The sequence below is a fragment of the Capsulimonas sp. genome (assembly GCF_039929585.1).
Taxonomy (GTDB): Bacteria; Armatimonadota; Armatimonadia; order Armatimonadales; family Capsulimonadaceae; genus Capsulimonas.
Genome location: NZ_JBDSQY010000233.1, coordinates 1 through 49840, shown reverse-complemented (window position 1 = coordinate 49840; position 49840 = coordinate 1). Strand labels below are relative to the sequence as shown.

Below are 49840 nucleotides of genomic sequence, written 5' to 3'. Positions count from 1 at the left end.
CGGATATTTAAAATAAAGAATGGACCCTGGGGATGGGGCGTTTAGTAGATTTTTAAGCTTGCTTGCTTTCAGGGTTGTTTTTCCTTGTATTTGTTTTTCGCAATTCGCGCATTGGACACGGGGTAACGGATGGCGGGTTAAGAGCAATGCCGTTCAAATAAGCGCGAAATCGGCGTCCAGCCGGTTTTGACGTCTCGATCCTCATTTCACTGCAGGAAATGAGGAGCGTGCGTGGCGCTTGGCTGTGACGGAACGGCATTGGAGTTCGGCCTGAATTCGTTTTTAGAATAGGAAAATATTTAGTGGCTTTTATAAATCGCAAATCGGTGAGCATCCTGGCGATGCTTCCTATGTGCTTTTCATTGGTAACCGGCGCTCGCGCTCAATCGACCGGCAATCCCACGCTTCGTGGTTTCATCGTTGGCGCGGAATACAGCCAGTTTGCGGGGACTTATAAGACCTCGGCCGCTCTTGGTCAGGGAACGCCGTGGTGGTTCGGCTACCGCCCTGATATTCCGCAAGCTCCCACGTCTCACGCCGAGGTTCCCGTTGCGTATGGCGCCGACGGGAACTACGCCGGCGGGATTGGATTTGGCGACGACTGGCCGAGCCCGCTCCAGCATATCGTTTACAATCCCATCCTTGCGAACCCCGGCTTCAACTACCTTCCCGCCACCGACCTGTTCAAGCATCAGACGCCGTACGCCAAAAATACTGGTGCCTATCCCGGCGTCACCACGCTGAACGTCACGGCTTCCGCGACATTCCCGGCTGAGACCATCAGCGTCAACAGTTCCCACTGGGGTGGTTTCTTCGGTACGTTGAGCGGCTCGAACGGCTCGCTGAAGGCGGAAGGCTTCCCGTGGAGCAGTCCCGGCTCGGATTACGGCTTTTTTAATGCCGGCGACGCCAAGTATGTCCCCTATGCGCCCGGCCCCGCCACCGCGAACTTCTTCATCTATGACATTCGCAATTCAACGCCGGTCGTCGGCGCCAATGGAAAATCGACCTACGACCTGACCAGCGCGCCGGACAATGTCTCCGCCGTCACCAACAAGGCGCGAGGCCGCTTGACCCTACGCCGCAAGGACTTCAGCGCACGCTGGGAGTTCGGCGTCAATCCGACAGCCATGCAGTACGCCAACACCTTCATTCTGCAGGGCGTGTGGGAAATCGCGGCGGTGGAAGGCTCCTTCACCTCCGTGTTCTCGCCTGCGGATATCGGTAAGGGCGTCGGCTCCTACGGACAGCCGCAGCGCTTCTTCCCCGGCCTCAACTACAACGACGGCAACTTCTACAACATGCTCACGGGCGGCAACAATACGCAGAAGAGCATGGTTTACCAGTTCCTGCCGGCCGGCGTTTCGATCGTCCGCACTTATGACGCCGTGACGAACACCATTGTCGAGACCATCACTAACAACGGCGATGTGCCTCTCTACAACCTGACCGTCACCGACACAGCTGCTGGAACCTCCACCCCGTTCAATCTGGCGGCCGGACAGTCGACATCGATCACGCTGCCGCTGACCTCGCCGAGCGTTTACGCGGGAACCGCCACCGTGACGTCTCACGTATTCGGGATCGAGCGCGGCGTGGACGTGAATGGCGTTTCCCAGACCGTTGCGGACACCGCGACCAACGTTTCGGGCGTTCCGGACGCTTCCATTATCAAGGTGTCGGCTGCGAACAGCGGCACGCAGCTGGCGTCGGACATCAACATCACCGGCGTCATCACCTCACAGCATGACGGCGGCCGACTCCCAGTTGCGGGCGTCACCGTCACACTCACGGGGACCGACCTGAACGGCGTTGCGGTTACTTTGACGACGACCACGGCGACGGACGGTTCCTACAGCTTCCCGAACGTTGCGCCTGGAACCTATCATGCAGTCGAGACCGCACCTGCGGGTTACGATGCGCTGAACGCCACACCCGGCGTCGGCGCCGTCAAGGTTTCCAGCACGGACCTGCTGATCAGCGCAAACGCGCCCGGCACTTCCTCATATACGGCCGAGAACTTCCAGCTGGACAAGCAGCTCGGAAGCGTCTCCGGAACACTGTATGTGGACGCCAACAAGAACACCAGTCTGGACGGCGGCGAGGCGGGCATCTCCGGCATCATCGTGACGCTGAAAGACGCGGATGGCAATATTGTCGCCACGACTACCACGGGCGCTGATGGCGTTTATCACTTCAACGGCGTCTCCGTCGGCTCCTATACCGTGAACGCTCCGGCCACCGCCGGCGACGACACGCTCGAAACGGGCGCCTCCCTTCCGGTCACCGTCGTGAAGACACAGGACGCTCCGAACAACAACTTCGACTACCTGCTGCCCACCGGCAGTCTGTCCGGCGTTCTCTACCTGGACGGCAACAAGAATAGCGGCCTGGACACCGGCGAGCCCGGCCTGTCCGGCATCACCGTGACCCTGAAAGACGCGGACGGCAAAATCGTCGCCACCGCGACGAGCGATGCGAACGGCGCTTACGCATTCACCGGGATCACGATCGGTTCCTACACGGTGACTGCTCCGGACACCGCGTCGGGCGATACCCTGGAAACGGCCGGCTCGCTTCCGGTAACCGTCACCGCCAATCATGAATCGCCGAACAATAACTTCGGTTATCTCCTCCCGGTCGGGAGCCTCTCTGGCACGCTCTATGTGGACGGCAACAAGAATAGCGCCTTTGAAGGCGGCGAGGCTACTCTCTCCGGCATCACGGTCACGCTCAAGGATGCGAACGGTGGCGTCGTTGCGACGACCACCACCGGATCGAACGGCGCCTACTCCTTCACCGGACTGACGATCGGCTCCTACACCGTCACCGCGCCGGCCACAGCCGCGGGCGACAATCTGGAAACCGCCGGATCGCTGTCCGTGACCGTTACTGCGGATAAAGATGCGCCTAATAACAACTTCGGCTACATCCTTCCCGTCGGAACCCTCTCGGGAACTCTGTACGTGGACGCCAACAAGAACAGCACGCTGAACACGGGGGAAGCCGGACTGTCCGGGATCACCGTCAACTTGCTGGACGGTTCGGGCGCCATTGTCGCGACGACGACGACCGGCTCGGATGGAACTTACTCCTTCGCCAGCTTGACGATCGGTTCCTACACCGTCGCCGCTCCGGCCACTGCCGGCGATGACACGCTGGAAACGGCCGCGACGCTTTCGGTGACTGTCACCGCCGACAAAGATGCGCCGAACAACAACTTCGGTTATGTGCTTCCCGTCGGCTCGGTCTCGGGAACGCTCTTTGTGGATGGCGATAAAGACGGTGCGTTCGATAATGGCGAGGCTACTCTTAACGGCATCACGGTGAACCTCCTCGATGCGAACGGAGCCACAGTCGCCAGCACGACGACGAACTCCAGCGGATACTACTCCTTCACCGGATTGGCCTCCGCTGCTTATACGGTCTCCGCTCCCGCCGCCGCCGGCGGATACGCTCTGGAAACCAGCCAGACGCTTCCGGTTACGGTTGTCGGCAACCAGAACGACGGCGACAACGACTTCGGCTACATCAAGCCGGTGGGCAGCCTCTCCGGGGTCTTCTACCTGGACGGCGACAAAGACAGCCAGTACGACGCCGGCGAGGCGCTCTTCCCTGGCGTCACCGTCACCCTGAAGGACGCGAGCGGCAGCATCGTCGCCACGACCACCACGGACAGTGACGGCGCTTACTCGTTCACCGGTCTCACTGTCGGCTCCTACACGGTCTCCGCGCCGGGTGTCGTCAGCGGCGATCTTCTGGAAACGAGTGCGAACCTGAACGTTACGGTGACCGCTAACCACGATACGCCGAACAATAACTTCGGATATATCGTCCCGCTTGGCAGCCTGTCGGGAACACTCTATCTGGACGCGAACAAGAACAGCACGCTCAACACGGGTGAAGCGGGCATCTCCGGCCTTACGGTGAACCTGGTCGATGCAAGCGGCGCCATCGTCGCCACCACGACGACCGGCTCGGACGGAACCTACTCCTTCGCCGGAATAGTCGCCGGCTCCTACACGGTTACCGCGCCTTCGGCGTCGGGAACCGCCACGCTGGAGACGTCCGGCTCGCTGAACGTCACCGTCAGCGCCAATCAGAACTCAGGGAACAACAACTTCGGTTATGTTCTCCCGGCCCTGGGCAGCCTCTCGGGAACTCTCTACGTGGATGGCAACAAGAACTCCGGTCTGGATAACGGCGAGACCGGACTTTCCGGCCTGACCGTGAACCTGCTGGACGCTGCGGGCAACATCATCGCCACCACAACCACCGGCTCCAACGGAACGTACTCCTTCACCGGCCTTGCGGCGGGATCCTACAGGGTTGTCGCTCCGGGAGCTTCGGGGACCTATACACTCGAAACGACAGGAACCCTGACGGTCGGCGTCGTCGCCAGCCAGAATGCGGGAAGCAACAACTTCGGCTACATCGCCAAGGCCCCGGTCTCCACCGGCGGTCTCTGCGGAACTGTGTATCTGGATAACAATAAAGACGGCAAGGCCGGATGCGGAGACAGCGCCCTATCCGGGATCACCGTGACGCTGGTGGACAGCACGGGCAAGACGATCGCGACGACCACGACCGATAACTACGGGAACTACTCGTTCAAGAATGTACCGACCGGAACCTACAAGGTCGTTGTCCCGACGACTGCCGGATCGAACGTGATCGAAACGACCGATCCCCTGACTGTCACCATCACCGCGAACCAGACGGTGTGCAATGTGAACTTCGGTTACACGAAGCCCGCTCCTGGATGCGTCACCGGCAAGGTCTACGTAGACGGCAACAAGAACGGCGCTTACAACAGCGGCGAGACCGTCCTCTCCGGCGTTACCGTGACGCTGGTGGACAGCACGGGCAAGACGATCGCGGCGACGACGACCGACTGCAACGGAAACTACGCGCTCAGTAACATACCGGCCGGCTCCTATAAAGTGGTCGTGCCGACATCGAGCGGATCGAACGTGATCGAGACCACGGACCCGCTGGCAGTTACCGTCACCAGCGGCCAGACGACGGCGAACAACAACTTCGGTTATGTGAAGCCCGCCGTCGGCAACATCTGCGGAACGGTCTATCTGGACTGCAACAAAGACAAGAAACTGGGCAGCGGCGACAGCTTCCTCTCCGGGATCACGGTCACGCTGAAGGACGCGAACGGCAACGTCGTCGCGACGACCACCACGGACTGCAATGGAAACTACACCTTCAAGAACCTGCCCGCAGGCTCCTACACGGTGTCCGTTCCCACTAAGGCCGGCAGCAACCCGATCGAGACCACGGACCCGCTGATGGTCAGTGTCGCTGGCAATCAGACCACCAGCAGCGTCAACTTCGGTTACACGAAGCCCGCCACCGGCGGCGTCTGCGGAACCGTCTACTGTGACAATAACCGGGACGGCCACTGCGGCCGCGGCGACACCGCACTCTGTGGAGTGTCCGTGACGCTGAAGGACTGCAATGGCAAGACGGTCTGCTCAACCAAGACGGACTCCTGCGGCAACTACTCCTTCAGCGGAGTTGCTGCCGGCTCCTGCACGGTCAGCGTTCCCGCCACCGCGAATAGCTGCTCGGCGAAGTCGAGCTGCAATCAGGGAGTAACGATCGTTGGAAATCAGACGAGCAGCTGCCACTTCACTTATGGCAAGTACTAGTCTCTTCTAATGACACGCATCCTCGTCCATGGCCTCCGAGCCATGGACGGGGATGTTTTTTTTAGATTGCTCTAGAAATGGCTGCCGGTTGATTTGCCGGTTTACGCGCGTCACTCTGAACATTTACTCACTGCGCGCCAAAGATACAATTAAGACAAGTGTTATCGCGGAGTTTCCGCGTGGAAAGTAGTGCTGGTTTGGACGAAGTTTCCCAAGCCGCTTCGGCGCATGTTTCGATATCGGTGGCCATCTGCACCTGCGATCGCGGCGCGCGCATCGTGGAGGCCGTGCGCAGTATCCTCGCCGCCGGAGGCGGGTACGAAGAATTGATCGTCGTGGACCAGAGCAGCACTCTGGAAACTCATGATGCGCTCGCCTCGTTTATCGCCCAAGGCGTTGTCCGCTGGATCCCGTCGGGGACGCGCGGTTCAGGCCGCTCCCGCAGCATCGCGCTGGAAGCGGCAGCATCTGACCTCGTCGCCTTTACCGACGACGATTGTTCCGTGCTTCCCGGCTGGCTGGAGGCGCACACGCGCGTTTTGACTGAGTTCCCGGATGTCGCCGTTAGCTACGGGGCCGTACTGCCCGCCGAACACGATGAAACGAGCGGCTACATTCCCGACTACGCAATCGTCGCCAGTAAGCGCTGTGGCTCGCTGCGCGACCGAATGAATGCGCGTGGCATCGGCGCGAACTTCGCCGTTCGCCGTCAGGCGATCCTGGAGATCGGCGGCTTTGACCCCTGTCTGGGCGCCGGCGCCAAATACTTTTCCGCCGAGGACCGCGATCTGACCCTGCGCTGCTTTTTCGCCGGACTGGGCGTCTATGAGTGCGCTGAGAGCCAGGTGATGCACGACGGGTTCCGAGGCTGGTCGCATGGTCGCCGGCATACCAGCAACGATTGGTTCGGGCTGGGCGCCGTCTTCGCCAAGCCGCTGCGCGCCGGCCGGTTGGCCGCGCTGCCTTACCTTCTTCACGAGTTTGTCCGGTTCGCGCTGCTGCCATTTTTGCTGGCGCTGCCCACGCCCGCGAAGCAAAAGGGCTTCATGCGAATCCAGGCGTTTCTCGCCGGGTTTGCGCGCGGCTGGAGCGCTCCCATGGATCGCGCCCGAATACTGTTTAAAGCCGAAGTCGAAATGCCGCCTTCCATAGAGTTTAAGCTCGAATTCCCGCGAGACGTGGTATGCTGGGAGAAGGGGGAAGCTTACCCAAGCGCCGGGGAATAATCCCTCAAACCAATCATGATCAGCACTACAGGTCAGAAAGTCGCTTTCATCGCCACCTCCACCGCCATTGGCGGCATGGAGCGCGTCATGGCGGATGTGGCGCGGCGGCTGGCGGCGGACGGCGTCGCGATCGATATTTGGCTTTCGCCAAATATCGGCGAGCAAGAGACTGTCGCCTGGTTCGGCGCGCGCGGCGTTTCCGCGCGCGCGCATCCAGCGGTCCCCGATATCCATCAGCCACGGTCGTGGCGTTCGGTGCTGGAGTTCGCCCGGTTCGTCTCCTCGCTTCGCGTAGACACGGTCAACCTGCATTATGGCGTTGGACATATCTCCTTGAAAGATGTCCTCGCGGTGCGGCTTGCGGGGCGCCGATGTGTCGTCACGGTGCACGCGGCGTCGGGGTGGGGGGCGGACGACGAGCCCGCGCGGCGCGCCACCCGGCGCGCCGCCGCTCTTTGCGGTCGGGTGATCGTTCACTCGCAGGCCGCCCGCGCGCATCTGCTGGCGGCAGGCGTTTCGCCCGCCGAGATCGTCTGCATCCCCTGCGGCGTCGAGCCGCCCATGCGAATCCCCTCCCAAATGGAGGCGCGGGCCAAGCTCGGCGCGCCACAGGACGCCTTTGTTATCTCCGCTGCTGCGCGCATGGTCCCGGAAAAGGGATTGGACACGCTGCTGGAGGCGATGTCTGATCTGCGCTCGCTTCCCACGCCCATCTATCTGCTCATCGCGGGCGCCGGTCCCGACGAGATCCGTCTGCGCGGGATGGGCGCCGCCCTGCTCGGCGATCGGGCGCGTTTCCTGGGTCACCTGCCGGACCTCAGCGATGTCTACGCCGCCTCCGATCTCTTTGTGCTGCCGTCCCATATGGAAGGATTCGGCCTGGTCTACCTTGAAGCGGCCCTGCACGGCGTTCCCAGTATCGGAACCAATGTCGGCGCGATCCCCGAAGTGATCCAGGATGGGGTCACTGGTCTGCTGGTTCCCCCACGCGACAGCAAAGCGCTCGCGGCGGCGATCCGCAGTTTGATCGGTGATCCCAAGCGGATCCAAGCGATGGGGCAGGCGGCGAAGCGCCGAGCACTGGCGGATTTCGGCATGGATCGCATGGGGGAAGACTATCGGCGCGCCCTGCTGGGCCAGCGCTCTTAAGAAAGAATGGGATGGATGCCTCGGATCAGCATCGTGACCCCCTGCTATAACGGGGAGCAGTTTTTAGCTGAGACGCTCGACAGTGTCGTAGCGCAGGACATGACGGACTGGGAATTGGTGGTGGTCGATGATGGGAGCAAAGACCGCTCCGCCGCGATTGCACAGGAGTACGCCGTGCGCGACCCGCGCATTCGCCTGCTCGCGCAGGAGAACCAGGGCGCGTCCAAAGCCCGCAACAACGGCGCCGCCGCAACCGACCCTGCTGCGCCATACCTCTGGTTCCTGGACGCCGACGATCGCCTCAAGCCTGGGGCGCTGACGACGCTCGCCGACTACTTAGACCATCACCCGGAAGCCGTCTGTGCGGCGTGCGAGTACGATTTCATCGACGAGCGCGGGGCGCCCGTCACGCCCAGTCATCACGAATACTCGCGCGTCTGGCGCTATGTTCCTCACGGTGGCGGCGTCCACGCCCTGCGCGACGACGAGCCGAACACCCCCTTTCTATCCATCTTTAGCTGGTGTCGAATCATTCCCTCCGCCTGGATCATCCGGCGAACGGTATTTGAGAAGGCGGGCGGCTACACCTCGGCTCTGCAGATCGGACACGATATCGATCTGGCGCTCAAGTGCAGCCTCCAGGGACAGGTCCATTTTATTCCGGCGGAAGTGCGTATGGAGTATCGGCGGCATTCCGGCCAGAAGACGGCGCATCTGGACCGAATCCGCGACGAAGAGCAAAAGCTCTGGAATATCTGGCGCTCGGGCGAGGGGTTGACCGACGCCCAGCGCGCCGTCGTGACGGACGCATGGCGCTTCAAAGAGCGCCGGTTCGCGCCGCATCTTATGCGGATCTGGGCGGGGGACGCCTTCCGCAAAGGCGACTGGCGCAATGGAGCGTTGCTGACGCTGCGCGCGGCGAAGAAGCGTCTTTTCGGGTAAAGAAAACGTCCCCGGCTCCACAAGAAGCGGGGACGTCCTGTCGGCTAATTGCTGCTCGTCTTCTTGTCTACTTCCTGCCCATCGACTTTCTTTGTCGTCTCGCTGGTCGATTTCGGCGCGCCGTCGCCGCTTTGCTCGGTCGTCGTGGTCGTGGTTTCTTCCGTCGTCGTGTTTTCCTGGTCGGCCATGATCGTTCTCCTTGAACTTGCGCGAAGCGTGAGCATTCGCCAGCCTCTTTTACCCCGCGCTTTCCGGGCTGAAACTTGAGATCATGCCGCGAAAAACGATCGTTGTCTCAGAACTTTCCCGTAATAGTTTGCGTATCTCGATATACGGTACAATCGTTGCAGTTTTTGTGAGAAAAGAGCCTCCGACACATGAAGCGCGGTTTTACGCTGATTGAGCTGCTGATCGTGATCGCGATCATTTCGATCTTGGCCGCGATCCTCTTCCCCGTCTTCGCCCAGGCGCGCAAGCGCGCCCAGAATACGGCGTGCCTGTCCAACCTGCGCCAGATCGGGATGGCGACGCAGATGTACGTCCAGGAGAACGACGAAACGTTCTTCTGGAACCTCGGCGATCCCGCGAATCCCAGCGCCACGATCAAGCGGTTCAGTCCGTCCGTCTACGACGACACGATACCGCCCGCCGACGCTTCCCAGTCCAACCGCTGGGACCCTTCACCGATCATGCCGGTGCTGGAGCCGTACGTCAAGAACGCGGGGATCTGGGTCTGTCCCGGCACGGCTCTGCCCTATACCGGGATAAACGGCATTCAGGAAAACACCAGTCGCGACAAGACCAGCTATCAGGTCAATCCCTATATCGCCGTGAACGATACCCTTGGTCCGCCGCCGCATTCCGGCCCTGTGACGCTCGCCGATGTCGTCAACCCCACGGGAGTCAAAGTTTTCCAGGACTACTACAACAAGAAAAAAGGCCAGGTGGAAGTCGTGGGAGTGCACTTCGGCGGTGGAAATTATGTGTGCGTCGACGGCCACACCAAGTTCCAGCGCGGCGGCGCGGCCAATGCCGGCGCGATCTTCGCCAAGTGGTGGCAGGAATCGTAAGCGGGCAATCTATTTATGCTATGGTTGGCTGAGGAGTATTTCGATGTTCCGCGCGCCATGAAGTATGCGGCGGATAATGACTGTCTGTTCGTCCGTATCATAGAAGATCAGATAGTTGGGGAATTTAGGAACCGCCCACATGCGGAGTGCTTGGAGTTCAGGAGAGGCGTAGGCGCGGAGTGCGCCGACGCCGGGCATTTCGGTGAGCAGTGTGAAAGATTGGCGGATCGCATAGAGTACCTGGTGCACAGTTTCTGCGTCGGCGTTGTCTGTCAGGTAATCAGCAATTTCGATGAGGTCGGAGAATGCCGCCGGCGACTCGATGATTTGGCGCATTAAGGCTGTTTTCTAGCAGTGCGGCTTTCGATCCGTGCGTGAAGCTGATCCCAAATATCATCTGTGACGGAATGGGTCTGTCCCTTGTAGCCTTGCAACAAAAGCTCTTCCAGGTGTGCTTGGTCTTGGATTGTGCCGGGGGGTGTGGGAACGCTGGCGACAGCGGCGTCATCATCCACATAGACACGCAGTTTCTGGCCGAAAAACGACTGGGTCAACAATTCCGCGATTTCGGCTCCAGTTCCTTCTAATATTCGCGTCATATCGTCTCTCCTCCATGTCCACCTATGATGATTATATCATAATTGCGCTTTGCGTTGCTTCGTGTTTTCGAATGTTCCCTTGCGGGTAAATGGGATTATCAGGCTAGGATAGCCGAGCCCAAACTAACAAGGAGCGTATCATGGCGATTAATGAAGATATTGTCGAAGGCAAACTGAAGCAGGCGGAGGGCAAAGCGCAGGACGTGCGTGGCGACCTGACCAATAATCCGGACGATGACGCTGCCGGCAAGGCCAAGCAAGTCGAGGGCAAGATCCAGGAAGGCTTTGGCAAGGCCAAAGAAGCCGTCAAAGACGCGCTCGATTAAGTCTAGAAGTAAGAAACACCCCGCGCTGCATTGCTGCCGCGCGGGGTGTTTTTGTTTGTGTCGAGAGCGCCGTATGTCGCGAAATGCTACTGGCATTCATCGCTGTGCAGGTCTGGGCGGCATGGGATGCTGCCGGGCTGTCGCGGAGCGGCGATCGGATGCGCGGGATGCTGGGAGAGTATGATGATCCCTTTGGTCAAAGTCATCGTTGTGGCGACGAGAAGAACAAGAGCCATAATCGCCCACGCCGACGCAATGCGCGCTGTCCGGACGGCTTCCCGAGGATCCGGGAGCGACCATCGGGGCAGGTCGCCATCGCGCACGGCATTGGCCAGCAGCTGGGACACGCCGACGAGCTTTGCAAAGCGTGACTGACAGCGCGGACATATGGCGAAGTGGGTCTGCGCCATGATCCGCCGCCAGATCGTCAGCTCACCGTGCGCCAATAATAAAATGTCTTGATCGTTAGTATGAAACATAATGGATCATTTCGGAGGGAGTATCCCATCGGACTTCAAAGCGCGTTCACTAGATTTAAACCCGACTCGACGATCCCGTGCGCCCTGTAAAACTGATACTTAACCGTGTTTTGATTGCGCTTCAGGGTCTCCGCAATCTCAGGAAGTGTTAGCCCGGCGTAGTAGTAAAGCTCAATGACCTCTCGCTGCGCCGCCGGAAGCTGCGAGAGGATGGAATTGAGCGCATCTTTCAGGTCCACGGCGGCATAGGGATCGTTCTGTGTCGTCATGGTTCGTTCGATCTCGGGCGTGATTTGCTCCGCGATGGATTTTGCGCGGGCTCGGTGGTGGTCGCCGATTTTATGGACGGCGATGCCGAACAGCCAGGCTTTAAAGCGAGCGCGATGCGTATATTCCGGCAATTTGGTCCAGGCGGCCATCCATGTCTCCTGCAAAATATCGTCAACGGCTTCCGCGTTGTCTAGCCGCCGCGCGAGGAAGCCGCGGACGAGCGGTCGATGGGTGCGAACGAGAGAGTCGAACGCCCTTTGGTCGCCACGCTGCGCCGCCGCGATCAGATCGGCTTCCGCTTCCTCGCCGCTTTGCGGGCGACGCCTGATTGTCCGCCATAAGTTCAACGCCGCCCCATCTTTCTGATATTAAAATATTTCCTGCTGCTCTGCATGAAAGAGATCGTCAATATATGGCAAGAAGTTTGGATTAATCCGGGCCAGAGTGAAAGAACGATTATTTATTGTGATTACGTTGTTTCTATTCTCCGGAGTAAGAGGCTTACGCGCCTTTATGGTCGGAAGCGCTTGTTTTTGGACCGATGGCGCGGCAGCATTGATAGAGCCTGCGGATTGTCTTTGGAGCCGCGCACGACGCTTCATCGCAAGAAGGTGTTTCCTCCAATTGTCACGATGCCGGCGATGCGCCTCTCCAATCAACTTTACCTCATGCGGGTCCTTCTGCGCCTTTGCTCGCTCATACAGCTCCATGTATGCACATTGTTCCTCCGCAGCGGACGGAGTTTGATCCGTGAGAAATCGATGTCTCATGGCTGTGGAATATGTGAATGGTCCAGAGACAGGCGTGGCGCCTATGGTTGTCGCCTGCACCGCCGAATAATTTTGGATTATCGCGCCGCCAGCGGCGAGAAGGCTGCACAGGACGCCGAGAGCGATCACATCATTGAGCTTCAATTGACTTCTCCTGTAAGCATTCACAACAAAAGAGATTGCGGATTTCTTTGGCGTTCGGTCATTGCCGACCAGAATGCTCGTCGCTTTCGTATGTTAATTAGATCGCTGCTTAGGAGGGAAAAGTTGGGAGAGTTCTCAGTGATTATTTCGACGGTCAGTTCGTGCTGAATGTCGCGAGAATATCCGGGGAATTTGCCTCGGTTCCGGCGGCGTGAAACGGCAGGTCCGCGCTTTCACATCCGGATTCGTGAGGAGTGTCGCTCTGACTGCAAAGCGGGAGGGGAGCATCGAGGCCGGAGGAGACTCGGTCGCCGCTCATCCATTTGACGTGACCGTCCGCCAGCAGGAAATTTGAGCCATTGGCGTGGCGTCCGAGTGAGGGCTGAAACTGCCCGTTAGGTTTAGGCGATCGCCCGCCCATGACGCCGGTGGCGTAGCGGTTTTCTGCGTTCGTCGTCATATCTTTGCGCGCGTAAAGACGGTTGTCCAGCCCATTGCTCGCGGCGGAAAGATAAGCGCCGCTCACGCCTCCCAGTTCCGTCCCTTCCTGGCCGTCCATGACATTCGCCGTCACACCCGACACTTCAAAGAGCATCACCGTCCGCGACGGCGCATTGAAGATCGACAGCGTTCGTCCTGGAGGCGCGGGCGGCCCGGAGTAAAGCTGCGCCGCCGCCGCCAGGCTCTGATTGGCCGCTGTCTCCACAAGGTTGATATTGTAGCCATAGGAGACGGTAAAGTCCGCAGGTCCGTAAGAGGGTGTCGGATCATCCGGACAGCGCAGCAGCGCCGTGCTTTTTAAGTACGGCGCGCACTGCCCCGCCCAGCCTTCTCCGCACCAGAATGAGGCGCCGTTCCCAGCCCCATTGGGAAGCCGCTCGTCCTCATCCTGCGCATACTGAAGGATCGCCATGCCGATTTGACGTTCATTGGAGGCGCAGCTCGCCTGCCGCGCCTTTCCTCGGGCGCTGGCGAACACTGGAAAGAGGATCGCCGCGATGATGGAGATCACAGCGATGACGACGAGCAGCTCAATGAGCGTAAATCCCTTGGTTTGCATTGACGATCGGATCATAGCGAATACCCCTGAAGGCAGATGTGGAAATTATCCCGTATAGAGATATGATCGGATTTTTCCGCGTCAAAGTTGGGAAGTACGAAAAATATTTTTGCGCAGTTTAGATCGCGAGCGCCTCTACAACGCTTGGACGCTTTCCGTCTATTTTTTGTTCCCGCTTCCGAAATAAATCTTCAGCCACAGCGCTACTCCTGTTTGGCTTGCGATCAAATGTCTCCCTTCTGATAGTCGGCAATCATCTGTGATAATTCGGTTAACGTTTCGGTTGGGAAATCATCCTTGCAGCGCGCCTTGTAGCCCGTTTCACCATACTCACGCAATATTTTCTGAAGCTGTCCTTCAACTTGCGTAGCCAAGCGGATCAGTGAGCATTCCATCTCGAAAAACAGTTCTCCCGTCTCGTCCTCAATTTCCTGATCATAATCCGGAAATAGAAAAATGCGGATAGTTACGTTGTCGCCATTTTTCTTAAGCGTCCAGCGCGCTGTCCATGGTAATTCTAACCATGTGGATGTCACTTTGATCGGCGCGGGATTTCTGATCACTTCGATGACGCGACGCGCTAAATCCTCCAAACTATCTCCCCGATACGTCCCGTCGAATCCGTAAATCGGATTTTCGGGCTTTGGGTATAAAGCCGCCTTCGCCCAGCCGTTGTCGTCAAGGTCGTAAAACAATGTGAAGAGATTTTCAGAGGCGTCGAGCGCCTTAACAAAGGCGCGCAGTTCTTCACTCCACTTTGCGTTTCGGCTTCGAAAGTAAAGAGAAGGAGTGGGCAGGTCACGAATGTCACATCCGATCGCTTTTTCCAGCGGCAGGCAAACCATGTCGTCGAATCCATCGAAATCGATGAACACAGATGGAAATCGCGTGCTGCGCTGGACTTCCCATGATGCTGAGACGTTGTAGTCGTCGCCGGGATGGTGGGCGACAATCCGCCAGCCCTTAGCGCTTAATGCTTCGTCCAGTTCTTTCAAATGCCAATCAGCCATATTAATTCGTTGCCTTATTCAGCAATGCTAAGACGTCAGGATGGGACGCGGCGTACGAGATCGGCGTGCGCTCATAATAGTCTTTATCGCCGGGGCGGGCTCCGTGCTCAAGAAGCAGTCGGACAATCTGGGCGTCGCCACTGGAGGCGGCTGCGCCGAGGGGCGTCATTTCGGAGGGGGAGTCGGAGTTGGGACTGGCGCTGTGGGTGAGTAAGAGCCTGACGAGGGTGGGGTTGTGCTTGTCTTCGTAGATGGCGCCGACGAGGGCGTAGTAGCCGTTGGTGGCGGTGTGGGGTGTTCCGAGGATGTCGGCTTCGTGCGAGGGGAGGTCCAGCCGAGCGCCACGGTCGAGCAGGAAGCGGACGACTTCGGTGTCTCCGGCTGTCGCTGCGGAGTCGATGGCGCTTGTCCCATTGGTCATCTGCGCATTGACATTGGCTCCGTGGGCGACGAGAAGCTTCACGAGCGACGGGTAGCCGGCGCGCCACTTTGTCACGCGTGCGCGCCAGTCGCGCACGGCGGCGTTGTGGCGGCGTATTTTCGCGGCGTCCTTGCCGGTGTATGGAGGAGGGGCGGACGGTTCGACGGCTCCGGAGTAGATGTTGCTGCGGCCGTTGGCGGCGGCGATCAGCGCGGTCAGACCAGAGTCGTAATGACCGGCGGGGATCGCGGCGTTGACGTCGGCGCCGCGAGCAAGCAGCAGCGCCGCCGTGGAAGGGCGGTTCATGATCGCGGCCCAGATCAGCGGCGTTACGCCGGATTTTGCGGCGGAATTGGCGTCCGCGCCGGAGTCGAGCAGCGCTTTGACCTTGGCCGTCTCGCCCTTCTTCACGGCGTCGTGCAGCGCGGCGACGGGTGAGGGCGGCGAGGCGGCATGCGATACCGGCGCCCATAGTGCAAGAAGCAGGAGAAGCAGCAGACGCGAGGACAGCGAGAAGTGTTGATACATGGAGGATCGCTCGAAGTGTTTCGGCGTTTCGGACCGCATTGCCGTTCGCATCGTTGTTGAAGTAGGGAAGAAGGAGAGCCCGATTTTTTTGAATCTAAGATCTTAAAGAAAAATCTCAATCTTACTCCGACTCCCCCTCTCCTAGAATTGGGAGAGGGGGCCGGGGGATGAGGGCCTCTCAGCTAATCAGCGGCAGCACGAGTGTCGGCGCTTCGATAACATGGTCGCCGCTCGTCTCCTCCACGGCAGTGCCGATGGCGAAGAACTCGATCACATGTGCGCCCCAGGCGTGGGTGCGCTCGTGGATGTTCGCGCCGACGATCCCTTTCGCGCCCAGCTCCTCGGCTTCCTTCTGCATGCGCTCCATCGCCAGCTCGCGGCTGTCGTACATCGCCTGGGTGTACTGGGTCAACTCGGCGTTCTGGCTGAAGTTACGGATAAAAGAGCCAAAGGATTGGACGGCGACATGGTAAACACAGTTGCCCATCACCAAGCCCAGTGGGCGGTAGCCGGAGCGCAGGAGAATATAAAAATCTTGACCGGAAAGATCGGAGGTAAAGGGGCGGCCGCGCTTGTTCTTGAAGCGGTTCTTATCGCCTCGGTGCACGACGGCGGTGCCGATGGCGACAAACTCGGCGATATGGTTGCCCCACTCTTTGTGGTTGACTTCCAGGCGGACGCCCACCACGCCATCCGCGCCGAGCTGGTGCGCTTCTTCCTCCATGCGGTCCATCGCCAGTTCACGCGCGTGGTACATCGCCTGAGTCAGCACCGTCATCTCCTGGTTTTTCGACCATGCCGACTGCTGGTAGCCAACATGGTAGATCGAGCTGCCGACAACCAGGCCGACCGGGTCGAAGCCGGCCTCCTTGACCAGCAGGAACTCACTCGTGGAGAGGTCGCTGGTAAAGAGCGTGCGCGATTCACTTGTGCCGCGCATTTCAACGAGGCGCTCGGTGGCGTGCTGCGGGATCGCGGTAATCTTCGGGTCATTGGTGTCTTGTGGATCTAAAGCCATGGTTTCCTCGGAGGCCGGCGTTTGTTCTGGGAGTTTCGGGAGATCGTTATTCGATCACTGCGTCCTTGGGCGTCGTCATTGCGACGGGCGACAGGCGGCCGTCGCGTAATGAAAGAACGTTCAGGGTGGGGGCGACATGGCGCGGGGCGTGTGGCCGGGCGCGGATCGCCGTTCCCAAAATGCTGACGACGATATTGTGGTGCTCGCGTTCGTAGGCCGGGTCCTCGCCGGGCCCGCTCAGACGGATCTCGTCCAATCGGCGCTCGATCTTGACGCCCGCGACGCCGTTCGCGCCGTAGCTGCTCGCCTGCTTACTGAGATGCGCCATCGCCCGCGTCCGCGCTTTGCTGAGACCGGCGCTCCAGTGCGTCATCTCGACGTTGTTCCAGGAGCGGTGCGTCCACTCATCCTGCTGTGTCGTGAGCAGGAACCAGGTGCAGTGGCCCCAGACAAACGCGACGGGATCATACCCGGCGCGCCGCAGAGCGTACCACTCCTGGCCGGAAAGATCGCACATAAATGGCTGCTCCGGCGGACGCCCCGGCCCTTCAACGGCTGTTCCCATCACCTGCACTTCGATCGTCTTGTCCGCCCATTCATGGCGCACCAGCGAGAAGCGAACGCCGACCACGCCATGGCCGCCGATCGTTTTCAGTTCCTGCGCCATCCGTCCGACGGCGAGGCGACAGGCCTCATTGTAAGCAGTCGAAAGCACGGACACTTCGCAGTCGCCCTGGCTCGACGCATACGCCTGTCCGACATGATAAACGGCGCTGCCTGTCACAATGCCGCGCGGATGGAACCCCTCGCGCCGCAAAAGCCCAGCTTCTTCCGGCGCAAGGTTGCTCGTGAACAGAATCTCGGAGGCTTCGTTAGTCCCAATCTCCTTCAAGCGCTCAATCGCCTGGATCGGCAGCCCGCCGGCCGCCAGCGCCCGTACGTCGCTCGCCTGCCGTTTGATCTCAGCCTCGCGATTAGCCTTCGCCAATTCGGCGACACGTTCGCGCTCCTGTTTTTGCGCGGCCCGCACGGCGTCGCCTTCTGTGGATCGTTCCCAGGGAAAGTGCAGCTTACTCAATAGCGTCGGGCCTCCCGCGCCCGTCGGTTCGGCCTGTTTTGGCAGGGGGACTGTCACGAAGAACTGGCTGGATTGGCGCGCTGAGTTTTGAAACCGTATCGGGACGACGAGGTTTTGATCGTGCGCCTGAGAGTATTCGAGATCGATCGTCATCGTGCGCGGCAGGAATCCCATCTGAGCCGCTCCATCGGCCCAGATGCGCCGTGTCGGAACGTCGATGATCGAGGAGATTGGTGGGGCATTCGAGGATTGGACATCATTGCCGATCACTGCATCTGTTCCAACACCGATATACGACTTGTCCAGCTCCGCCAGAATATCCACATGGGTGTGTCGTAAATGCGGGTGGTGGTGCGCCGTGATCAGAGAAGAGCCTTGCCCCGTGGCCGCGTCTTCCATCTTCCTCAGAAAAATGTGATCGACGCCCTCGCCCGCGCCCACGAAGTGCACTCGGAACGCATAGGGGGACTCCGGTTTGACCTGCGGCAAAAGCTCCTGCGTGACCAGGTTCATGACCCGGCTTCTGTCTCCGAACTCCCCGTCGGTGATGACGATGATATAGAGACCGGCGCGTGTTTTGTACTTTTCGATTGTGTGGCGCATCGCAGCCGAGACGTACGTGCCCCCGCGCGGCCCATTCGCGTCGATTGCCTTGCGCAGCGCCATGTTGTCGCCAATGTGTCCGGCGTCGGACACCTCGTGGTCGTAGAAGAGCAGATCGTATCCCGACTTCGTTGACGCGACATGCGCCAGAATCGCCTGCGTGACATTATAAACATGTCCGCCTCTGAACGCATCATTCATGGACCCACTGCGGTCCACCAGCACCGCCAGCGTCATATCAGGGTTAACGACGCTGGCGATATCCCGGCGAAACGTCAGTCGCAGCTGCGCCGCAGGTATGGCGCGCATGCTCGGCACGATCTGATAGCGCACATTCGAGAGGAGATCTGGACGCGGATTTGCGAGCCCATGGCTGAAACTCTGATAAGGTCCGTTTCCTATCCCTAAAAACGGCATATTCCGCTCCCAATAGCTCAAGGCCGATTCAGGCAAAAATCGGTTCCGACGTTCAAGTTGTCACTGAGTGCAGCGTGTGTCAACCAGGATTGGTTCCGGGACAAACGGCGCCGTGTGCGGAATTTTGTTCAGCGTCATCCATTGCCCTACAAGGAGCGGCCGGCATGGCGCTGTGGCTGGCGCCGTCGTGACCACCGGGGCAACGAGGTGAATGACGGCGGGGGTAGGCGTTGGCGCAGTCTGCGGCGGCGTGGCGGCGAGGAGGACGGGAAGGAGTAGGGTTAAGTTACCGATTGCTGATAGGATCATGGTTTTGCTTTCTGGGAAACCTATTCCCCCGCGCCGCTAAAGCGGCGCCTCCCCTTTTTCCCAGCAAGCGGCTAAAGCCCGGGAAAATGGGTGCTGATAAATATTATCCAGGCGAATCTTGTCGTTGCCAACGAAGAGTTTTATGGTCCGAAGGCTCTTCTCACAACACGGAACACTCGCCTGGATCGCAGTTACAAACGCCCCTTTTTCCGGGCTTTAGCCCTTCACTGGGAAAAAGGGGGAAGCTTACGCAAGCGCGGGGAAATAGGCCTACGCCCCCAGCGCCGCGCTCACGATCTGCTGCGCCTCTTCTTGAATGGCCTTCAAGTGCTCCGCGCCTTTAAAGCTTTCGGCGTAGATCTTGTAGATCGGCTCCGTGCCCGACGGCCGCGCGGCGAACCAGCCGTTTTCGGTGACGACTTTCAGGCCGCCGATCGGCGCGTCGTTGCCGGGGGCGCGGGTGAGCTTGGCGGTGATCTTGTCGCCGGCGAGGGTGTCGGCGGTCACTTTATCGGGTGTCAGATTCGCGAGGATCTTGCCCTGCTCGACCGTCGCGGGGGCGTCGATGCGCTCGTAGACGGGGCTGCCGAACTTGGCTTCCATGTCTTGATAGTGCTGGCCCGGGTCGCGGCCGGTCTTGGCGGTGATCTCGGCGGCGAGCAGGTCCAGAATGATGCCGTCTTTGTCGGTGGTCCAGACGGTTCCGTCGGTGCGCAGGAAGGACGCGCCCGCGCTTTCCTCGCCGCCGAAGCCGTAGCTTCCGTCCACCAGACCGTCGACAAACCACTTGAAGCCGACGGGGACTTCCGCGAGCCGTCGTCCGAGGCCAGCGGCGACGCGGTCGATCATGGAGCTGGAGACGAGCGTCTTGCCCACGGCGGCGTCCGCGCGCCAGTTCGGCCGGTTTTGAAAGAGATAGGAGATCGCAACCGCCAAATAATGGTTCGGGTTCAGCAGGCCGACGCTCGGGGCGACCACGCCGTGCCGATCCGTATCCGGGTCATTGCCGAAGGCGATGTCGAAGCGGTCCTTCAGGCCGATCAAGCTCGCCATGGCGTACGGCGACGAGCAGTCCATGCGGATCTTGCCGTCTTTGTCGACCGTCATGAACGAGAAGGTCGGATCGACATACGGGTTCACGATCTCGATATTCAGACCGTACTTCTCGATGATCGGTCGCCAGTAGCCAACCCCCGCGCCGCCCATTGGGTCGACGCCGATCTTGAGGCCCGACTTTGCAATTGCGTCCATATCGATCACGTTCGCCAGATCGTTCACATAAGGCGTCACATAATCGTATTGATGCACGTTGTCCAGCGACAGGGCGTGGTCAATGCAATAGCGCTTGACGGACTTCAGGCCCTCGCGCAGCAATTCGTTTGCGCGGTCCTGCACGATCTTCGTCGTTCCCGTGTCCGCCGGGCCGCCCGAGGGAGGGTTGTATTTGAAGCCGCCGTCGCCGGGAGGGTTGTGCGACGGAGTGATTACCACGCCGTCCGCCAGCCCTTCCGTGCGTCCTTTGTTGTAAGTGAGAATAGCGTGCGAGATGACCGGGGTGGGGGTGTACCCGCGCCCCTCCTGCACGAAGACCTCCACGCCGTTCGCCGCGAGGACTTCAATCGCCGTTGTCAGCGCCGGCTCGGAAAGCGCATGTGTGTCCATTCCCAGGTACAGCGGCCCCGTCGTTCCCTGCGACGCCCGATACTCGGCGATCGCCTGTGAGATCGCCAGGATATGATCCTCATTGAACGTGCTTGCGAACGACGATCCACGATGTCCCGAAGTGCCGAAGGCGACGGCGTGTGCGGGATTATTGGGGTCGGGCTTCTGCGTGTAATACGCCGAAATCAAACGGGGAATATTGACGAGCATCTCCCGGGGAGCGGGCTTCCCGGCGAGTTCGGAGACGGCCATAATTGTCATTCTCACTTTGCAATAGCTAGTATGCCGCTATTGTACCCGGCAAGATTGCGGGAACGAAGTCGCTGGCGATGCTAACCGCCAACTCTTAAGTTCTGTGGCTGGATGTGTGATCGTTTCTTATGGCAAGGCGTACACCTTCACGGTCAGCGCTTCGGTCGGGGAATTGTCGCCGTAGCCGCCGTCCACATCGTAAAACATGAACTGGATCGGCTTGCCCGTGCCTGCGAAGAGCAGATCGTACGTATGGTCCTGGCGCCATGGACCCCACCAGAGGGCATGGGGCGTTTTTGAAAGGTCGGCTTCGTCCACTCCGATTCCGTAATCCGTATTGCCGTCGCCGACATCCACCTGCCCCACGCCATCGGTGCGGTAATCCATATACTCAGCGTCGCCCTGGCCAAGCCCCCCGCCGCCGACACGGGCCTGCCCGATCGCTTGAAGGAGATAGACCGATGATTTGCGGGTCGTTAGGATCGTCGGAACAATCTTCTGAAGGACCGGAATCTGAAGCGTCTCCAGCGGCGCGGGCAGCGTCGAAAGTCGGTAGAGTGAGACCGCGATCGCGCCGCTGTCTGAGAAGGCGGTCTTAGATCGGCTGGAGGGAGTAACGAGCTTCAGGGTGAGCGGCCCGCCCCCGCCGGTCACGACCATGTAGTACGTATGGTTTGCGCGGTCACTCCCGGTCCACTTCATCCGGGTCGGGTGTGCGCCTGTCGTCTTTCGGAGCGTTTTGGGTTGAATCTCCAGCCCGACATCCACGCTGCCCACGATATCCGCTCCGCGCCCGTCGTACTCCGCGTCCACGCCGCCGCCGCTGGTAACCGCCGCGCCGGAAGCTTTCAGAAGGTAAAGTTCGCCCTGATCGAGACGGCTCTTGAAAGTTGACTCCTCGTGGGGGACAACTCGGACAGACTCAAGAGGCGAGGGAAAGCGCGTGTCTTGGGCCGCCTGGCTCGGACCGGAGAATACCGTGACGGCGATGCTCCCAAGAGCGGCGATCAGCAGCGACCCGCACATTCGGGAACCGACACTCGCGGATCGATAAGATTGGATTTTCATATTCCCATGTTATACGCACGGAGCCATTCAACCTGCCTCAATCTTCGGATGGATCCTTTTCATTGGGTCCATCTACGATTTTGGCTCCAGTGAGATATTCTTGAACTCTCGCCACTCGTAGGCGCGTGTCTGAAAGACGATCTTTTGGACATCCGCGATTTGCATCCCTTGGAAACTGATCGTCTGCGTATACATCCTGCCTGAGAGTTCGCCGGCAAGTTTAACGCCGGGGTGAAGACGCCCCTGCCGGTCCACGGCGGCGAAGCGGCTTTGGTAATCGGCGCCGACATTGGTATTCGAAAGAGTGAACCCGACAGAGTTGTTAAACTGACTTGGCGGTGAAACTCCCAGAGTGATTGATCTCGCGCCCCATGGCCTCGTAATGAAGCGCAAGCCTGCGCCGCTGGAGGGCGCGACATCCGCGATGGTCTTCCAGGGTTTGCCGGCTACGCCGACGCGGATCGACACGGCGTGAAGGCTGCTGGGGAATGTCGCCGCGATCCCGAGGGCGCTGGGGCGGCGCGATTGAAAAGTAACCCAGCGGTCGAACGAATGGGACTGGGGAGCGGTGATTTGCACGGTGGCGTTGTTTGGGATTCCTAAGCAGCGAAAGACAAAATCGCGCGCCTTTTCATCACCGTGAGCGAGAAGGGGAGACTTCGATTTTGGCCGCGAGGGAGCGTAGGAGATCGGCGCGCCCTGGGCGTTCCACCAGTGCTGTCCGTCGGATGGGCTGTATGAGACGCCAACCAGCTGAACTTTCCCGCCGCCGGAGTAACGGACCTCGCTCGTTCCATTCGTCTGGCGGACAGCCTTCTGTTCTTTTGCTCCCAAGCGGGGCGCGGAGGCCGGGGCAAAAAGGCCCAGCGTCAGAACGGCCGCCCACGCGCCCCATTTACGATGCATTCGTCGAACTCTCCATCCCTTGTGCTGGGCGTGTGTCGCCGCTGCGCTTACGGCGTCAGCGATATGCGGACTTCCTTGCCTTTGTGGAGTCTCCAGTTTTTGAGTGTGACGACGAGATCCTTCGGGGTCATCCCCGACGAGACGGCGAATAGGAGCGTGATCTTTTCGCCCGATCCGGGCAAGAGGGGCTTTGTGACCCAGCCGCCATGCGAGAGCATGTCGCAGACAATAGGCGGATACGAGTTACTCTGATCGTCGGTCAGGGCGGTCTTTTGATCGTCGCTGTAGAAGTCGAGCTGCTCCGTCGCCTTTGCCTGGGCGTTCTTCGCATAGCAATCGATGGCGACGAAAGTAAGGCCCGGTTTTGGAGTAAACGTGTGCGAGGCGTCGTCGTACTCCGCGTCGGAATGCCACTTGGCATAGTCCTGTTCACTCGACGGGACCTTCAGGGTGTAAGAATCCACTTGCTGAAATCCCGTCACCTGAAAACGCCATTGACCGGTGAAGAGCATATCGCCGACCTTGCCCTTTAGGCCCTCGACCTGGTTCGCTCCGCCGGCGGGCTTCGCCGGCTTGGCCTTGCTCGGCTTAGGCTTCGCTTTGGCGTCAGCGATGGAGAGAGGGGAGAACGCCGCGCAGGCGGCGAGGGCGGCGCACAGGGACGCGGCGCTTCGGAGTGAGATGACTTTCAACGGAGAGTCCTTTCTTCAGCCCCTATCTTACTGGTTGTGGGCTATGGCGCGATGCGAATGCGTCCCTATTTTGCATTGAGCCCTAACAATCCTGCGCGGCGTGTAATTATTACTTTGGGTCCAGCGGAATATCGTGAAATTCGCGCCATTCATAGGGACGTATTTGGAAAACGATTTTCTGGATGTCCGCAAGATTGATATCTTTGAAATTGATCGTCTGGACCACCTCGGAACCAGTGAGTTCGGCATACAAAATATTTGCTGCGTGGATGTGTCCCTGACGATCGACTGCGGCAAAGCGAGTCTGATAGTTCATCCCGAGATCGGAGTTTATCACCGTAAATCCGGGGCGTCCGTGGAGCATAGTTGCTGAGAAGATGCCGAGTGTTATGCTGGTAGCGCCCCAAGGCTGCCTGCTCATCCGAAGACCAACGCGGCTGGACGGGCTCAAGTTGCCGATAGAGGTCCAGGCTTTTTTCGCGATCCCTATCCGGATCGACGCCGTGCGGCTGCCAAGTGGGAAGGTCGCCGCGACACGCATCGCACTCGCTTTGTGACGCATCACGGGAATCCAGTCGTCGGAAGACTGCGATCCCAACACATCTATCACTACGGCGGCGTCCATGGGTAAGCCCGTACGGACGAAGACGAACTCACGAGCGATTGACTGATTATTCTCAAGAAGGTGGGGCCTGAAATCGGCGCGCGCAGGAGCATGCGGGAGCGCCGCGCCACTGGCGCTCCACCAGCTCTGTCCCTCCGCGGGGCTCACGGCGACGCCGATGAGCTGCACCTTGCCCCCGCCCGAGTAACGGACCACGCTCGTCGTCCGGACGGTATTCTGACCCTTTGCTTCCAACCACTGTGTGGCGGCCAGACCGAAAACGCACTGCGCCAGAACAACGACGCCCCCTGCCCACACGGCGTTCATTGCCCTGATCTTCTCACGATTTGTCAGCACTGCTATTATCCTTTCGCTCCTTGCTGACGGCGTCTATTTCTGAGGCTCCAACGGCAGGTTTTTGAACTCACGCCATTCGTACGGACGCGCCTGAAATACAATCTTCTTGATGTCCGAAATCTTCATCCCCTCAAAGTGGAGCGATTGCATTTGTGTCGTTCCGGAGACCCCGCTGCTTGTTCCCTTTCCGACATGAACGATATTGTGTTGATCGATAGCCACCACGCGTGTCGCTCCGTCCACAACAGTATTCGTGACGGTGAGCCCTGCGCTTCCAGAAAACAAGCTTAAATCGGAAACTCCGATCGTCACACTGTGCCCTCGCCAGGACGGCGATCCCATGCTCAGGCCCCACGGATCGAATTTATTCAGAGTTTCCCAGGGACCGGCTGCCAGACCGACGCGAACTGAGGCTGTACGCGCTTCAATGGGCAACAGGGCATTAACCGCGACTGTTGTTACGGCTTTGTCGGCCCTAGTCCACATTCCACCGGATGTCTCACCCGGTACGTCTGTCGTGACTCCGGCGTCGCTTGGAGCCCCAGTCACACGAAAGGCGAATTCACGCGCCGTATATTTCCCTGTGAAGCTCATACTGCCATGGGGATCCGGGTCAATCGGCGGCGCGCTCAGGCGCTTGCCGTCGGCATTCCACCAGGTCTTTCCCGGAGCAGGATAGTCCGTGATCCCAAGCAGCTGAACCTTACCGCCACCGGCGTAACGGATCTCGCTTGTCGGGACGCTGTCCGAGGCTGTCGACTCTTCTTTTGCCGCCAGACGCAGCGCGGAGATCGGCAGGATAATCGCCAGCGCCAACAGCATCCCGCTGATCGCCCATTTTCGGGTGATCGCTCGGCGGCTCAATCCACTGGCCAGCACGGCTCTGATTCTTCCTTCGGTCTCGTTGGGCAGCGCCATGGCGATGGCGGCGCGCGGCGGCCTGGCGCCCTCTGGGATCGAGCGCAGCACGTCGATCAATCGCTGGGCGTAGTCGGCGGGGGCGACACCGGCGTTCAGCACGCAGTCGTCGCAGGCTCGCTCGCTGGTCTCGCGGATTTGCCGCGCCGCCATCCACACCAGGGGATGGAACCAGTAGAGCGCGCATATCGCCTGCGTCGCGATCCGGCTCGGCCAGTCCCAGCGCTGAATATGGGCGAATTCATGAAGCAGTGCGGCGCGGACGCACTCGTCCGCCCAATCTGTCGACTGCGAGGGCAGAAGCACGACGGGCCGCCATGCGCCCCACATGATCGGCGCCGCAATCCCGCTGCGCGCATCGGCGAGACAGACTTCGACATGGCGTGCGATCCGCATGCTCGCCTGGGCCTCCTGGGCGATACGCGTCATTCGGCCATCCAGCGCGTGGCTGTTGCGCCATGCCTGGTCCACCAGACGCAGTCCTACGGCGATTTGAACGACGATCGACAGTGTCCCGGTCAGCCATACCAAGCCAAGAATGAGCGGCCAGCTCCAGGAGCGCCGATCGTTCGACAGCGCGGAGTGGGAGCCTTGTTCGATTTTGGAACTCGCAATGGCCGGCGCTATCCCGTGAGCGTCATTGGATGAGACTGGAGACACGGCGCTGGGCTGCGTCATCATTTTTACAATCGGCGAAGTAGCGGCGCTCGAAAGAGGAGCCCGGACGCGCCATGCCGGCCCAAGGACGGAAAGAAGCGGCAGAACGAGCGCGCCGGCAAGCGCCGCCGTCCAGAGAATATTGCGCACGGACGCCGACGCGCGGCGAAGCAGGAAATTCAGCGCGAAGGCGCTTATCAGAAGAATCGTAATCTTGCCGAGCAGCATGGGAGCGCTCTGCATCGAGAATTCCATCATTCGCCGGTTCCTCCCACCGTGTCGTCCTGAAGGCGCTCTTCCGCCCGAGTCTGGTGAATAAGCTCTTCCAATCGCCCAAGTTCGGCCTCGGTAGGACGCGCGTGCTGGTTCGCGAGCAGCGTCGCCACGGCGCGCTCCACACTGCCGCCGAAGAATGTCTGAACGACATTGTCAATCGCCGACTTCGCCACCGTAGTCCAGCTTTCCGTCGGAGTGTAAATATACTTCGAGCCGACTTCGGTGTGCTTGATCTGGCCCTTCTCCTCCAAAATCCGTAGGAAGGTGCGAACGGCGGAGTAGCTCGGCGCGTCCGGCATCGCCTCCATTACGTCGGTGACGGAAGACGCCCCGCGCTGGTAAAGAATATCCATGATCTGACGCTCGCGGCGGCCCAGTCGGTGCGGCAATACTTTGTTCATCTCGGCGTCTCCCGGCAAGTGCTAATAAAATTAACGGCTCTGTGCTAATGATATTAGCACAGAGCCGTTTGCTTGTCAAGTGATTGTGTTAATTTTATTAACACTACGAGAATCGCACGCTCTTAAGGGTTTTGCGCCAGCAAATTCTTCGCCATCCGCCAATAGAAATCTCGATCATTCCTGCCCTGCTGAAGCACCTTTTTCCACGCGGCCCGCGCTTCGGCGCGGCGGCCGCAGCTATTCAGCGCCTTACCATAATCCACCAGCAAATAATAGTTGTTCTGCCCATCAAAAAAATCATATTGAAGCGCCTGTTCGTATTCAATCACTGCCGACTTGTTGTCTCCTACAGCTTGCAGCGCGCGGCCTAGGTATTCGTGATTCGTGAAAGCCTCAAGCGCCTCGCCGTGATGAGTTGTGTCCGTCAAGGCATGGTAGTCGTCCGTGAACTTAAGCCCTGTCGCCAGCAGCATCTGCTCACGACGCAGCTGTGTGATCGCCTCTTGATATCGCTGGTCGTCGATAAGGAATTCCCCGAGCGTTGCGCGGTAGCGCGGATCGTTCGGACTGAGACGTACGGCTTTCCGCATCAGCGCAATCGCCTGATGGCGCAAATCTGCGTTCGCCTTGAGAATGCCGGGCGATTTTGACTCTGACACTTGTATGTTGAAGTTGTAAATCGCAGTGGCCAATTTTTCTACGGCCATCGGGTTGCTGGGATCTAATTGCACTGCTTGGCGCAGGTCCGTGACGCCAGCATTGGCCCGCTGTGATTGGAGACGCATTGCGTGCGCCAGATGTGTTGCCGCCTGTCGTTCCCGTGAAAGCGCCGTCGTATGATTCGTCGTAGGATTGAGCGAGATCTGAGAGAGTTTCGTCCATTGATACGGGCGCGCCTGAATTTGAATCCGTGCGAGCTTAATTCCCCACGGTGGGACAAAATAGGCGTATCTTTGCAGTATTCCGCTCTCATCAGGATACTGATTGAGGTTACCGGAAAGGGCGTTTCCGTGGTTGTCCAGTGCGATTACACGTATGTCTTGATCGGAAACATTGTCGCTGATGCTATAGGATCGCTCTCCATGCTGTCCCCTTGATGGTACTGCAATGCTGACATTGTATTTAACGCCATTGATGAATTTTGCGCCCGATCCCCCAGATGCCGCCGACACGGATGCGATTGTTTGCCATGGCGTAGTCGCCACGACGACGCGTATCTCCGCGGTCTTCATCTCGCTCGGAAAGCTGATATTGACGCCCTCGCAAATCTTGCCTCTATTCCCCCCGTCCCGCCAGCTTCGCGCAATATTGATATGCGGCGCTACGAATTTGAAATCGGCGTCTGGGCTTGCGCCGATGGCTTGAAATACGATCTGTCTCGTCAGCCATCCAGGCTTCGGAGAAATGTCGCTTTTGTCGTTCTGAATGGCTGTAGGCTGTGTAATGTCGGCGCCCGAGGAATTCCACCAGGAATGCGCGCTTGATGGATCGTAAGAAACTCCTAGGACCTGAAGGGACATGCCGCCGGAGATTTCTCGGCCTTCCGCCGTCGATTTCGTTTCCAGTCTCAGCATCGCCAGCGGAATCGCAACCAACAACGCCGCCGCGCCAGCGGTGACCGTCCCTCGCCATGTGATCGGGCGGCGCGCAAGCCCCATCGCCAGAATTGTTTTTAAGCGTCCTTCGACACCCGGCTTTTGCGCCATCGCTACCGCCCCAAAGCCAAAACGGCCTCGCTTACGGGCCGCGAGGGAGACTTCCAAAAGCTGCCGCGCATATTCGACGGCGGGCATTCCTGAAAGCACGACCAAGTCATCGCACGCCGTTTCACTTGCTTGGCGCATCTTGTCGGCGCAGAGCCACGCCAGCGGATGGAACCAGTAGACGGCGCAGACGATCTGAGCCAGCATCAAGGTCGGCCAATCCCAGCGCCGAATGTGTGCGCGCTCATGCAGCAGCGCCGCCAAGACGCGCTCTTGCGGCCACTGCGCTGCTTCGGTCGGCAGCAGGATCACCGGGCGACGTGCGCCCCAGGTGATCGGAACACGGACGATGCCAGCGTTTGTGGATTGACGGACCACGACGCCAAATGACGTCGGGATCGTTCGCGCGGCGCGCTCGGCGGCGTCGATCAGTATTTCAGAAGCGATGACGGTGCTTTCGCGACCCAAGCGGCGTACCGCCAGAATCGATAGCGATAGTCGGATTGACATGAGCAGACCGCCCGCCGCCCAAATGGCGCAGAGGACCCAGGGCCAGATCGCCGGACGAGGCGCCGCATCGGACGAGATTGTCGCGACGGTGCTTGTTGGAAGCTTTGGCGATTCGGCGGCTGATGGCGGCGCGTTGGAGATCAGCCCCACCGGCTTGGGGACTTCGGGGATATGTGCTGACGGCGTGGGAGTGTGTGTCGCTAGTATTGGCGGGGTGACAGCTTGCAATTCAGTCGGCAGCGTTAGTCGATGCGGCACGGAAGAGGCAGGGACGCTTGCGTTCCAATGCGGCAGCGTCGCCGACAGCAGCGGAAGCACGAACGAGCACGCCAGGCCGAGCGTCCAGATTAAATGCCGGGATGAGGCGGATGCCCGCCGCGCGCAGCCCGCGATGGCCGCCGTCAGCGCGAGCAAAGCCGTAGCCTTCACCGCCGCATCCAGCCACGCGAAAACCAAGATGCTTTGCAGCGATATCATTGCTTTGGCTCCTCATTGCCAGCCGCCTCATCAATTAGCGCGGAAAGGCGTGCGGCTTGTTCGTCTGTCAATTCCATATCGGCCTCGGAAAACAGCGTTGCGACCGCCGTTTCGACGTTGCCGCCGAAGAACGTTTGCAGCACTTGCTTGATCGCCGACCGCGCCGCGTTCTGTCGCGGCTGGGTCGGGAGATAAACATACTTCTGCTTATCCTGAACGTGGCGCAGGTGCCCCTTCTCCTCCAAAATCGCTAGCAGCTTACGCACCGACGAATAGCTCGGCGGATCGTCCATCCGCTCCAGCACGTCATTGGCCGACGCCTGTCCCAGCGCGTAAATGGCGTCCATGATCTGCCGCTCTCGGCGGCTCAGGCGATGTGTCAGAGGATTGGTCATTGGAAATTCCTTATGCGAATATTTTCGCATACTTGCGTCTGATTGTCAAGTCTTTGTGCGAAAATATTCGCACTTTTAGAAACAGCTTGACATACCTTCAGAATCTATGTACAATAAATACATAGAATTTGGAGGCATCATATGGGGCGCGAATTGTCAAACGGGGACTTGCCGGCCTTAGTTCTTGCTGTGCTCAGCAAAGGCCCATCCTATGGATATGCTATCGCTCGCGAGGTAGAGCTGCTCAGCGATCAGGCGCTGCGCATGCGGGAAGGCTCGCTCTACCCAGCCCTGCGCGTGCTGGAGCAGGATGGCCTGATCGTGGGCGAGTGGGCGCCGCAGCCCAAAGGCGCGGACCGCAAAGTTTATACGCTCACAGAAGCGGGCCGTAAAGAGATGGTCCGGCGCACGCAGGAACTGCGCGACTACGCGACGGTGATACACACGGTGCTAGGGAGGATTGGCGATGCACAGACTGCTTGATGAATACTTGGGTGAAGTGTCGGCGCGGCTGGATAAAATGCCTGTGTCCCGGCGTGAGGAAGAACTGCGGGAAATGCGCGCGCATCTTCAGGACGCGGTTGCCGCCGGCGTGGAGCGCGGCGCTTCCGAGGAGGACGCCGTGCGGGGCGTGCTGAACCAATTCGGCTCATTGGACGCCGTTGCAGGTGAAGCGATGTCGGCGTGGCGGCGGGAGCGAGCAAAATCGCAGCGTAATTTTTGGACAGTCGTGGTCGGTTATCTGACAAGCGGCTATCTGCTGGACTTGCTTCCGCTGCTTTTGGGCGCTTTGGCAAATGGGCATATCGCGGCCGTCGTTCCCAGCAGCGCTCACGCGGCGAGAATGGCGGTGTGGGGAATCGCCAACTCACTGTTTATTGTCGCCGTGTTAAGCGCGATATTCCCGCGTCAAGCTGTTTCGGGACTGGCGGCGGCAATGGCCATCAAACTGATGCTGTTTGCGACCTTTTTCGTGATAGTCTCACGCACTATGGCGCATCAGCGCCAAGAGAGATCGCTTTCGTCGTACATGTTGATGGGCGTCACAATGGTCTGTGGCTACGCGCTTCAGCTTCTCGTCGCATGGCTGGCGAGCCGGGTTCGCTTATCGCTCGCCGGCCGCCGCCGCCGAGCGCATGGCTAATGGGATACGGAATCCGCCGACTTGTTCTTGATTTCATAACGGCAATAGCTGCTCGCTCGCATTTCGTACAGCGTTTCGTAAAAGTAGATCGTGTTGATGTCGGGAAACGTGACAGGCAGCGATTGCAGCATCGTTTCGATTTCTTTCAAGCTGTAGTAGTAATGAGTGGGCCAGTGGATTCCGTATTCTAGCTCCATCTGAACGTATCCAAGTCCTATCCGTTGGAGCAGAAGCGCTGTTTGCCGAATATTGGCGACGTGGGTAATAGTGACATCGGCTTTTTCGGATTGGAAGCCTAACTCAAATGCTCGGAAAACTAGTTCGATATTAACGCCGGAGCCAAATACGAGCAGTTTTCCAGTGTCTCGAATGACCATGAGCGGGCCGGGACCCACCAATGCATATCGCATGTCGCCTGTCTCCAAATGGCGGCGAGTGGTGTAGGAAAAGACCCAGGCATACGATTTTTCAATCATCCATTGGTCATTGATGACAAATACATCATCCTTTAGGGCGGCGTTTTGTGCATCGATGTATTTCGTCGCAATCGCAACGGCTTCGTCTTTGGTGATCATGGTTATTTAAGAATCACGGCAAGCTTCTGCCGGTCGTCGGTCAGCTTCACGAGTCTACCATCCGTGTCGGCGATTGACACACTACAGCCGATGGGATCGATCGTGTAGACGTGACAGGGAATAGCGGCGTCTCCCACCGTGACTGTTTCGGCGCTCTTCGGAGTAAAGGTCATCGGGATCGTTTGCAGCGCTTCTGGGAGAAACGTCGGCAGAGTGGTCGGTTTGTCCGTTGGGAGGGCGACCGAGCGGGTGGCGAGCGACCACGAGGTGAGGACGTTACTCATGAAGAGAAAGACTGGGCTGGCTAATGGGATGGTTCGGGGGGTGGCCACGCCGCCGATGGTGAGGGACGCCGCGATCTTATCGGGAGCGAATGTAAACTCCGACTTTGTCGCAATGCCGCCGGAGGCGCTGCTGGCGAGCGCAATGGGTTCCCCGGTTTCGGCGATATCGAAAGAGCCCTTTTGAGTGACTTCGATGGATTTGTCGCCTTGCGGGACTTTCAGGTCCAGCGCGTATGTCCAGTGCTGGTCGCCGTTTTGAACCGAGATCAGCGTGGCGGTTTGGGAGCCTTGATTTTTGCCGTCGATGATAAAGTCATATTGTTCTTTATATCCAACGGAAAGACCATTGGCGCGGCGTGGGATGGCGGCTGTGGCGCTGTGGGACTTCGGATTCTTAGGCGCAAAGTCCAGCACTTTTACTGAGAGCGAATCCAGGCTGCCTAGGCTCCAGAGGGTCAGGTGGGACGGGCTGAATGTTCCGACCTCGCCGGTGGTGCTGTCGAACGGAACCCAGCCGTCGCGCGGTCCCATCCACGCTTCGGTCCAGTAGTGCTGGGCGTAGGAGCCGCCAGCGAGCGGAGTGTACAGCGCGCCCCCGACAATGCGCGCGGGGATACCGGCGGCGCGGCAAAGGGCGATGGAGAGCCAGGAGTGCGGGCCGCAGTCGCCAGCGCCCTTCGTGAGGCACTGGCGAGCGCCGGACCCCGTAATCTCGTACCGGATGTTGTCGTGCACCCAGCGCCCGATCGCGGAAGCCGCGTCCCAGCCCGTCTTGGACGGCGTCGTCAGCTTGCGCGCCAGCGCCTTGATCTCGGGATCGTCCGACTCGATAAAGGCGGCGGGCTTTAGCCACTTTGATTGTCCAGACGTAAGGCTGGAGGCGTAGGGGAATGTGGGCGCCTGCTTGCCATCATAGCGGCCGGGACGAATTGTGAATACGCCGTCGATCTTGCCGTCCTTCACGGTTCCCCGGAACGCCTGACGAGATCCATGCTGAAGCGACGCCGAGGTGATCTTCTCGACCTTTACCTTGGCGGAAACACGCAGTTTGAGCACGGTCAGCGCGCCGGGATTGGGCAGGGGCGTGTCCACGGCGGTGAAGAGATGCGAAGTATAGTCCAGGCTGCCGAAGTTCTTCAGCGCCTCCTTGCCGGCGAGCCGCATCGAGATCTTCTGGGCGGGAAACTCCATGCTTGTCAGGACGCCGCCCTCCGCGCGGCGGTAGCGCAATGTCAGCATCTGCGGCCCCATGACCGTCTCGAATGTTCCCGACCAAAGCTCATCGCCCTTCACGCCGGGCGTGCGCGTCAGAGTGAGCTCCCCAGTCTTTCCAAGCTGCGGATCAAACGTAGGGACCGTGAAGCGGCGCATCGCGGGCGTCGTCTTTCGCAGGATCGCCTCCCACGAATCCGTCCCCGCCACCAGCATCGTTCCCGGCTTCAGCGCGGAGTCTGTCGCCGTCTTCGTCCCCGCATTGTCGAGAGCCCAGTGCGCGTTATGCTTTCCAAATTTCACTTTGTAGACGACGACTCCGCCCGGACGCGTTACCGTTTCCACAAACGACACCGGCGCGGCGCCATTCGCTCCATACTTGCTGATCGACTGCGTCGCGATGTCCAGGGGCGAGCCGAGCGCGCTGATTTTAATCAGCGTGTCGTCTGTTACCGTAACGCCGCTCGCCGCGCGCGAAACGATCATATGGTCGTACCCAATCGCCTTCCCGTCCATGGAAACGGAATAGTAGCGATCTTCCGCAGCCAGCGCTCCGTGCGGCGCGGCGAGGCAGAGTGAAGCGGTCAAGGCGGCGATGGGTATTCGGCGGATCATATGAGTGGTCTCCAAGGGCGAGCGAAAATTCGTGATTTGTGAAATCTGTGGAGTTTGACACGACGCTGATCGAATAGTTGCACGGAGCCCGGCCCGCAAAGCGAAACGTCGATGTCTGGTTCTTTTCAGATTACTGTTCTATTCGTTGCAAAACTCTTCGGATTTATTACCGGACCCGATCCCCGCCAGACCTGTGCGGCGTGTGCGGAGAGAAACTGCCCGCTTACCGGAGACGCCTTTCGCTTCAGCCCAGCAAAACTCAACCCGCGAAACCTATCCGCGCAGTCATGATTTTATCCTCATGTCTCCAGGCGATTGATCGTCATCGGCTTCGCTCCCAGGCCAGCGCCAGAGGCGCGAGCGTGAGGCGCACACCGGGCATCAGCAATAAGACAGCCAGCGCTGTTTGCCACCAGATGATGTGATACGGCGTGAGCGCGAAGCTGAACAGGGCGATCAACGCTGCTGCTGCTGCGACCCAGAAGATGAGGATATGACGGAGTGCGGTCATAGTGAGAAGACGGCGATGGAGCAGGGTGGAGACCGTCCGTACGCAAGCCGTCAGTTTGATCGAGACGGCGATTGCCATCAGGCAGCCAATAAATGTTTCGATCTGACCGCGCGAATATGCGTGTGCGTGCTGATCGGCAAAAGTGCTCACGCCAACAGTGAGAACAATCATGCCCCAAAAAGCGGCGGCGACGCCGTAGCGCAGATAGGGAGAGCGTGCGGTGAAGATCAAGAACACATTGTCCGCCTGTGCTTTCCAGGTCAGCAGCATCAAGCCAAGCGTCATTGCGATAATGAGGACGATGCTGTGTGAATCCTGGCTCGCAAGAATTGCGCCGCCAACGGTTCCCATACGGCCGTTCATCCGCGCCGGCAGTGTGATCCAGAGGATGATGAACGGAATGAGGGTCAGCCAAATGACGGCCGCGCTGTCTGCGCAAACGCGCAGCTTTGCCGTGATCCAACCCTCATTGCTGATCGGGTGCGTCTTGAGAAAAGAGAAAATCCCATTGTTACGCTCACGGAGGTCGATCGAAATAATGGCCGCAAGCGGCGCGAACATCGCCACGGTTATGATTGGCGTGAGTGGAGACAAACCTGCCCACGTCGAGTTCCCATAAGTGATCGCGTAAATGTGATGTGCATGGTTGGTGAGGAACTCCGCCAGCGAAATCTTGTCGACGTATGGTGTCGAGGCGGTTGGTCCTACGCGCATCAGTAAGCTAAACAAGTTGAGGTAAACGATGATTGCCGGCAGGAACCATCGTTCCATTCGCCGCTCGATCCAAATTTGTGCGGCGAGTTTGGATGAGAACTGCTTTTTATCGGTCGCGCGCGCGTGTAATCTTGGCGCGATTTCGCCCAGCAGCCGATCGCCATGGCGTGTTCTTGTCGCGCCGATGGCGGCGAGCCCATAGCCTGCGCCCGCCAGCGCTAAATAAACCAGGATCAGTGCGATTTCCGGAACATTGCAGACCGCCGACAGGACTCCGAAAAAGACAAGACCGAGCAGCGCAAAAATGATTGCGAAAGGCCGCAGCCATTTCGCGCAAAGAAACCGAGCCGTGAGCATGGCGCACTGGATACAGAGAACCATTACCGCCGGCCAAATCCATGGCAGGGTCAATCCCGAAGGCCGCCAAATCAGCGCAGCGTTGAGCAGCCAGCAGATGACGGAGCCGGCGGCGCCGTAGAAGCACAGCCAGCCGACGAGAGTTCGGGTGCGTATGGGGAGAAGAAACAAAGCGTCGTCGAGGCTGACTGTGAGCGCCATGGGAGTCAGGATCGTTAAGATTGGGATAATCAGCATGGAAAACTGAAACAGCACAGTCGTTCCCATGGAAAAGTCCTGGGCGGAATGCTCCGCCATCAAACGGTGAAATTTTCCGGCGAACAGCAGATAATCCAGCGCCGCCATGACGACCCAAGCCGCAGCCACCCAGGAACCCGATCGGCGCACGTGCAGCCAGAGATACAGACCGATTGCGGTTCCCGCCGACATCATGCGGCGGGAAGGCGCGGGCGCTTGAACGATTTGCGTGGTCATGACATCACACTTTCTTTCATGGGCGTTCAGGCCCTATCGGCTCCGGTCCCACGCCAGCGCCAGAGGCGCGAGGGCGAGGCGAACGCCGGGCATCAGAAGTACAACCCCCAGTGCGATCGTTGGCCATTCGGCGCGCCCTGCGGCGAAGCCCACGCACAGCAGGACGAAGAAGGTGAGGGCGCCGGCTGCCCACATCGTTAGCGCGGAGCGCAGCGTGCGCGCCGAGATTAAGCCCCGGCGGCGAAGGGTGGCGACGATCACAGTACTAGCCCCGAGTTTCAGCGCGGCGAGGAACAGCAGCGCGCCGGGCAGGACCGGGCGGACGGCGGGACTGGCCAGGACGTGACTGTAGAACGGCGGAATGGCGAGCGGAAGCAGAACGATCCCTGTGAAAACCCACGGAACCCATGCGCGGCCGGTCAATTGCAGGAACAGCGTCTCGACCTGAAACTTCCAGCTGAAGTAAAACAACGCGAGAAGTCCCGTGATAGTGATCGTTATGGTGTGCGCATTGAGGACGGGCGCCACTGCGTTCCAGAACGCCGCGCCGAGGCTGATCTGGTGGAAGTTCTCCCAGGCCGGCAGCGACATCCAACTGATGAAGAATGGGACGATCGCCGCCCATGCCGCCGCCGCGCTCAGCGCCGCCGAGCGAAGCTTGGCCGCGACCAATCCGGAGCAGTCCAGCGGACGGGTCGCCAGGAACGGCGAAAGTGTCTTGTCGCTTTCCCGCATGCCGGGCGAGGCGCATCCGATCACGAGCGCGAAGTACAGCAGGGCCATCGCTAGAAACGGCGGCACGTTCGCCGCCCACATATTCGCCGAAACGTGGCGTGTGTGGTGGGTGAGCATCGTGATCACCCCGATTTCGGAGACCAGTGGGATGCCCAGCACAGGCAGCGTCAGCACGCCGAGGCCCGCGACCGCCGCCGCCATGTAAAATCCGTGATTGCGCCATTCAAACCAAGCCTGTGAACGATCCGCCGAGCGGAACCGTCCGCGCAGCGGCCCCGTGCGCTGAGATTCCGTGAGTCCCAATCCGCCGATGGTGTCGCCGCAGCGCGTCCATTTGGCGCCGACCACCGCCATGATGTAGGCGAAAAACGAGATCGCCGCATAGCCCACAACGACCACGCTGGGCGCCACGCCGCCGCTGACGGCCTCAATCCCGCCCAGCACCAGCAGAACAGTGGACAGCGAGTAGATGAGCGCATGCAGCGTGCCGAAGGCAAACGGCTGGGATCGGATCGAGAGCGCCGCCGCCTGCACGGCGGCGAGCATGGCGGCGGGCCACCAGATCGGCGCGTCCAGCCCGGCGGGCCGCCAGATGAACACAGCGTCGGCGATCCAGCACATGCCGGTTGCGAGGCTTCCATATAGCATCATCCATCCGACGATTCTTTCCGTACTGAGGGGCAGAGTCCAGAGGCTGGCGTCGATCTCGGAGACGGCCATCATCGGCCCCAGTATTAAAAGGCCAGGGATCAGTCCTGCCGTAACGAAAGACGGGCCATGAAGGATATCCATGACGGTCGTGATCTTCCCCGCGAAGAAGTAATGATCGACAATCGCCGAGACAAGCCAGGCTGCTGCGATGATCCGGAATATCCGATAAAAGCGCATCCAAAGATAGCGCGCGATCCCGCTCGCCGCACTTCGCGTCGCCGGCCGTATGGGCGCCTGGAGAATTTGCACGGTCATGATCAATACGTCCCTTCACGTCGGAAATCATCAGTTCTCAAATCGTCAACGGTCATCGATTGCGGTCCCACGAGAACGCCAGCGGCACCAGCGCCAAGCCAGGTCCGGGCATCAAAAACAAAATGGCGAGTAAAATTTGCGGCCAGGAAATTCCCTGGGGGACGAGCGCGACGCAGAATAAGAGAAAGAATACGGTGGCGGCGCCCGCCCAAGCGGCCGATACTTTTCGCATCGTCAAGGCGCTTATGAGAGACCGTTTCCGCAACCTACGCGTTGCTTGGAGGGTTAGCAGCGCCTTTAAACAAACGACCACGACGGCGCAGCAAGCGATACTCAATGCGGCATGAGCCGAATTGTTCGCTATCAGCAGCACGCCGCCAGCCGCGATAAGAATCGTGATTTTCGCCGTGTAGTAGCCTCCGACAACGATGCCCCATCTCCCTGTCAGGCTTAAGAACAGCATCTCGGCTGGAATGGCCCAGCTCAAAAAGATCGAGCCGGCGAGGACGGCAATGTAAAACAGAAGCATGGCCCCATTTTTGCTGGCTCCCAGTACGGCAATGAAAGCCTGACCTTGCGTCGTCGCGGCCGAGTGCATGATTGTCGGCGTCATCAGCCAGACGGCGGCGGCCGGTAGGAGCGCGATCCATACGCCCACGACGCTCCAGGCGATGATACGCAAATGGATAGCCACATAGGATGCGGCGTCGAATGGTCGTACGGAGACAAATGGTGAAACCCGGATATCCGCATTGTTAAATTTCCACCTTACGGAGTTGACTGTCACGTCGCGCCGTCGCAGCATTCGCGGGGCGAATGCGCCGGCGAGCCCTGACAAAAAGACAATCGTCGTGACGCTTATTCCGAATCCGTACCAGTCAATGGACGAAAATCCGTACATCCCCCAGTAGTTTGGTCCCGCCGACGTGTCATGGACGATTTGCAGGATTATGGGAAACAGCAGGGCCATCGCGCCTGGCGTCAAAACATGTCCGATGATCGCCCATTTTCGAGTGCGCCATTCGCACCACAACTGCGCCTGTTCCGGAGTTCGGAACTTCGCGGGACTCGTATGGGCCTTGCTGTTTGGGACGTCTACTTCCGTCTTTATTTCTCCCATTCGCGCGTTCTGAGCTCTTGCTGTCGCCACTGGGAAGAACAGGAAAGCCACGGTGAGATACCCGGCCCAAAGAACGCTTTCCGGTGTCTGGGAAGAGAACTCGACGATTGTTCGCCATACTGCATGCCCTTTCACCAGGAGCAACGCCGCGATGACGATGGCCAGTAGAACAGAGGCGGCGGCGTCGCGCCGGCTCAGGACGTCAGGCCGGGAGGCTGCTGTGAAAACAGTCGCGAACAGTGCGGCGAGCGCGGCGGCGGGCCACCAGAGCGGCGTATCCAGTCCGGCTGGGCGCCAAATACACAAGGCGGTGGCGATCCAGAACAGCGCGATCGTCGATGCGCCGATCGACATAGCCCAGCCCACAAGCATCCGTGTGCGAATGGGCAGCAGCCATAAGCTGTCATCCATTCGGGCCAGCAGAACCAGCGGCGACAAGATCAGCATCGCGGGAAAAATGAAGATTGTGACGCTCTGCATTTTCCCACACTGTGCGAGAGTTGGGATTTGACCTGCGTACAGGAAATGATCCACTGCGGCGGACACAAGCCACGGAGCCGCCGCAAACGCAAAGGCCCACCGATATTGCGTCCACAGGTACAGAGCGAGGCTTACAAACGGAAGCATCCGTCGTCCTCGGCTGGGCAAATGCGCTATCTGGGCGGTCATGGATCAGCACTTCCCTTCGTATCGAAAATCATCATTTCTCATCGGCTTCGGTCCCACGCGAACGCCAGCGGCGCCAGCGCCAGGCGCAATCCGGGCATCAACATGAGGACAGCCAGCGCCACATGCGGCCAGACGATATGATAGGGAGCCAGCGCCATGCAGAACAGCAGAATGAAAAAGAGCGCGGCCGTCGCCCATAACACCATGGATTTCCGTACGCGGAAGGCGCTGATGAGGTTTTGTCGACGCAGCGCGTGAATCGCCAGAGCCAGGAACAGCATTTTTAAACAAACGCCGACGATCGCGGCGCGCCAAATGAAAGCTTCTGTCAAAGAATGCGCGATTGCCTCAGAAGGATGAGTGAATAGCCACTTGGCCCCGATCATTCCTCCGGTAAAAAGGAGGTAGGAAACCGTAAAGATCGATACCTGCGCCCATCGCCTGCCTATCATAGTCAAGAAGAGCAGATCCGTCTGAAGTTTCCACGTCAGAAAGATAAGAGCGGACGCGATAGAGATCGCCAGTATCAGCGCATGCGAGCCTTGCGGCGTGAACGCCGTCGTCCAAAGCGCGTTTCCGAGCAGTGTCGAGCGACCGTTGACCGTCGCGGGCGTCAGAAGCCAAACGCCTGCGAATGGAAGGAACGTCGCCCAGGTTTTCGCCGTAATGTAGGCCGCCACTCGAAGCTTGACGTCAATATATTCCGCTGCGGAAATCGGTCTTGTTGTCAGAAATGACGTCAGGGTTCCGTCAGCATTTCTGGAGCCAGGCGCTCCCACGCTCACCAGTGCAGGTATCCACCAGAACATCAGAAGCGGTCCGCCGGTAACGAGACACGCCATGATGGAGACATGGTCCAAGTTCCAAATAGAGGCGCTCAGCGGCTTGTCGGTGATAAAATTTGTCATTGGCCAGCCGAGCAGGCTAAGAGTGCCGAGGAGTGACGATGCAGCGACCGGCAAGCGGCTTAGCAACCGACGCTCAAACCAGACTTGAGCCTGTCCGTGGGTGTGGAACTTCGACTGGGGAATTTGGGACTTGCGTCCCACCGTGGCTATCATCGGAGCGGCGCCGTCGCCCCGCCGCGCCTGCCCCGCTTTGGAAACAGCAACGGGAAACGAAAGCGCAATTGCCGCGAGATATCCACCCACGAGAACGCCTTGCGGCAATCCATACCAATCCCCGGCGATCCCCAATCCCGCCAGCGCGAACACGCCCAGCACATACGCTGTGGCGACACGAGTGGTGATGGCGGCGGACTGACAATTCATTGTGAACGTGAGCGCGTAAATAGCGGCAAGCATGGCGGCCGGCCAGAAGATTGGCGCGCTCCATCCGATCGGCCGCCAGATGAGCGCTGCGGTGGCGATCCATAGCAGTGCTGTCGCCGACACACCGATTAACATCATCCATGCGACGAGCGTGTGTATACTGACGGGCAGTTTCCACAGAGATTCGTCGATTTTTGGCATCATCACCAAAGGCGAAAAGGCCGCTACGGAGCCAAACAGGACGATAATCACCAATTCCGGCGCCAAGGATGCGTTTTGGCCGATCAAGCAGAAATGGCAGATCAGCGCGGCGATGAGCCAGGGCGCCGCCAGGAGCGCCGCAGACCGTCGATACCTTGTCCACAAATATAGGGCAAATCCCCGAAACGGATTGAACCGCCGCATCTGCGGGGGCACGCGTGTGATCTGAATCGCCATCACTTAATCCTCTAATCTTCCGGGCCGACGGCGATCTTGGCGCCGACGCGGGCGACGAAGATATCGTCGAGCGAGGCGGGCGTGTGGGCGACAACGCGGGCGTCCTGAAGCGCGGCGGCGGCTTCGATGTCGGCCGGTCGTCCATGACAAACGGCGGTCCATTCGCGTCCGAAACCTTCCCAGTGCAGCGCGCCGGGCATTTCCGGCGCCGTCTTGCGCGCCGAGCCGAACTGCACGCTGGCCTTGAAATGGGTTTCTTTGATGGTGTCGAGTGCGTCGGCGAAGACGATCTTGCCGCCGCGCACCATCGCCACATAATCCGACACGCGCTCGACTTCGCTGAGCAGGTGCGAGGAGAAGAGCACCGTGCGACCCTCATCGGCGATGGTCCGGATGATGGCGCCGAGAATATCTCGCCGGACGATCGGGTCCAGGCCCGACGACGGCTCGTCGAGCAGCAGCAGGTCGGGCCGATAGGAGAGGGCGGCGATCAGGCCGACGCGGGCGCGCTGTCCTTTCGACAGGTTCTTCACGATGGCGCGGGCGTCCACGCTGAACTCGGAGCGCAATTGTTCGGCGAACGCCTCGTCCCAGGTCGGGTAGAACGCCTGTGTGTAGCGCATCAGCTCATGCACGGTCATCCAGCCGGGGAGACTTGTCTCTTCCGCCAAATATCCAATCCGCGAGAGCACCCCGACCGGGTCTTCCACCGGATCCCGTCCGAAGACGCGCACGGTCCCTTGCTGCGCCTTCAACAGCCCCAGGATATGCTTGATCAGGGTCGTTTTGCCCGCGCCGTTTTCCCCGACCAGACCGTAGACGACGCCGGGGGGAACCGTCAGACTGACGCCGTCCAGCGCCGTCTTCGGTCCAAAGCGGCGCGTGAGATCCTGGATCTCGACGACCGGCGCGTCATTTTCTCGCTCTGCGTTCACGTTCTCGGAAATCATCGCGTCACTTCTCCTTGGATATACTTTCCGTCAAATCACCCATTGGCCGCATCAGGCCGTCATCTATCGGTCGCATTGCGGCGCTTCGTTCCCGGACCAAGTCCACGACTTGGTCCACGCCGAAATTCATTTGCGCCGCCTCCGCCAGCAGGGCGTCCACCCGCTGCGTGAGGATCTTCCACTGCTCGTGCTGCGCCAGCCGCGACCCTTTATCGGAGACATAAGTCCCCGCCGTTCGCCGCTTCTCCACCACGCCCGCCATTTCCAGCTCCCGGTACGCCCGCGCCACCGTATTCGGCGTCACCAGCAGTCGCTCCGCCAGCACACGGATCGGCGGCATCTCCTCACCCGTCTCCAGACGACCGGACGCGACCAGATACTTGATCTGGTTGACGATCTGCAAATAGATCGGCGTCCCGTCTTCAGTTGAGATATGGATCTGCATGAGCGCTTTCGAAGTCGAAAAATTGTATTAACTCAATGATACAATATCGCAAGCGGTCTGTCAAGGCGTTATGGAGAAAATCTTCATCGAACCTTTCACGCCGACGCGCGTCTGTGACTGTGCCTGCCCGATTCGGCTGCGCCCCAAATATTGTCGTTCACAACGAAAGGAATTGATATGAACGGATTACGATCGGCCACACGCGTGTGGTTAGCCTGTTTGCTTTTAGGAATAACGCTTATTTCCGGCAAAGCGTTTTGCGCGAACGGGACATCTCCCAAAATTGTGCGCAATATCTCTTACATGGCGCAGGGCGGCGATCCAAAGCTCAATGCGCTGGATATCTACACGGAGGCTGGGACATCGAACCGGCCGGTGATTGTGTTTATCCATGGCGGGGGCTGGAGGAACGGCGACAAGGTGATGGGGGCAGGGGATAAGGCGACGGATTTCACGCAGGAGGGATATGTCTTCGTCAGCATCAACTATCGTCTGTCGCCGGCGGTGACGCATCCCGTGTTCGCCCAGGATTGCGCGCAAGCAGTCGCCTGGGTTTATGGGCATATCGCGGGTTACGGCGGCGATCCCAAGCGAATTTTCCTGATGGGCCACTCGGCGGGCGCGCACCTGGCGGCGCTCATCAGCACGGACACGCACTATCTGGCGGATGTCGGCGTTCCCATGAAAGCGCTGCGCGGCTGCATTTTGCTGGATTCGGCGGCTTACGATATGCGTCCGGGAGCGCCCAACGATCTGATCCCGAAGGTTCTTATTCGAAAAGCGTTCGGCTCCGATCCCGCCGTGCTGAAATCCGCGTCGCCGCTTGTCTACGTCGCGGCAGGCCACGACATCCCGCCATTTCTGATCTTCTACGTCGCCACGCGCGACACCTCGCGCCAGCAGTCCGAAACCATGGCCCGCGCCCTCACCGCCGCACATGTGCCGGTGGAAGTAAAGCCCGCCTACGACAAATCGCACCGCACGCTGAACGTCGGATTGGGAACGGATGGGGATATTCCGACTGAGCAGACACTGGAATTTCTCGCCAAGTACAAGTAAGAAATCGCACTCTGGCAATTTTGTGGATACAAGTGTCGAGCGCCTTGTTAGTCGAGGCGCTCAAGCAAAAAAAGGATAAGCGCTATTCGTCTCTATTCGGATCCCAGGCGTGTGTCGGGTCCGGATAGAACGTAATGGAATGTGGCGCCGGCGCTCCTGCGGTAACGGTTAAAATCAGCCAGCCGCCTGGCACTTTTGCCCTTGCCAGCCTGGCTTCAAACTCCAATTTGAAGATACCTGCTCCCCCCAGCTCTACTTTCGGTTTGTCGACGACTTCCCACTTCATAAATTGTCCTCTGTTCGACTGTGTCATTATGCCCGGTTACTTAATGAGACTCAAATCAGAGTGGAAAGTTGCACCAGCGAGGGCTGATCTAACCAAACACCCATTCCGGGCATTCTTCCGGCGGCAGCGGGCTGGCGTCGGCGGCGGGACCGAGGGTCGGTGGATGTTCGGGGGCGGGGACGCCGGAGCTGGCGTTGTCGTCGGGAGGGACGGCGCGGATCATACGGACATCGGCGAACCGGGCGTTCCAGTCGGTGTACTCGATCCGTTTGCCTTCGCCCGTCAGGCGGTTTTCGGCGTGGAGATACCAGACGCCATTGCGTGAGGCCGAGCGGATCGTCCACTGTCCCCAGTGGCGCACGGTCATGACGTATTCAACGCCGCTGTCCAGAAACTCACGCAGCGGCATGGCGCTTGTACTCATGATATTACCCTTCCTCGTTGAGGCAATACACAAAGGCCCGCATCGCAAAACTCACGTCGTGGGCGGTTTGGGAGCAATGAAAGAAACTGTTGGCCAGGGAGCCACGATTTTCCTGCTCTTCGCGTTCCGCAGCGGCGAAACACATTGTTTTGCGCGGGGCGCACGGCTTGCGCTGCGCCCAGTGGTCGCGACGCGCGGTGATGAGCTCCAATACCAGGAATGCAGATCTTGAGCGCAGCTGCCCAGGCCGGTCGCAGCGGTAAAGCCGACACAGGCCGTGGGAGAGCCGATGGTTGCGGGAATATCGATGGGATAGGTCTGGACCGCCGTGGCCGCCGTTTTGAGATCCGTAATCCGGACGCGCAGAACGGCGTTCTCATACGCCATCTCAACACGGAATGGGTGCTGGCTGCGCAGATCGATGTGCGCGGGCATCAGGTCGATCCCGCCCAGCGGCATGGCGCCATTGGCGTACACGCCGGTGGAGCTGTTGGACGGATCGCCTGGATTGCCGGTGCAGTCGAACTTGATGGCGACGCTGTGATCGATTGTCCCGGCGCCGAGATTGGCGCCGCCGAGTCCTACTGCGGAGACGCCGCTTGCCTGAAGGATAAACGTCATGCCGTCCGCCACGTTGGGGTAGCTCTGCGTGGCGTCGTCGAATGGGCCGCCGCTGATGATCTGAAACTCGAACGAGTTATGGAATTTGGCGACATTGACGGGATCTTTGTAATAGATGGAGCAGATTTCGCTCATGCCCTTGTCCGTCAGGCGGCAAACGCCGCCCATGAACACAGGCCCCCAGGGATAACTCTGATTCGCCACCAGATCGTTGTTCGAACTGGGGTTCGAGTGGTCGATCACCTGGGCGTGCGCCGCCGTCGGCAGCAGCGCGGCTGCGGCCAGAATGAGAATGAGAGCGTTACGAAATATCCATGCCTCCTGTCGGGCTGCCCGTCGGGATTATTTGTATCCACATATTTTATCACAAGTTTCGCGCTGGGACCGAATTACTCTGTTATGACGGCGCGATAGAGCGCATCCAGCCGCGCGACCATTGCATCCTCAGTGAACCCCGCGTCCATGATCCGCTGGGCGCGCAAAGCGCTCTCCATTTCTTCGACCCCGCGCGCGATCTGTCCTTCAATCTCTCCCGCCATAAGATTCGCCGTGATCGTTACTTCGTGTTCCGTCAAAGTCAACTGATCCCGCGTGAGCGTTGTGAGACGTTCGGAAAAAGGCAGGGGGATGACGGCGAGGTCTTCGTCCGCGACGCCCAATGTGTGAATCTCGCCGTAGAACGGAGTCGAATCCGTGGCGGCGACTGGGACGCCGCTCATCAGCGCTTCGACGGCGACCATCGGAGCGACCTCTTTGAGCGATGTGGAAATCAATAGATCGGCGTATCGCACGGGACGATCGGACGCCGGGTCGGTATCTGGCCAAAGGCGCACTTGGGTGGGATTTGCGCTCTGGATAGCGCGCGCCTGCGGCCAAAAGCCATCGCTGCGGTTCACATCGCTGGAGTTTGCTGTGAATTGCATCAAAAGCACGGCGCGCTCTGGAAGGCGCGCGGCTAGGGTCGTCAAGATTTGCAGCCCCTTAGCGTCTTCCAACCTTCCGATATGGATCGCGAGAAAACTGTCCTCCGGGATTTGCAACTGCGTGCGAAAGGCCAATCTTGCCTTCAGGGAGGCGGGGCGATAGACCATGGGATCGCGTCCGATATGCACGACTTCGCAACGCGTTTCGGGAAACAATGCTCGCGACTCCTGCGCGAGAAACTCGGCGGGCGCGATGCAAAGCGCCGCATTCGCCATTGATCTGCGGACGTTCTCCTGCTGACCCGCACTCAAATAACTCCACTGCACATGCCGATGAACAACGGCGCGCGCGTGGGACGGGAGCATCGCGAGCAGCCGCGATTCGCCGGCGTCTTCAGGATTGTGGGAGATGATGAGATGCGCGTCTTCCGGAATAGCGTTCTGCAAAAAGACGCCGTGCGTATCGGCGGCGAGCGGAGTTACGCGGAGGCGGCGGTTGATCCGCTCCGCGAGGAAATCCTGTCCGAATGTCGCCGTGCGGCGCGGGGTTAGCTGCAATCGCATGGGTTTGAGAAACGGAAACTGTTAATGCGCCGGCGGCGCAGCGAGATAGAAACGGCTGTGAGTAGGACGTCCTTCGTCCGCCTGCTCCAGGAAGTACTGTCGGCCTGCCAATTTGAATGCGGAGGCGTCGGCCTGCACTGAGAGAACAACGGTCGGCAGGTTGGAGAGCATCGTGATCTGGTGCGTGTTACGGACCGTAAAACCGCTGTCGAACGACGTGTAATTCCCATCGGACGGAACCTTGCCAGAGGCTACGTGACGCCCCTGCGTGTCGACGATGCGCCAATCGCCGATCTGCAATTGAGAACCGTGTGCGATGTACCCGGTATCCGTCATCGGCGCCATGATCGCTCCTCGGTGAATAACGATCCGGGGATCTTGATATTGCCCATTGGGCGGCACAATGAACAATCGCGGCGAGGAATGATCGGACGCGCTGTGAAGCGAATGCGGCATGGCGTCTGAGTAGGCGGAGGCCGACTCAGGGATATCGGCGTCCGCTTTATGGTGAAAATGTGTCAGCACGTAACCCGCCGCCAGAATGCAGGCGAGCGTCTGAATGCCGACAACGACCGAAGCAGCTTTTTTATTTTGATTGAGCATGGCGCCCTCCGTGAGAAGAGTAGGAACTGGGGTAGCCCCAGGCGAGCGTCAATGGTTGCAGGGCTATTGTACACCAAAAAACAGACGTTGTTTGAATTTTATATTAAAATTCATGGGTTCTTGGCGACGATTGCGGGACACGAAGCAAAAGAGCCATTCCCAATTTGGGAATGGCTCTTTTGCTGTCCAGAGAGGACGGTGGATGTCGCTTTGCATAAGCACAAGTTTCCGCGCTCTTCGCTATGGCCCTGGCGGCGGGCCGTTCGTCGAGATGAGAGTGAACGTTCCGGAGCCAACCGCAGTACCGCCCGAGGCGGTAACGGTGACCTCTCCGTACATCGAGCCGAAGACGGGTACGGTGGCCGTGATGCGCGTGTCGCTAAGCCGGGTGAACGGAACCTGGGAGCCGTTGATCGTGACGCGATTGGCCGTCGTGAAGTTCGTGCCGCCGATTGTGATTTTGGCGCCGGCTGTTGCTGAGGTCGGCGAGAAGATTTGAACTGTTGGGATATCGACATCCAGAACGAACACCGTTCCGCAGTTCTCATCGCCGCCCTGTGTGGCGACGCCGTAGAGGTTGCCGTCCCTGCCGATTGTCATGCCGGATTGCGTATCGCCTCCCAGCAGCGGGTCCAGATCCAGCAGAAACGAAAACACGCCGTTCTTGATCCGAAATACGCTGCCGCTGGAGTAGGCTCCACCGGTCGTGGTGGCCCCATAGAAAGTTCCGTCGGGACCGAGAGCCAGGGGCGCCCAGGGTGTGTTGCCCGTGGTTTCCGCGAAGCTGTAGATGCTGCTGACCACACCGGCCTGAGTGACTTTGAGGATCGAGCCTTTGTCGTAAAGACCGCCTGCGGCAGCCGTTCCATAGAGGTTCCCGTCCTCGCCAAAGGTCAGACCCTCGTGAGGGAATTTGCCCTGGGCGGCCGTGAGGGATCGGTTCCACTTAAAATAACCCTGCGTGGTGAGCGCAAAGACGGTCCCGAAACCGTCGGCGCCCCCGGCGACCGTCGTGCCGTAGAGCGTTTCGTCCGGACCTTGAACGAGCGTGCACGTTGGCTGGGAGCCAAGGCTCGCGGAGCTGAAGCCGCGCAGGAGTTTGATCGCGCCCGTCGTGGAAAGCCGGAAGATAACGCCGTTGTCGGCAAGAGAGCCTTTGCTCGCCGCGCCGTAGAGGTATCCATCCTTGCCGAATATCAATGCGGCGACCGGGACTTTTCCATAGCTGTTATTGAACTGATAGAGAGCGGAGACTTCGGCCTTGGACGGACTTCCAGAGAAAGCACATTTGAACACACAGCCTGCGTTGGATGATCCGCCGATCGTAGTCGTTCCATACATCGTTCCGTCCACGCCTTGCGTCAGGCCGGCGCTGGGGAGATAGCCGCTGGGACTACTCTGGTTGAACGAATAGACGATCTCCTGTGCGCCCTGCGCGTTGATGCGGAAGATCGTCCCCGCACCGTGCAATCCTCCGACTTGCGTCGTTCCGTAATAGTATCCGTCCGATGCGAGCAGCAGTTTCCCCGTGGGTAAGACTCCATCGTGGTACCCTTCGTTCAGGTCAAGGATCGTAACACAGGAGCCGCCCGTGCTCGCTTTGAATATCGATCCCCAATTTTGCGCGCCGCCGTTCTGGCAGGCGCCGTAGAGCAGTCCATCGGCGGCCTGGAACAGCGCGCCCGGCGTGGCGCCGTCGTGCCCGTTGGTGAAGCTGTAGACACGTGAGACTGTCGGCTTCTCACCCAGCACGACACGGAAAATGCCTCCGAAACCGCTCAAGCCTTCCGCGCTGACCGTTCCATAAAGCACCCCGTCTTTACCGACGATCATGGACGTTTTGGGAGTCGCGCCGATCTGTCCGCCGGGAAAGTTGTAGACCGTGCTGAACTGGCCGTTCGCGATCTTATAGATCGTTCCTTTGCCATAAGCGCCGCCCGCCGCCGCGACGCCATAAAGGGCGCCGTCCGGGGCAAGGGTCAGACCGCCGTTCGTGGTTAGTCCATTAGGGGTGGTGAACGTCTTGACGACCTGGAGAACGCCGGTGGGCGAGATTGTGTAGACGGAATCCTGACCGTGCCCGCCGTCCGCATACGTGGTTCCATACAGCATGTGGTCCGCGGGATTGAACACCAGCGGCGAGGCGGAGACGTTGCCGGTCGCGGAGCTGAAGCTGGCGACGACGGAAACCACGCCGCTCGTCGATACCTTGAAGATCGTCCCAGCATCGTTTGCGCCGCCAAGGTCCGTGGCGCCGTAAAGGAGGTGGTCGTAAGGATTGAGATATAGTCCCGAGATGGGATCGCGTGGGCCTTGCGACGCAAATTTGAAGCTGTACACCATGGTGACTTCATCGCGGGCGCTGATGCGGTAGATAGCGCCTTGACCGTACAATCCGGCTTTTTTTGTGGTCCCATAAACGGCGTGGTCTGGACCGATCGCGAGCGCCCCGGTGGGGGTGATGCCCATGGGATCCTCATCTTCAAAGTTATGGATTGTCTTATAAACGCCGTTGGGAGTGATTTTGAAGACCGTTCCACCGCCTGCCCCGCCTCCAAACCTCGTGGCGCCATAAATCGAGCCGTCCGGCGCCTGTGTCATCCGGGTCGAAGGAAATGTGCCGTCGGCAGTCGTGCGAAAGTCATGGATGACATTCAAGGTCTGTCCGTGCGCCGCCGCGCCTGCGCAAAGCACAAGCAGCGCCGGCGCTGCAAATTTGAAGGCTTGAGAACGTGATAGGGGCATGGAAGATGTCTTTCTACCGCAATTGTTACTTCGTTTTACTATGAATACTTTAATTTGTCAAATACAAATTACCATCAAAACAGTCTGTAACCGACTTCTCTCTGACGATTTCATGACATCGAGCTGTCGTTCTCGGCCGCATGAATCAGGGCCACGAGGAATCCCATAATGCTGG

Annotated in this window: 44 protein-coding genes; 9 read left to right on the top strand and 35 right to left on the bottom strand. The window is 59.3% G+C overall.

What is annotated here, in order from left to right; all coding sequences use genetic code 11:
- Positions 1 to 302 precede the first annotated feature (302 nt).
- The 4 genes from ABIZ35_RS17650 (at position 303) to ABIZ35_RS17635 (ending at position 8980) form a co-directional block, all read left to right on the top strand.
- The gene (locus ABIZ35_RS17650; protein WP_348221228.1) at positions 303 to 5663 is read left to right on the top strand and encodes an SdrD B-like domain-containing protein; all 5361 of its coding nucleotides are present in this window, start codon (positions 303 to 305) and stop codon (positions 5661 to 5663) included.
- 179 nt (positions 5664 to 5842) lie between these two features.
- A complete protein-coding gene (locus ABIZ35_RS17645) occupies positions 5843 to 6889 on the top strand; it encodes a glycosyltransferase family A protein (RefSeq protein WP_348221227.1) in 1047 nt (348 codons plus the stop codon).
- Between the two features lie 15 nt (positions 6890 to 6904).
- On the top strand, positions 6905 to 8038 hold the full coding sequence (locus ABIZ35_RS17640; protein WP_348221226.1) for a glycosyltransferase family 4 protein: 1134 nt from the start codon (positions 6905 to 6907) through the stop codon (positions 8036 to 8038).
- Positions 8039 to 8053: 15 nt separating this feature from the next.
- The gene (locus tag ABIZ35_RS17635) at positions 8054 to 8980 is read left to right on the top strand and encodes a glycosyltransferase family 2 protein (protein WP_348221225.1); all 927 of its coding nucleotides are present in this window, start codon (positions 8054 to 8056) and stop codon (positions 8978 to 8980) included.
- A gap of 44 nt (positions 8981 to 9024) precedes the next feature.
- Here the strand turns inward: ABIZ35_RS17635 and ABIZ35_RS17630 are convergent, their stop codons facing one another.
- Positions 9025 to 9168 (bottom strand): hypothetical protein, encoded by a 144-nt coding sequence (locus ABIZ35_RS17630; protein ID WP_348221224.1) that lies wholly within the window; start codon positions 9166 to 9168, stop codon positions 9025 to 9027.
- Positions 9169 to 9357: 189 nt separating this feature from the next.
- On the opposite strand from ABIZ35_RS17630, the gene ABIZ35_RS17625 reads away from it, so the two are divergent.
- Complete coding sequence (locus tag ABIZ35_RS17625) at positions 9358 to 10050, top strand: prepilin-type N-terminal cleavage/methylation domain-containing protein (RefSeq protein ID WP_348221223.1); 693 nt, start codon at positions 9358 to 9360, stop codon at positions 10048 to 10050.
- Between the two features lie 18 nt (positions 10051 to 10068).
- On the opposite strand, the gene ABIZ35_RS17620 is transcribed toward ABIZ35_RS17625, so the two are convergent.
- Together ABIZ35_RS17620 and ABIZ35_RS17615 are read right to left on the bottom strand one after the other, a co-directional pair.
- Complete coding sequence (locus tag ABIZ35_RS17620; RefSeq protein ID WP_348221222.1) at positions 10069 to 10386, bottom strand: type II toxin-antitoxin system RelE/ParE family toxin; 318 nt, start codon at positions 10384 to 10386, stop codon at positions 10069 to 10071.
- A complete protein-coding gene (locus tag ABIZ35_RS17615; RefSeq protein ID WP_348221221.1) occupies positions 10386 to 10649 on the bottom strand; it encodes a hypothetical protein in 264 nt (87 codons plus the stop codon). The genes ABIZ35_RS17620 and ABIZ35_RS17615 overlap by 1 nt, the downstream gene beginning before the upstream one ends.
- Positions 10650 to 10789: 140 nt before the next feature.
- Between ABIZ35_RS17615 and ABIZ35_RS17610 the strand changes: the two genes are divergently transcribed.
- Entirely contained in the window at positions 10790 to 10975 is a 186-nt protein-coding gene (locus tag ABIZ35_RS17610; RefSeq protein ID WP_348221220.1) for a CsbD family protein, read from the top strand.
- Positions 10976 to 11061: 86 nt separating this feature from the next.
- Here the strand turns inward: ABIZ35_RS17610 and ABIZ35_RS17605 are convergent, their stop codons facing one another.
- From ABIZ35_RS17605 to ABIZ35_RS17520, 18 genes are all read right to left on the bottom strand, one after another.
- Positions 11062 to 11454 (bottom strand): hypothetical protein, encoded by a 393-nt coding sequence (locus tag ABIZ35_RS17605; RefSeq protein WP_348221219.1) that lies wholly within the window; start codon positions 11452 to 11454, stop codon positions 11062 to 11064.
- Between the two features lie 35 nt (positions 11455 to 11489).
- Complete coding sequence (locus ABIZ35_RS17600; RefSeq protein ID WP_348221218.1) at positions 11490 to 12071, bottom strand: sigma-70 family RNA polymerase sigma factor; 582 nt, start codon at positions 12069 to 12071, stop codon at positions 11490 to 11492.
- A gap of 21 nt (positions 12072 to 12092) precedes the next feature.
- On the bottom strand, positions 12093 to 12638 hold the full coding sequence (locus ABIZ35_RS17595; RefSeq protein ID WP_348221217.1) for a hypothetical protein: 546 nt from the start codon (positions 12636 to 12638) through the stop codon (positions 12093 to 12095).
- Positions 12639 to 12792: 154 nt separating this feature from the next.
- The gene (locus ABIZ35_RS17590; RefSeq protein ID WP_348221216.1) at positions 12793 to 13713 is read right to left on the bottom strand and encodes a DUF1559 domain-containing protein; all 921 of its coding nucleotides are present in this window, start codon (positions 13711 to 13713) and stop codon (positions 12793 to 12795) included.
- Between the two features lie 209 nt (positions 13714 to 13922).
- Positions 13923 to 14708 (bottom strand): hypothetical protein, encoded by a 786-nt coding sequence (locus tag ABIZ35_RS17585; RefSeq protein ID WP_348221215.1) that lies wholly within the window; start codon positions 14706 to 14708, stop codon positions 13923 to 13925.
- A gap of 1 nt (position 14709) precedes the next feature.
- A complete protein-coding gene (locus tag ABIZ35_RS17580) occupies positions 14710 to 15696 on the bottom strand; it encodes an ankyrin repeat domain-containing protein (protein ID WP_348221214.1) in 987 nt (328 codons plus the stop codon).
- Between the two features lie 139 nt (positions 15697 to 15835).
- Positions 15836 to 16597, bottom strand: coding sequence for a heavy metal-binding domain-containing protein (locus ABIZ35_RS17575; protein WP_348221229.1), 762 nt, complete (start codon positions 16595 to 16597; stop codon positions 15836 to 15838).
- 124 nt (positions 16598 to 16721) lie between these two features.
- Positions 16722 to 18773, bottom strand: a complete 2052-nt coding sequence (locus tag ABIZ35_RS17570) for a VWA domain-containing protein (RefSeq protein ID WP_348221213.1) — start codon at positions 18771 to 18773, stop codon at positions 16722 to 16724.
- A gap of 60 nt (positions 18774 to 18833) precedes the next feature.
- A complete protein-coding gene (locus ABIZ35_RS17565; RefSeq protein WP_348221212.1) occupies positions 18834 to 19082 on the bottom strand; it encodes a hypothetical protein in 249 nt (82 codons plus the stop codon).
- Positions 19083 to 19352: 270 nt separating this feature from the next.
- Positions 19353 to 20996 carry a phosphoglucomutase (alpha-D-glucose-1,6-bisphosphate-dependent) gene (pgm, locus tag ABIZ35_RS17560; RefSeq protein ID WP_348221211.1) on the bottom strand — a complete coding sequence of 548 codons (1644 nt, stop codon included), beginning with the start codon at positions 20994 to 20996 and terminating at the stop codon, positions 19353 to 19355.
- A gap of 126 nt (positions 20997 to 21122) precedes the next feature.
- Positions 21123 to 22064 (bottom strand): hypothetical protein, encoded by a 942-nt coding sequence (locus tag ABIZ35_RS17555; RefSeq protein WP_348221210.1) that lies wholly within the window; start codon positions 22062 to 22064, stop codon positions 21123 to 21125.
- Between the two features lie 72 nt (positions 22065 to 22136).
- Positions 22137 to 22970: a hypothetical protein gene (locus ABIZ35_RS17550; protein ID WP_348221209.1), complete on the bottom strand. Its 834-nt coding sequence runs from the start codon at positions 22968 to 22970 to the stop codon at positions 22137 to 22139.
- Positions 22971 to 23017: 47 nt separating this feature from the next.
- Entirely contained in the window at positions 23018 to 23662 is a 645-nt protein-coding gene (locus ABIZ35_RS17545) for a hypothetical protein (RefSeq protein ID WP_348221208.1), read from the bottom strand.
- 109 nt (positions 23663 to 23771) lie between these two features.
- A complete protein-coding gene (locus ABIZ35_RS17540) occupies positions 23772 to 24623 on the bottom strand; it encodes a hypothetical protein (protein ID WP_348221207.1) in 852 nt (283 codons plus the stop codon).
- A gap of 33 nt (positions 24624 to 24656) precedes the next feature.
- On the bottom strand, positions 24657 to 26456 hold the full coding sequence (locus ABIZ35_RS17535; RefSeq protein ID WP_348221206.1) for a M56 family metallopeptidase: 1800 nt from the start codon (positions 26454 to 26456) through the stop codon (positions 24657 to 24659).
- Complete coding sequence (locus ABIZ35_RS17530; RefSeq protein ID WP_348221205.1) at positions 26453 to 26875, bottom strand: BlaI/MecI/CopY family transcriptional regulator; 423 nt, start codon at positions 26873 to 26875, stop codon at positions 26453 to 26455. Before ABIZ35_RS17530 ends, ABIZ35_RS17535 begins: the two co-directional genes overlap by 4 nt.
- Positions 26876 to 26997: 122 nt before the next feature.
- A complete protein-coding gene (locus ABIZ35_RS17525) occupies positions 26998 to 29565 on the bottom strand; it encodes a M56 family metallopeptidase (protein WP_348221204.1) in 2568 nt (855 codons plus the stop codon).
- Positions 29562 to 29960, bottom strand: a complete 399-nt coding sequence (locus tag ABIZ35_RS17520) for a BlaI/MecI/CopY family transcriptional regulator (protein WP_348221203.1) — start codon at positions 29958 to 29960, stop codon at positions 29562 to 29564. Before ABIZ35_RS17520 ends, ABIZ35_RS17525 begins: the two co-directional genes overlap by 4 nt.
- Before the next feature lie 141 nt (positions 29961 to 30101).
- On the opposite strand from ABIZ35_RS17520, the gene ABIZ35_RS17515 reads away from it, so the two are divergent.
- Complete coding sequence (locus ABIZ35_RS17515) at positions 30102 to 30443, top strand: PadR family transcriptional regulator (RefSeq protein WP_348221202.1); 342 nt, start codon at positions 30102 to 30104, stop codon at positions 30441 to 30443.
- Positions 30427 to 31104: a permease prefix domain 1-containing protein gene (locus ABIZ35_RS17510; RefSeq protein WP_348221201.1), complete on the top strand. Its 678-nt coding sequence runs from the start codon at positions 30427 to 30429 to the stop codon at positions 31102 to 31104. The genes ABIZ35_RS17515 and ABIZ35_RS17510 overlap by 17 nt, the downstream gene beginning before the upstream one ends.
- Here the strand turns inward: ABIZ35_RS17510 and ABIZ35_RS17505 are convergent.
- From ABIZ35_RS17505 to ABIZ35_RS17470, 8 genes are all read right to left on the bottom strand, one after another.
- Complete coding sequence (locus tag ABIZ35_RS17505) at positions 31101 to 31679, bottom strand: YrhB domain-containing protein (protein ID WP_348221200.1); 579 nt, start codon at positions 31677 to 31679, stop codon at positions 31101 to 31103. The two genes, ABIZ35_RS17510 and ABIZ35_RS17505, sit on opposite strands and share 4 nt — an antisense overlap.
- Before the next feature lie 2 nt (positions 31680 to 31681).
- A complete protein-coding gene (locus ABIZ35_RS17500; RefSeq protein ID WP_348221199.1) occupies positions 31682 to 33790 on the bottom strand; it encodes a transglutaminase family protein in 2109 nt (702 codons plus the stop codon).
- Between the two features lie 322 nt (positions 33791 to 34112).
- Positions 34113 to 35846, bottom strand: coding sequence for a hypothetical protein (locus tag ABIZ35_RS17495; protein WP_348221198.1), 1734 nt, complete (start codon positions 35844 to 35846; stop codon positions 34113 to 34115).
- Between the two features lie 33 nt (positions 35847 to 35879).
- Positions 35880 to 37547 carry a hypothetical protein gene (locus tag ABIZ35_RS17490; protein WP_348221197.1) on the bottom strand — a complete coding sequence of 556 codons (1668 nt, stop codon included), beginning with the start codon at positions 37545 to 37547 and terminating at the stop codon, positions 35880 to 35882.
- A gap of 52 nt (positions 37548 to 37599) precedes the next feature.
- Positions 37600 to 39336: a hypothetical protein gene (locus ABIZ35_RS17485; RefSeq protein ID WP_348221196.1), complete on the bottom strand. Its 1737-nt coding sequence runs from the start codon at positions 39334 to 39336 to the stop codon at positions 37600 to 37602.
- Between the two features lie 38 nt (positions 39337 to 39374).
- Positions 39375 to 41045, bottom strand: a complete 1671-nt coding sequence (locus tag ABIZ35_RS17480) for a hypothetical protein (RefSeq protein WP_348221195.1) — start codon at positions 41043 to 41045, stop codon at positions 39375 to 39377.
- An 11-nt stretch (positions 41046 to 41056) separates the two neighbouring features.
- The gene (locus ABIZ35_RS17475; protein WP_348221194.1) at positions 41057 to 41995 is read right to left on the bottom strand and encodes an ABC transporter ATP-binding protein; all 939 of its coding nucleotides are present in this window, start codon (positions 41993 to 41995) and stop codon (positions 41057 to 41059) included.
- A gap of 4 nt (positions 41996 to 41999) precedes the next feature.
- Positions 42000 to 42440, bottom strand: a complete 441-nt coding sequence (locus ABIZ35_RS17470) for a GntR family transcriptional regulator (protein ID WP_348221193.1) — start codon at positions 42438 to 42440, stop codon at positions 42000 to 42002.
- A gap of 177 nt (positions 42441 to 42617) precedes the next feature.
- Here ABIZ35_RS17470 and ABIZ35_RS17465 point away from each other — a divergent pair, with 177 nt between their 5' ends.
- A complete protein-coding gene (locus ABIZ35_RS17465) occupies positions 42618 to 43499 on the top strand; it encodes an alpha/beta hydrolase (RefSeq protein ID WP_348221192.1) in 882 nt (293 codons plus the stop codon).
- 82 nt (positions 43500 to 43581) lie between these two features.
- On the opposite strand, the gene ABIZ35_RS17460 is transcribed toward ABIZ35_RS17465, so the two are convergent.
- From ABIZ35_RS17460 to ABIZ35_RS17435, 6 genes are all read right to left on the bottom strand, one after another.
- Positions 43582 to 43785 (bottom strand): hypothetical protein, encoded by a 204-nt coding sequence (locus tag ABIZ35_RS17460; protein ID WP_348221191.1) that lies wholly within the window; start codon positions 43783 to 43785, stop codon positions 43582 to 43584.
- A gap of 88 nt (positions 43786 to 43873) precedes the next feature.
- Positions 43874 to 44209 carry a hypothetical protein gene (locus tag ABIZ35_RS17455; protein ID WP_348221190.1) on the bottom strand — a complete coding sequence of 112 codons (336 nt, stop codon included), beginning with the start codon at positions 44207 to 44209 and terminating at the stop codon, positions 43874 to 43876.
- Between the two features lie 51 nt (positions 44210 to 44260).
- Positions 44261 to 45073, bottom strand: a complete 813-nt coding sequence (locus tag ABIZ35_RS17450) for a hypothetical protein (protein ID WP_348221189.1) — start codon at positions 45071 to 45073, stop codon at positions 44261 to 44263.
- A 146-nt stretch (positions 45074 to 45219) separates the two neighbouring features.
- Positions 45220 to 46317 (bottom strand): glycosyltransferase, encoded by a 1098-nt coding sequence (locus tag ABIZ35_RS17445; protein ID WP_348221188.1) that lies wholly within the window; start codon positions 46315 to 46317, stop codon positions 45220 to 45222.
- A gap of 21 nt (positions 46318 to 46338) precedes the next feature.
- Complete coding sequence (locus tag ABIZ35_RS17440; RefSeq protein WP_348221187.1) at positions 46339 to 46920, bottom strand: hypothetical protein; 582 nt, start codon at positions 46918 to 46920, stop codon at positions 46339 to 46341.
- A 240-nt stretch (positions 46921 to 47160) separates the two neighbouring features.
- Positions 47161 to 49665, bottom strand: coding sequence for a choice-of-anchor tandem repeat GloVer-containing protein (locus ABIZ35_RS17435; protein WP_348221186.1), 2505 nt, complete (start codon positions 49663 to 49665; stop codon positions 47161 to 47163).
- Positions 49666 to 49840 lie beyond the last annotated feature (175 nt).

Bases quoted from the DNA above. Each gene is read 5' to 3' on its own strand.
- ABIZ35_RS17635 (WP_348221225.1), top strand. From the start codon at position 8,054: ATGCCTCGGATCAGCATCGTGACCCCCTGCTATAACGGGGAGCAGTTT.
- ABIZ35_RS17515 (WP_348221202.1), top strand. From the start codon at position 30,102: ATGGGGCGCGAATTGTCAAACGGGGACTTGCCGGCCTTAGTTCTTGCT.
- ABIZ35_RS17615 (WP_348221221.1), bottom strand. From the start codon at position 10,649: ATGACGCGAATATTAGAAGGAACTGGAGCCGAAATCGCGGAATTGTTG.
- ABIZ35_RS17510 (WP_348221201.1), top strand. From the start codon at position 30,427: ATGCACAGACTGCTTGATGAATACTTGGGTGAAGTGTCGGCGCGGCTG.
- ABIZ35_RS17505 (WP_348221200.1), bottom strand. From the start codon at position 31,679: ATGATCACCAAAGACGAAGCCGTTGCGATTGCGACGAAATACATCGAT.
- ABIZ35_RS17495 (WP_348221198.1), bottom strand. From the start codon at position 35,846: ATGACCACGCAAATCGTTCAAGCGCCCGCGCCTTCCCGCCGCATGATG.
- ABIZ35_RS17470 (WP_348221193.1), bottom strand. From the start codon at position 42,440: ATGCAGATCCATATCTCAACTGAAGACGGGACGCCGATCTATTTGCAG.
- ABIZ35_RS17435 (WP_348221186.1), bottom strand. From the start codon at position 49,665: ATGCCCCTATCACGTTCTCAAGCCTTCAAATTTGCAGCGCCGGCGCTG.
- ABIZ35_RS17575 (WP_348221229.1), bottom strand. From the start codon at position 16,597: ATGCGCGGCACAAGTGAATCGCGCACGCTCTTTACCAGCGACCTCTCC.
- ABIZ35_RS17555 (WP_348221210.1), bottom strand. From the start codon at position 22,064: ATGAAAATCCAATCTTATCGATCCGCGAGTGTCGGTTCCCGAATGTGC.
- ABIZ35_RS17640 (WP_348221226.1), top strand. From the start codon at position 6,905: ATGATCAGCACTACAGGTCAGAAAGTCGCTTTCATCGCCACCTCCACC.
- ABIZ35_RS17520 (WP_348221203.1), bottom strand. From the start codon at position 29,960: ATGACCAATCCTCTGACACATCGCCTGAGCCGCCGAGAGCGGCAGATC.
- ABIZ35_RS17625 (WP_348221223.1), top strand. From the start codon at position 9,358: ATGAAGCGCGGTTTTACGCTGATTGAGCTGCTGATCGTGATCGCGATC.
- ABIZ35_RS17585 (WP_348221215.1), bottom strand. From the start codon at position 14,708: ATGGCTGATTGGCATTTGAAAGAACTGGACGAAGCATTAAGCGCTAAG.
- pgm (WP_348221211.1), bottom strand. From the start codon at position 20,996: ATGGCCGTCTCCGAACTCGCCGGGAAGCCCGCTCCCCGGGAGATGCTC.
- ABIZ35_RS17460 (WP_348221191.1), bottom strand. From the start codon at position 43,785: ATGAAGTGGGAAGTCGTCGACAAACCGAAAGTAGAGCTGGGGGGAGCA.
- ABIZ35_RS17535 (WP_348221206.1), bottom strand. From the start codon at position 26,456: ATGATGGAATTCTCGATGCAGAGCGCTCCCATGCTGCTCGGCAAGATT.
- ABIZ35_RS17455 (WP_348221190.1), bottom strand. From the start codon at position 44,209: ATGAGTACAAGCGCCATGCCGCTGCGTGAGTTTCTGGACAGCGGCGTT.
- ABIZ35_RS17465 (WP_348221192.1), top strand. From the start codon at position 42,618: ATGAACGGATTACGATCGGCCACACGCGTGTGGTTAGCCTGTTTGCTT.
- ABIZ35_RS17620 (WP_348221222.1), bottom strand. From the start codon at position 10,386: ATGCGCCAAATCATCGAGTCGCCGGCGGCATTCTCCGACCTCATCGAA.
- ABIZ35_RS17440 (WP_348221187.1), bottom strand. From the start codon at position 46,920: ATGCTCAATCAAAATAAAAAAGCTGCTTCGGTCGTTGTCGGCATTCAG.
- ABIZ35_RS17580 (WP_348221214.1), bottom strand. From the start codon at position 15,696: ATGCGGTCCGAAACGCCGAAACACTTCGAGCGATCCTCCATGTATCAA.
- ABIZ35_RS17590 (WP_348221216.1), bottom strand. From the start codon at position 13,713: ATGATCCGATCGTCAATGCAAACCAAGGGATTTACGCTCATTGAGCTG.
- ABIZ35_RS17630 (WP_348221224.1), bottom strand. From the start codon at position 9,168: ATGGCCGACCAGGAAAACACGACGACGGAAGAAACCACGACCACGACG.
- ABIZ35_RS17445 (WP_348221188.1), bottom strand. From the start codon at position 46,317: ATGCGATTGCAGCTAACCCCGCGCCGCACGGCGACATTCGGACAGGAT.
- ABIZ35_RS17610 (WP_348221220.1), top strand. From the start codon at position 10,790: ATGGCGATTAATGAAGATATTGTCGAAGGCAAACTGAAGCAGGCGGAG.
- ABIZ35_RS17550 (WP_348221209.1), bottom strand. From the start codon at position 22,970: ATGCATCGTAAATGGGGCGCGTGGGCGGCCGTTCTGACGCTGGGCCTT.
- ABIZ35_RS17480 (WP_348221195.1), bottom strand. From the start codon at position 41,045: ATGGCGATTCAGATCACACGCGTGCCCCCGCAGATGCGGCGGTTCAAT.
- ABIZ35_RS17605 (WP_348221219.1), bottom strand. From the start codon at position 11,454: ATGTTTCATACTAACGATCAAGACATTTTATTATTGGCGCACGGTGAG.
- ABIZ35_RS17490 (WP_348221197.1), bottom strand. From the start codon at position 37,547: ATGACCGTGCAAATTCTCCAGGCGCCCATACGGCCGGCGACGCGAAGT.
- ABIZ35_RS17570 (WP_348221213.1), bottom strand. From the start codon at position 18,773: ATGCCGTTTTTAGGGATAGGAAACGGACCTTATCAGAGTTTCAGCCAT.
- ABIZ35_RS17565 (WP_348221212.1), bottom strand. From the start codon at position 19,082: ATGATCCTATCAGCAATCGGTAACTTAACCCTACTCCTTCCCGTCCTC.
- ABIZ35_RS17500 (WP_348221199.1), bottom strand. From the start codon at position 33,790: ATGATCCGCCGAATACCCATCGCCGCCTTGACCGCTTCACTCTGCCTC.
- ABIZ35_RS17525 (WP_348221204.1), bottom strand. From the start codon at position 29,565: ATGATATCGCTGCAAAGCATCTTGGTTTTCGCGTGGCTGGATGCGGCG.
- ABIZ35_RS17530 (WP_348221205.1), bottom strand. From the start codon at position 26,875: ATGAACAAAGTATTGCCGCACCGACTGGGCCGCCGCGAGCGTCAGATC.
- ABIZ35_RS17485 (WP_348221196.1), bottom strand. From the start codon at position 39,336: ATGACCGCCCAGATAGCGCATTTGCCCAGCCGAGGACGACGGATGCTT.
- ABIZ35_RS17475 (WP_348221194.1), bottom strand. From the start codon at position 41,995: ATGATTTCCGAGAACGTGAACGCAGAGCGAGAAAATGACGCGCCGGTC.